Genomic DNA, 57,671 nt, shown 5'->3' with positions numbered 1-57,671 from the left:
TCGTGCCCATGTTCCACGTCAACGCATGGGGCATTCCTTACAGCGCGGCATTAACAGGGGCCAAGTTGGTGTTCCCTGGCGCAGGCATGGACGGCAAGTCGATTTATGAATTGATTGAAGGCGAGGGTGTGACCTTTGCTGCCGGTGTGCCCACCGTTTGGCAGATGTTGCTGACGCACATGAAGCCACAAGGCTTGCGTTTCTCTAAATTGAACCGCACCGTCATTGGCGGATCAGCTTGTCCGCCGGCCATGATCAACGCCTTCCGCGACGACTACAACGTGGACGTGTTGCATGCATGGGGCATGACCGAAATGAGCCCGTTGGGCACACTTTGCACCTTGAAAAACAAGCACCAAAGCCTGCCCAAAGACGAGCAAATGAAGATTTTGCTCAAGCAAGGCCGCGCCATTTACGGCGTTGACATGAAGATCATCGACGATGCCGGCAATGACCAGCCCCACGATGGCAAAGCCTATGGCGACTTGTTGGTGCGCGGCCCTTGGGTCGTTGCCAACTATTACAAAGGTGAGGGCGGCAGCCCCTTGGTGAAAGACGCCAATGGTTTGGAATGGTTCCCAACCGGCGACGTGGCCACCATCGACGCCGATGGCTTCATGCAAATCACCGACCGCAGCAAAGACGTCATCAAGTCGGGTGGCGAATGGATCAGCTCCATTGACATCGAAAACATCGCCGTGGCCCACCCCGCCGTGTTGATGGCTGCTTGCGTTGGTGTGAAGCATCCCAAGTGGGACGAGCGTCCGATCGTGGTGGTGGTCAAAAAGCCCGATGGGCAAGTCACACGCGAAGAACTGCTCGCGTTTTACGAGGGTAAAACCGCCAAATGGCAGATTCCCGATGACGTGGTGTTTGTCGACAGCATCCCAATTGGCGCAACCGGCAAGTTGCTCAAAACCAAACTGCGTGAGCAACTCAAAGACTACGTCTTGCCCACCCTCTAAAAAGACTGTTTTTAAGTCTCGCGCGGGATACGCCCTAGGGCAATCCCTTGCGAGTGCTGAAAACAAACCTTGTACGCTTTCACTCGCATCAAAACTTCTAAGGAGACAACCATGAAATTTGCACGTAACCTCATCGCCACCGCCGTCTTGGTGACCGCTGGCGTCTCAGCTTTTGCGCAAGCTGGTGAGACAGTCAAAATCGGCTGGATCGATCCACTCTCGGGCTTGATGGGGCCTGTTGGCTCCAACCAAATCAAGTCGTTCCAATTTTTCGCCGAAAAATTCAACGCCACCAACCCCGCCAAAGTCAAGTTTGAAATGGTGCCGTTCGACAACAAGCTCAGCCCCGCTGAAAGCTTGAACGCCCTCAAAGCTGCCATGGACCAAGGCGTGCGTTACATCGTGCAAGGTAACGGCTCTTCTGTCGCTGGCGCTTTGATCGAGGCGGTCAACAAACACAACGAACGCAACCCCGGCAAGGAAATCTTGTTCCTGAACTACGCGGCCGTTGATCCTGACTTCACCAACAGCAAGTGCAGCTACTGGCACTTCCGTTTCGATGCCGACACCTCCATGAAGATGGAAGCGTTGACCACGTTCATGGCTGACAAAAAGGACGTCAGCAAAGTCTATTTGCTCAACCAAAACTACTCGCACGGCCACCAAGTTGCCAAGTTCGCCAAAGAAAACTTGGCCCGCAAGCGCCCTGACGTTCAAATCGTGGGTGAAGACTTGCATCCTTTGGCCCAAGTGCGCGACTTCGCCCCTTACATCGCCAAGATCAAAGCGTCTGGTGCAGACACGGTGATCACGGGCAACTGGGGTTCAGACTTGGCCTTGTTGGTCAAAGCTGCGAACGAAGGCGGCTACAACGGCAAGTTCTACACCTACTACACCAGCGTGACGGGCACCCCCACAGCCTTGGGCAAAGGTGGCGAAGGCCGTGTGTTCCAGATCGGTTATGCACACTACAACATGGGTGGCCAAAACGACAAATGGGCGGCTGAATTCAACGCGAAGTTCAAAGACGATTTCTACACCAACGCTGTGGTGCACGTGTTCAACGCCTTGGGCCAGTCCATGGCCAAAGCCAAATCGACCGACCCTGTCAAAGTGGCTGCTGCGCTTGAAGGCTTGAAGTTCAACAGCTTCAACGGCGAAGTTGAAATGCGCAAAACCGACCACCAATTGCAGCAACCTCTGTACTTGGCTGTGTGGCAAAAGGCGGACAAAAAGTACCCCTACAGCCCAGAAAACACCGGCATGACCTTGGCGCCGGTGAAGACGTTTGAGTCGTATGTGGCCAGCACGCCAACCAGCTGCCAAATGAAGCGACCCGGCTAAGCGGTCATGGGTGACGGAGCGCCAAGTTCGCTTGGCACTCCGTCTTTTTAGGTTCAGTGAGAAACAGGTTCAACCATGGAGTTTTTCTTCATCTCCATGCTCAACGGCATGAGCTACGGCTTGCTGTTGTTCATGCTCAGCTCAGGCTTGACGCTGATTTTCAGCATGATGGGCGTGCTTAACTTTGCGCACGCCAGCTTTTACATGATTGGGGCCTACATTGGCTATACCCTCAACAGCGTTTTAGGCTTTTGGGTGGCATTGTTGGTGGCACCGATTTTGGTGGGCGCTTTAGGCGCGATGTTTGAGCGCTTGTGTTTGCGTCGCGTGCACAAATTTGGGCATGTGCCCGAGTTGCTGGTGACGTTTGGTTTGTCCTACATCGTTTTGGAAGTGGTTCAACTGCTGTGGGGCCGCACATCTGTGGACTTTGCGCCGCCGCCCTCCTTGCAAGGACCGGCGTTCACCTTGGTGCAGAACTCCTTGAATGGTCTGTCTTTGGTCTGGGGCGCAGCGGCACCCGAGCTCTGCAATGCGGCAGATGCTGCGGTACGCGTGGTGTGTTCGCCGTTTCCCGCCACACGCGGCTTCATGATGTTGGTCGCTTTGATGATGATGGTGGGCTTGTGGCTGCTGCTCAAACGCACCCGTGTTGGCTTGGTCATTCAAGCGGCTTTGACACATCCTGAAGCCGTCGAGGCTTTGGGCCACAACGTTCCGCGCGTCTTCATGATGGTGTTTGGTGTGGGCACCGGTTTGGCTGGCTTAGCGGGTGTGATTGGTGGCAGCACCTTTGTCACCGAGCCAGCTATGGCCGCTACTGTGGGTTCCGTCATTTTTGTGGTCGTTGTCGTGGGCGGCATGGGTTCTTTGGCCGGCGCGTTTTTGGCCTCGATTCTGATCGGCGTCGTGCAAACCTTTGCTGTGGCTTTTGACAGCTCCTTGGTGTCCATGATGCAAGGCTTTGGCTGGCAACTCAGCAGTGCCTTGCAAAACAACTCGGTCTTGAAGCTCACCCTGTCGCAGGTTGCGCCCATCTTGCCGTACTTATTTTTGGTGTTGATCTTGATCTTCCGACCCAAGGGTCTGTTGGGCACCCGGGAGACTTAAGCAATGGCCTTGACCAAAACCTATTACGAATTCAAACCTTACAACGTGGCCCGTTGGGTCATTTGGAGCTTGTTTGCCCTGCTGTTGGTGGTGTCACCTATGGTGTTCACCAGCAACTTGTCAGTCACCATGCTCACCCAAATGGGCATTGCCATGATTGCTTGCCTGTCCTACAACATGTTGTTGGGACAGGGCGGTATGTTGAGCTTTGGCCATGCGGTGTACACGGGCCTCGGTTCCTACATTGCCATGCATGCACTGAATGCGGCTAGCAATGGGGCTCTCAATATTCCTGTCACCTTGATTCCCTTGGTGGGTGGGGTAGGCGGCATGCTGTTTGCTGTTTTATTTGGCTACGTGACCACGCGCAAGTCCGGCACCACCTTCGCCATGATCACGATGGGCGTGGGCGAGTTGGTGTTTGCGATGTCGCTGATGTTTTCGGAATTCTTCGGCGGCGAAGCCGGTGTGTCGGGCAACCGTGTCATGGGTGAAGCCTTCATGGGCATCACTTACGGTCCGCCTGTGCAGGTGTATTACCTCACTGCCGCCTACACCTTGGTGTGTGTAGCTTTGATGTACGCCTTCACCCGCACCCCGCTGGGCCGGATTTTGAATGCTGTGCGCGACAACCCCGAGCGCGTTGAATTTATTGGCTACAACACACAGCATGTGCGTTACCTGTCGTTCATCATTGCGGGCTTTTTCGCGGGCATTGCGGGCGGCTTGGCCTCGGTCAACTTTGAGATCGTCACAGCCGAAGTGGTGGGCGCAGGGCGTTCAGGCGCTTATTTGTTGTTCACCTTCTTGGGTGGCGCCACCTTCTTCTTTGGCCCCCTCATCGGTGCGGTGTTGATGGTGCTGGCATTTGTGTTGCTGTCCGAGTTCACCAAAGCGTGGCTTCTGTATTTGGGCTTGGTGTTCTTGTTCATGGTGATGTTTGCCCCTGGCGGCATCGCCAGCTTGATCATGATGAACTTGCGTTTGGCTGCCTTTGGTCGCTTGCGGCAAATGTGGGTGGCTTATCTAGGCCTCGCCGTCACCGCATTGATGGCGCTGGCGGGGGCTGCAGCCATGATTGAAATGGTCTACCACCTGCAACTCAATGCGGCCCTTGGCCCTGAGTTGAAGTTTGCGGGTGTGCACCTGAACGCCGAATCGCTCAACAGCTGGTTTGGGTCGGCGTTTGTCATGCTCACCGGCTTGGGGCTGTTTGAGTTGGCCAGACGCCAATTTGTTCACGATTGGGATGAGACACAGGTGTTCATCGAAAAAGAAATCAAACGCCGGGAGGCCCTGTGATCGCGCTCGAACTCAAAGACGTACGCAAGAATTTCGGCAAGACCGAAATCATCCGAGGCGTTGATTTAGCGGTGCAATCCGGCGAGCGCGTGGGCATCATTGGCCCCAACGGCGCCGGTAAATCCACCTTGTTCAACCTCATCAGCGGCCGGCTTGAGCCCAGCAGCGGTGAGATTTGGTTGGGCGAGAACCGCATCGACCACAAAAAGCCATTTGAGATCAACCGTTTGGGCTTATCCCGCAGTTTTCAGATCACCAACATCTTTCCGAAGTTGAGTGTGTTTGAAAACTTGCGCTGCGCCGTTTTGTGGAAGTTGGGCTACAAGTACACCTTCTTCAAGTTTTTGGCCGATTTAGACGACGCCAACAACGCCGCTGAAAAGTTGATGGAAGAAATTCGCCTGGATAAAAAGCGTGACGTGTTGGCCATGAACCTGACTTACGCCGAACAACGCGCCTTAGAAATTGGCATCACCATCGCGGGCGGCGCGAATGTCATCTTGCTCGACGAGCCTACGGCGGGCATGAGCAAGAGCGAAACCAAGCGATTCATCCAACTCATCCGCCAAGTCACCGAAGGTAAAACCTTGCTGACCGTCGAGCACGACATGGGTGTGGTCTTCGGTTTGGCCGACAAGATTGCCGTGGTGGTGTACGGCGAAGTCATCGCCTTTGACACCCCCGAAGCTGTGCGCGCCAATGCCAAGGTGCAAGAAGCTTATTTGGGCTCGACCGTAGCTGACTCTCAAGCTCACGGCTGACCCATCAACACGACAGCGCGAGAAACACCGCATGCTTCACATTGAAAATCTTCACGCGTTTTACGGCAAAAGCCATGTCTTACATGGCGTGTCGTTCGACATCCAGCCCGGCGAAATTGTGTCGCTTTTGGGACGCAACGGTTCAGGCCGTTCCACCACCGCACGCAGCATCATGGGCTTGGTGGATTGCAAGGGCCAGATTGACTGGAAGGGCCAATCCATTCTCGACAAAAAGGCCTACCAAATCGCCCATTTAGGGCTGGGTTATGTGCCTGAAAGTCGCGACATTTTTCCGACCCTGACCGTGCACCAAAACTTGTTGCTGGGCCAAAAAGGCAAAGGCGAGGGCAGCCGTTGGTCCTTCGACGACATGTACGCCATGTTCCCGCGTTTGAAAGAGCGCGAACACACGGAAGCAGGCGTGATGTCAGGCGGCGAGCAGCAAATGCTCACGCTGTGCCGCACCCTCATGGGCGACCCCGACTTGATCATCATTGACGAACCCACCGAGGGCTTGGCGCCCAAGATTGTCGAGTTGGTCGGCCAGTATTTACAGACGCTCAAAGCACGCGGCATTTCGGTGTTGCTGATTGAGCAAAAACTCACCATTGCCATGGACATTTCTGACCGCGTGTTGGTCATGGGCCACGGCAGCATTGTGTTCACAGGCACACCCGCTGAACTGAAAGCAGACGCGTATACCCGACGTGAATGGCTTGAAGTTTGATCTAGAATAAAAATAGAACGACCGTTCTTTTTTCCTTCATTTGCTCCAACAAGGAACCCGCATGAGTGCAGACTACAAAGTTCACGGCGACGTGGCCGTGATTTCTCTCAACAACCCACCGGTCAACGGTTTGGGTTTGTCGACACGTCAAGCAATTGCTGACGGTGTGGCCAAGGCCTTGGCCGATGCCGCTGTCAAAGCCATTGTGGTGACCGGTGAGGGCAAGGCCTTCTCGGGCGGTGCAGACATTCGCGAATTTGGTTCGCCCAAAGCGATCCAAGAACCCAACTTGTTGAGCGTGATCTCGGTCATCGAAAACAGCACCAAGCCCGTCGTGGCTGCCATTCACTCGGTCGCCATGGGCGGCGGCTTGGAATTGGCCCTCGGTTGCCACTACCGCATTGCCGCACCCGGTGCCAGCATTGCGCTGCCTGAGGTGAAGATTGGTTTGATCCCCGGCGCGGGTGGCACACAACGCTTGCCACGCGTGTTGGGCGTCGAAGCTGCGCTGAACATAATCGTCAGCGGCGAAGCCATCATGAGCGAAATGCTCGCCATGTTGCCCGGCCAAAAGCTGTTCGACCAAATGGCCGCATCGCCCGCCTCATTGATGGACGAAGCTTTGGCGTTCGCCCGTTCGATGGCCGATGTGCGCCCCTTACCCCGCGTGCGTGACCTGCCTTGCAAGCACCCCCAAGGTGATGCTTACTTCCAGTTCACCCGCAACATGGTCAAAGGCATGGCCAAAAACTACCCCGCACCGCCCAAGTGCGTGGACGCCGTGCAAGCCGCCACCAAGAAGAAGTTCGACGATGGCATGGTTCTCGAACGCGAGATTTTCACCAACTTGATGTGGACACCCGAGTGCCGCGCTTTGCGTCACTTGTTCACCTCACAACGTGCAGCCGCTAAGATTCCAGACGTGCCCAGCGACACCCCCACACGCGACATCAAGCAAGTTGCCGTGATCGGTGCGGGCACCATGGGTGGCGGTATCACCATGAACTTCTTGAATGCAGGCATCCCCGTCAAGATGCTCGAAACCAAGCAGGAAGCCTTGGACCGCGGCATTGCCACGATCAAGAAAAACTACGAAGCGCAAGTTAAAAAGGGAAAGCTCAAAGAAGACAAATACGCACAGCGTATGGCTTTGCTGACCACCACCTTGAGCTACGACGACCTCAAAGACGCCGATTTGGTGATCGAGGCCGTGTTTGAAGAAATGGGCGTCAAAGAAACCGTGTTCAAGCAACTCGACGCGGTGATGAAGCCCGGTGCCATCTTGGCTTCCAACACCTCCACCTTGGACGTGAACCAAATCGCCAACTTCACCAAGCGTCCACAAGACGTGGTGGGTATGCACTTCTTCAGCCCAGCCAACGTGATGAAGCTGCTTGAAGTCGTGCGCGGCGCAGCAACCGCCAAAGACGTGCTGGCCACGGTCATGGCTGTGGCCAAGAAGATCAAGAAAACCGCCGTCGTGTCAGGCGTGTGCGACGGCTTCATCGGCAACCGCATGATTGAGCAATACGGCCGTCAAGGCGGCTTCTTGCTGGAAGAAGGCTGTACGCCCTCGCAAGTGGACAAAGCCATTGAGAAGTTTGGTTTTGCCATGGGCCCATTCCGCATGGGTGACTTGGCAGGCAACGACATTGGCTGGGCCATCCGCAAGCGCCGCTACCAAGAAAAGCCCAACATGAAGTACAGCAAAACCGCTGACTTGTTGTGCGAGATGGGCCGTTACGGTCAAAAAACGGGCGCAGGTTGGTACGACTACCAAGCTGGCAAACGTGATGCCATCCCCAACAAAGAGGTGGAGGCCATGATCGTCAAGCACCGCGCCGACATGGGCATCACCGCCCGCAAGATCAGCGACGAAGAAATCGTGCAACGTTTGGTGTTCTCGTTGGTCAACGAAGCCGCCCACATCTTGGAAGAAGGCATTGCCTCCAAGGCCAGCGACATCGACATGGTCTACATCACCGGCTACGGCTTCCCGATCTACCGCGGTGGCCCCATGCTGTACGCCGACCAAATCGGCCTGTTCAACGTGGTGCAAGCCATGAACCGCTTTGCCACCAACCCCCTCGATGACGCCGAGTTCTGGAAACCAGCCCCGTTGCTGGCCAAGCTCGCCGCCGAAGGCAAGACCTTCAACTGAAACCGAATTAAGGACTCCTCATGACCAACGCTGTCATCGTATCTACCGCCCGCACCCCGCTCGCCAAGAGCTGGAAAGGTGCCTTCAACATGACCCACGGCGCGACGCTGGGTGGCCATGCCGTGAAACACGCCATCGCACGCGCCGGCATCGACGCAGGTGAAGTCGAAGACGTCATCATGGGTTGTGCCAACCCCGAAGGCGCCACCGGCGCCAACATCGCACGTCAAATCGCGCTGATGGCCGATTGCCCTGTTTCTGTGTCGGGCGTGACCGTCAACCGCTTCTGTTCTTCTGGCCTGCAAACCATTGCACTGGCTTCGCAACGCATCATTGCGGGCGAAGGCGATATTTATGTGGCTGGCGGTGTGGAAAGCATTTCTTGCGTGCAGCAAGAGATGAACCAACACATGTTGGGCGACGTCAACTTGATGAAGAAAAAACCAGAAATCTACTGGAACATGTTGCAAACCGCTGAGCAAGTGGCCAAGCGTTACAACATCAGCCGCGACGTGATGGACGAGTACGGCGCAGGCAGCCAACAAAAAGCCTGTGCCGCACAAGCTGCGGGTTTGTTTGACGCAGAAATCGCCCCCATCACTGTCACAGCAGGCGTGATCGACAAAGTCATGGGCATGATGACCAAACAAGTCACCGTCAGCCGCGACGAAGGCACCCGCGAGGGCACCACCGTCGAAGCCATTCGCGGTTTGCGCTCGGCCATGCCTGGTGGCTTGGTCACCGCCGGTAACGCCAGCCAGTTCTCGGACGGCGCCGGTGCTTGCGTGGTGATGAGCGAAGAGTTGGCCAGCAAACGTGGCTTGCAACCTTTGGGCCGATTCCTCGGTTTCGCTGTTGCCGGTTGCGAGCCTGACGAAATGGGCATTGGCCCCGTCTACGCCGTGCCTAAAGCCTTGAAGCGTTTGGGCCTGACGGTCAACGACATCGACCTGTGGGAGTTGAACGAAGCCTTTGCCGTACAAGTGCTGTACTGCCGCGACAAGCTGGGCATTCCTGCTGAGCGTTTGAACGTCAACGGCGGCGCGATTGCCTTGGGTCACCCCTACGGCGTGAGCGGCCAGCGTTTGACAGGCCATGCCCTGATCGAAGGCAAACGCCGTGGCGCCAAGCGCGTGGCGGTGACCATGTGTATCGGTGGCGGCATGGGCGCTTGCGGCATTTTCGAAGTGCTGTGATGCAGTCTCGCGTTGATGCCTGATCAACGCGAAGGGCGGTTGGCTTTGAGCTGGCCGCCTTTTTTTATGTTCTAAATCTGGATGAGCGTTATGAGTTTGCGTCCCACCGTTGATTTTTTGCTGCACGACTGGCTGAGGGTTGAAAGCCTGCAGTCCCGTGAGCGTTTTGCCGACCACTCGCGTGAGACCTTTGATGCGGTGCTCGACACCTGCGAGCGCATCGCCCGCGAGAAGTACGCCCCGTTCAACCGATTGGTCGACACGCAAGAGCCGCACTTTGACGGCGAAAAAGTCACGCTGCCGCAAGCCACGCACGACGCCTACAAGGCCTATGCCGAATCGGGCATGCTCAGTGCCGCACAAGATTACGAGTTTGGGGGCATGCAATTGCCCTACACGGTGGAGGCTGCGGCCAATGCCTTTTTTGCCATGGCTTCGGTGAGCATTGGCTCGGGCATGCTGACCAGCGGCAACGCCAATTTGCTGATGGTGCACGGCACGGATTTGCAAAAGCAGGTGTTTGCTGCCAACGAGTTTTCAGGACGGTTCTCCGGCACCATGTGCCTGAGCGAGCCGCAAGCGGGCTCCTCGCTGAGCGACGTGACGACCCGCGCCACGCCCGATGGCGATGCGTTTGAGGTCGATCCGCTAGGTGCGCGTTACCGCCTCAAAGGCAACAAGATGTGGATCTCATCAGGCGAGCATGAACTCTCCGAGAACATCATCCACTTGGTGTTGGCCAAAATCCCAGATGTGAATGGCCAACTGGTGCCGGGCGTCAAGGGCATCTCGCTGTTCATCGTGCCCAAAAAGCTGGTGGGCACCGATGGGCAGCTCACCGGCGAACGCAACGACGTGGCGCTGGCTGGGCTGAACCACAAATGCGGTTGGCGCGGCACAACCAACACCTTGTTGAACTTTGGGGAGGGCAAGTACCCCGTGCGCGGAGAATCCGGCGAAGGCTTGGACGGCGCCGGTAGCGGTGCTGTGGGCTACCTCGTGGGCAAGCCCGGGGAAGGCCTTCGCTGCATGTTCCACATGATGAACGAAGCGCGCATCGGTGTGGGCATGGCCGCCACCATGCTGGGCATGGCCGGTTATTACGCCAGCCTCGACTATGCGAAAAACCGCCCACAAGGCCGACCCAGCGGGGCAGGGGGCAAGGACGCCAGCCGCCCTCAGGTGCGCATCATCGAACACGCCGACATCAAGCGCATGTTGTTGGCACAAAAAGCCTACAGCGAAGGCGCTTTGGCGCTGGCTTTGTACAGCGCCCGCTTGGTGGACGAACAACACACGGGCACCACAGAAGATGCCGATGTGGCGCGCTTGCTGCTTGAAGTACTCACGCCCATCGTCAAGAGCTTTCCCAGCGAGTGGTGTTTGGAGGCCAACAGCTTGGCCATCCAGATTCACGGGGGCTACGGCTACACCCGCGACTTCCCTGTGGAGCAGTATTGGCGCGACAACCGCTTGAACATGATCCATGAAGGTACCCACGGCATTCAGGCCATGGACCTACTGGGCCGCAAGGTGCTCATGGAAAACGGGCGTGGCCTGCACCTTTTAGGCGAACGCATGATGGCCACAGCCAGCAAAGCCGAAACGGACTGGGCGCCAGAAGCCGCGGCCTTGCGCGCTGCCCTCCAGCAAATTGGCCAAGCCACGCAGCAAGCCTGGGCTGGTGCCGAGCCCGCACAGGCACTGGCCAATGCGGTGCCTTATTTGCAGGCTTTTGGTCACACCGTCATTGCTTGGATTTGGCTCGACGTTGCTGCCAGTCTCGGGCAAGACGACACACCGGCAGCACAGGGTCGCCGCGCCGCTTGCCGCTACTTCTTCCGCTACGAACTGCCCAAGATTGGGGCTTGGCTCAACGTGGTCAGCAGCCGTGACCCGACTTGCGCTGATTTGCCTGAAGACGCTTTCTGAACCGCAAATAAGACAGCCTAAAACTAACAAAACGACAAGCAGCAAACCACCTCGCAGCCTGCCTACATGGCACTGGCCAAGCATTTGATGAAATAAAGGAAACGCCCATGGCACGCACCACACAACAACTTTTTGATCTGACCGGCCGAGTGGCTTTGGTCACCGGCGGCTCACGCGGCTTGGGCTTGCAAATGGCGCACGCGTTGGGCGAAGCTGGTGCCAAGATCATGCTCAGCTCGCGCAAGGCGGCTGACCTTCAAGAAGCCGCTGCAGAGCTCAAAGCCGCAGGCATTGACGCCCAATGGATCGCTGCCGATTGCGGCAAAGAAGAAGACATTCGCCGCCTCGCGGCAGAAACCATCGAACGCATGGGCCCGATTGACATTCTGATCAACAACGCTGGCGCTTCATGGGGCGCTCCTGCGGAAGACCACCCGGTCGAAGCTTGGGACAAGGTGATGAACCTGAATGTGCGCGGCTACTTCATCTTGTCGCAAGAAGTCGCCAAACTGTGCATGATCCCGCGTGGCAAAGGCCGCATCTTGAACGTGGCGTCCATTGCCGGTCTGGCAGGCAACCCCTCCGAGATGAAGACCATCGCTTACAACACCTCTAAAGGCGCGGTCGTCAACTTCACCCGCGCTTTGGCAGGCGAGTGGGGCGAGCACGGCATCACGGTCAATGCCATCTGCCCGGGCTTCTTCCCTAGCAAGATGACGTATGGGCTGCTCGAAAAAATGGGCGCTGATAAATTGGCCCAAGGCGCCCCACTGCGCCGTTTGGGCGATGACGAAGACCTCAAAGGCCTGGCCTTGTTGTTCGCGTCAGACGCTGGCAAACACATCACCGGTCAGTGGATGGCCGTCGACGGTGGTGTCAGCGCCATCGTGGGTGGTTGAGTTGCACGTGAGTCTGAACATGAGCATTCCTTTTGGTGCCAACATTCCGTTCGTTGACCACTTGGGCTTCTCGCTCGAGCGGTTCGACGGCGGCGAGTCAGAGCTGCATTTCGCACCACGTTCTGAACACATGAATTCCTTCGATGTCACGCACGGCGGTGCGGTCATGACCTTTTTGGACGTGATCATGGCCACCGCCGCACGCAGCGTGGACCCACAAATGGGCGTGGTCACCATCGAGATGAAAACCACGTTCATGCGACCCGCCAAAGTGCCAGCCGGTCAGGCGCTGGTGGGCAAAGGGCATTTGTTACACCGCACCCGCAGCATGGCCTTCACCGAAGGCCGCATTTACGACGCCCAAGGGCAGCTGTGCGCCACCGCCACAGGCACCTTCAAATACGTGACAAGGCGGGACACCCCAAGCCCCGCCACCGATTGAGCGTTCCCTTTTTTCCTTTTCAAAACCAACAACCGGAGATATTCAAATGCCAGAAAACCAACAAATCGTGCTCGACAACCGCCCCGCTTCGGAGGCAACCACCGACAACTTCAAGTTGCTGCACAACCAACCCCCTGCGTTGAAAGACAACCAAGTGCTGGTGCGCCACCACTACCTCAGTCTCGACCCCTACATGCGTGGTCGCATGAATGAGAGCAAGAGCTACGCTGTGCCCCAGCCCTTGGGCGAGGTCATGATCGGCGGCACCGTGGGCGAAGTGGTGGAGAGCCGCCATCCGAAATTCAACCCAGGCGACAAAGTCGTGGGCATGGGCGGTTGGCAGCTTTACAGCGTGGTGGACGGCAATGCGCCCGGCCTGCTGCGCCGCGTCGACACCACCCATGTGCCACTCAGCCATTACTTAGGCGCGGTCGGCATGCCCGGCGTGACCGCTTGGTACGGCTTAGTGAAAATCATCAACCCCAAAGCCGGTGATACCGTGACCGTCAGCGCGGCCAGTGGTGCAGTGGGCAGCGCTTACGGTGCCTTGGCCAAAGCACGCGGCTGCCGCGTGGTGGGTATTGCAGGCGGCAAAGACAAATGCGACTACGTGGTCAACGAACTCGGTTTTGACGCCTGCATCGACTACAAAGAACACAAAGACTACGTTTCGCTTTCGAAAGCCCTGCGCGAAGCTTGCCCCAATGGCATTGACGGCCACTTTGAAAACGTGGGCGGCATGGTGCTCGACGCGGTGATGTTGCGCACCAACGCCTTTGCCCGCATTGCGGTGTGCGGCATGATCGCGGGCTACGACGGCGCGCCCATTGGCATGACCAACCCTGCGTTGATTTTGGTCAACCGACTGCGCGTGGAAGGCTTCATCGTCAGCGAGCACATGGAAGTGTGGCCTGAGGCTTTGCACGAGTTGGGCACCTTGGTGGGCACCGGCAAGTTGCGCCCCCGTGAGTCAGTGGCCGAGGGTTTGGCTGCTGCGCCTGAAGCGTTTTTGGGCTTGCTCAAAGGCAAGAACTTCGGCAAGCAATTGGTCAAGCTGATCTAAGTTGACGGCCAAAGAGCGACCACATGTCTCAGATCATTCTTCACCATTACCCCCTGTCGCCGTTTGCTGAAAAAGTGCGGCTCATCTTGGGCTACAAACAACTCAGCTGGCAGAGCGTGCACATTCCGATGTACATGCCCAAACCCGACGTGGTGGCGCTTACCGGCGGCCATCGCCGCACGCCGTTCATGCAAATTGGTGCCGACATTTATTGCGACAGCAACTTGATTGCTGATGTGCTGGAGCAAATTCAGCCCACGCCCACGTTGTACCCAGAGGCCGTCAAAGGTGCTGCGCGCATCGTGGCGCAATGGGCGGACACCTTGGTGTTCCCTGTGGCCATGGCCTACAACTTTCAGCCTGCGGGCGCAGCCCATGTGCTGACAGGCTGGGCCCCTGAAGATGTGAAAGTGTTTGTGCAAGACCGCGCCGCCATGCGCGGTGGCGCCCCACGCATGCCGCCCGCTGACGCGCTTGGCATGTACAAAAGCTACCTGCGCCGTCTAGCCAACATGCTGGACCACCACCCGTTTTTGATGGGTGATGCGCCCTCGGTGGCCGACTTTTCGGCCTATCACCCCACTTGGTACACCTGGCGTCAAGTGCCCATGCTGGCCGACATCTTCAACGCCACACCCAATGTGCGCGAATGGTTGGCGCGCATGGAGAAGTTTGGCCACGGCACGCAAACCGATCTCACATCGACACAGGCGCTGCAAATCGCCCGTGAAAGTCAACCGCTCGATGTGTCTAAAGAGCCATTCATCGACCTGCATGGCATTCCTTTGGGTAGCCATGTGGTGATCACCGCTGAGGCTTTTGGTCTTGAGCCCACGGAGGGCGAGTTGGTCGCGGCCACCCGCACGCGCTACACCGTTCGCCGTACCGACGACCGTGCAGGCACGGTGCAGGTGCATTTCCCACGCAATGGCTTTATTTTGAAAAAGGCAGACTGATGATTTCAAACTTCAAAGGCAAAACCGCCGTGTTGACCGGCGCTGGCTCGGGCTTTGGCTTGGAGTGCGCACGCATTGGCGCCACGCTGGGCATGAACTTGGTGCTGGTCGATGTGCAAAAAGACGCACTCGACGCGGCTGAGGCCGAACTCAAAGCCACCGGCGTGCAAGTGCTGGCCCGCTTGGTCAACGTGGCCGATGCCGCGCAAATGCAAGCCTTGGCCAACGACGTGAAAGCCACCTTTGGTGCGCCCAACTTCGTGTTCAACAACGCGGGCGTGGGCGCTGGCGGTTTGATCTGGGAGAACACCCAAGCCGACTGGGACTGGGTGCTGGGCGTCAACGTCTGGGGTGTGGTGCACGGTGTGCGCTTGTTCACCCCCATGATGTTGGAGGCAGCAGCCAAAGACCCGAGTTTTGAGGGCCACATCGTCAATACCGCCAGCATGGCTGGTTTGCTCACGCCGCCCAACATGGGCATTTACAACGTTAGCAAACACGCCGTCGTGGCATTGACCGAAACGCTCTACCAAGACTTGAAGCTGGTGAACGACCAAATCAGTGCCAGCGTGTTGTGCCCTTACTTTGTGCCCACCGGCATCAGCCAAAGCCATCGCAACCGCCCAGCCGCTTTAGATGCCGAGCAACCGACCAAGAGTCAGTTGATTGGCCAAGCCATGAGCGACAAAGCGGTGAGCAGTGGCAAAGTGAGCGCTGCGGATGTGGCGCAACTGGTGTTTGACGCGATCGCGGCCGATCAGTTCTATATCTACAGCCATCCGCAGGCGCTGGGTAACGTGCAAAGCCGCATGGAAGCCATCGTTCAGCAGCACAACCCGCCAGACCCGTTCAAAGAGCGACCTGATTTGGGTGAGAAACTGAAAGCCAAGTTACGCGATTGAGTGTTACTTGGGGGTGGGCAGGCCTTGCACGTAGCGGGCCTGCGCTTCAGTGAAAGTGGCCTTCGAAGCAGTGGCGAACTTCGTGGCCCAGCACCACATGGTCGGGGTTGGGGCCTGTGACGATGGTGCATTCGTTGGTGCTGCGCGACCAGATCGAACAAGCCGCAACGGTCATGGCTGCATCGCGTTGGTAATCTTGCTGAACGCGCTGGCAGTAAGACTCGGCATCGTTTCTGAACTCCCAAGTGAGTTTGACCCGATTCATGATTCGCTTTTTTTCATCCAGCGGCTTGAATTTGGCATATTCGCTAGACGGGATTTGTGTGCATCCTGATAAAAACAACAATACGGCCAACACTGCTGCAAAGGCCTCGCGATTATTTGTTTTAAGCTTCATCAAGTACCTCTAAGTACTCAAATTTTAGAGATTGGATCGTTTCGTATTTTTAGGCGTAGATACATTTGCGGTATGGCAAACTTGCACGCTTTGCCAAGATAGAACTAGAAAACATGCAGAAAATCATGGCCCAGTTGGCCGCTGAAATCAAAATCCGCCCCGAGCAAGTCCGCGCTGCGGTTGAGTTGTTGGATGGCGGTGCCACCGTCCCGTTCATTGCGCGTTACCGCAAAGAAGTCACCGGTGGTTTGGACGACATTCAATTGCGCGAACTCGAAGCCCGCCTGAGCTACCTGCGCGAGCTGACCGACCGCCGCGCTGCGGTGATTAAAAGCATTCAAGAGCAGGGCAAGCTCACCCCCGAACTACTGGCCGCCCTCGAAGCAGCGCCCACCAAGCAAGAGCTTGAGGACATTTACTTGCCCTTCAAGCCCAAGCGCCGTACCAAGGGCATGATTGCCAAAGAGGCAGGCTTGGAGCCACTGGCCGACAAGCTGTTTGCCGACCCCACGCTCAACCCCAATGTGGAAGCAGAAGCTTTCTTGGTGCCCGCAGGCAAGATTGAAGGTGCCGACTTCACAACCGTGGCCGCGGTGCTTGACGGCGTGCGCGACTTGCTGAGCGAGCGCTGGGCCGAAGACGCTTTGTTGGTGCAAGGCTTGCGCGAATGGCTGTGGACCGAAGGTTTGTTCCGCAGCAAGCTCTCCACGGGCAAAGACGAAAACAACCCCGACGTGGCGAAGTTTCGTGACTACTTTGAGTACGACGAACCCATTGGCCGCGTGCCATCGCATCGCGCCTTGGCCGTGTTCCGTGGCCGTGCGCTGGAAATGCTCGACGCTAAATTGGTGCTGCCCGAGCCGGAGGCGAGTGTCAATGCCAAGCCGGAACCCGGCAAACCCAGCTTGGCGGAAGGCAAGATTGCTTTGCACCTTGGATGGAGCCATTCCAACAGAGCAGGGGACGACCTGATTCGCAAATGCGTGGCATGGACATGGCGTGTGAAGCTCAGCCTCTCCACCGAGCGCGACTTGTTCACGCGTCTGCGCGAAGAAGCTGAGAAGGTGGCCATCAAAGTGTTTGCCGACAACCTGCGCGACTTGCTGCTGGCAGCCCCCGCTGGCCCACGCGTGGTGATGGGTCTAGACCCAGGCATCCGCACTGGCGTGAAAGTGGCAGTGGTCGATGCCACGGGCAAGTTGGTGGAAACGTCCACCGTCTACCCACACGAGCCCCGTAAAGATTGGGACGGCTCGCTCTACACCTTGGCCAAGCTGGCCGAGAAACACGGCGTGAACCTGATTGCCATTGGCAACGGCACAGCCAGCCGCGAGACCGACAAACTGGCAGGCGAGCTGATCAAGCTCATGGCCAAACATGACGCGTCAAAGGTCATCGACAAAGTGGTGGTCAGCGAAGCCGGCGCGTCGGTGTACAGCGCCAGTGAATACGCCAGCAACGAAATGCCCGACGTAGACGTGAGCCTGCGCGGCGCAGCCAGCATTGCGCGCCGCTTGCAAGACCCCTTGGCTGAGTTGGTAAAGATCGACCCCAAATCCATCGGCGTGGGCCAGTACCAACACGATGTGAACCAAAGCGAACTCGCCCGCACACTGGAAGCCGTGGTGGAAGACTGCGTGAACAAAGTGGGTGTAGACCTGAATACCGCCAGCGTGCCGTTGCTCACCCGTGTGTCGGGCTTGAGCACCACCACCGCCAAAGCCGTGGTGCGTTGGCGCGAAGCCAATGGCGCGTTTGCCAACCGCCAGCAGTTGCTCAAGGTCACGGGCCTAGGTGCAAAAACGTTTGAGCAAAGCGCAGGCTTCTTGCGCATTCGCGATGGCGACAACCCACTGGATATGACCGCGGTTCACCCTGAAACCTACCCCGTGGTGGAGCGCATCATGGCGCAAACCGGCAAGCCCGTGGCTGAACTGATGGGCCGTGCAGACATGCTCAAAACCTTGAAGCCCGAGCTGTTTGCCAACGACACCGTGGGTGTGATCACCGTCAAAGACATCTTGAGCGAACTCGAAAAGCCAGGCCGCGACCCACGCCCCGACTTCAAAGTGGCAAAGCTGCAAGACGGCGTGGAAGACATCAAAGACCTGAAGGTCGACATGGTGCTGGAAGGCACGGTCAGCAACGTGGCCGCCTTTGGCGCGTTTGTCGATTTGGGTGTGCACCAAGACGGCTTGATTCACGTCAGCCAACTCAGCAACAAGTTCATCACCGACGCCCGCGAAGTGGTGAAGACCGGTGACATCATCAAGGTCAAAGTGCTGGAAGTGGACGTGGCCCGCAAACGCATCAGCTTGACCATGAAGTTGGACGCTGCGCCTGCGCGCAAGGATGGCCCACGCGATAACCGCTTTGAGCATGCAGGACGGGATAACCGCCAGCGGGGTGGCGGCAACTACAGCTCGGCGCCGGTGGCAGCGGGCTCGGTTATGGCGAGTGCGTTTGCTAAGTTGCAGGGTTTGAAGAAGTAAACAAAAGGCCCCGCGTTGAAAGCCCTCCACATCTACGCTGGCCCCAAAGCCCTGGCTCACATTGAAGCCAATGGCTTGAAGCCAGAACACATTGGCGTCATTCCCGCTGCAGCGGGAGGTCCCAAGGGTTTGATCCTCGGGCAACTGGACCGTTTTTTGTTTGGCGAGTGGTTGCCGCAAAGCACGCAGCCCATCGACCTCGTAGGCGCATCCATCGGTGCATGGCGCATGGCTACGGCGTGTTTGGATAACCCCGTCCAAGGCTTCGACCGCCTGTCGCACGACTACATCCACCAAGACTACAAAGTACCCGAAGGCCAAAAGCGTCCCAGCGCCAAGCAAATAAGCGACGAGTTTGGTAAAAGCTTGAACGCTTTTTATGGCGGGCGCATTGGCGAAGTGCTAAACAACCCGCGCTATCGCCTGCATGTGGTGACCTCGCGTGGCAAACATATCTTGAACCGCGAGCACCCGCTGCTGACGCCTTTGGGCTACGCCGGTGCGTATCTGTGCAATGCCGTGCAACGCAAAGCCATGGGTGCGTGGTTAGAGCGTGTGGTGTTTTCAAGCCGTGGCGAGCTGCCGTTTGATACGTCAGACTTTGCCACTCAACACATGGCGCTGAACGAGCGCAACTTCATGGCCGCGCTGCAAGCCAGCTGCTCCATCCCGTTTGTGCTGCAAGCCGTGCACGACATTCCCGATGCGCCCACGGGCGCGTATTGGGATGGCGGGATCACCGACTACCACCTGCACCTCAACTACAACGGCTTGGCCAAAAGCCCTCTGGTGCTTTACCCACACTTTCAAAAAGCGGTGGTACCCGGCTGGCTGGACAAAGCCCTGAAGTGGCGGCACAAGTCCACCCCGTTTTTAGACAACACCATCGTCTTGGCCCCCAACCCCGAGTGGGTCAAAACCTTGCCCAATGGCAAGCTGCCGGACCGGAGTGACTTTGTGACGTATGCCTCTGACTTTGAGGGGCGAGTGAAGGTTTGGAGCGATGCTGTCCATGCGAGTGAGCAGATGGCACAGGAATTTGCGGATTGGTCAGCCAAGCCAGACATGGCGGCAGTGCATAGGCTCTGAAGCGAAAGCGGCCCATGAACGAATCCATCGACTACCTGCACGAAGTCTTTGACGCATTCGGCCCCATCCGCGCCCGCCGGATGTTTGGCGGTTGGGGCATTTACCACGATGGCTTGATGTTTGGGCTCTACGCCGCAGGGCGTTTGTATCTGAAGACAGATTCACACAACGTGGCTCAGTTTGAAGCAGCGGGCTCTGAACCGTTTACCTATATGCAGCGCGGCAAGCCTGTGAAGCTGTCTTATTGGTCTGCGCCCGAAGTCATCCTGGATGAACGTGACCAAGCTCGACTTTGGGGGCGCAGCGCGTTTGAAGCCGCGTTGCGGTGCAAATCAACCAGATGAGCGCAAGACCTGCAAAAGCCTGCCGGTGTGTCTAAACGGGCATGGATAATTCGGGGATGTCTTCTACCGCGCCTTTCCTCACCGCCGCCCTCTATAAATTCGTCGCGCTGCCCGACTTCGTCGAAATGCAGGCCCCTTTGCAGGCTTTTTGCGAAGACAACGACGTCAAAGGCACGCTGCTTTTGGCACATGAGGGCATCAACGGCACCATTGCCGGGCCAGAGGCGGGCATTCGCGCTGTGCTGGCGTTTTTGCGTGCCGATCCACGCATGTCGAGCTTGCAGCACAAAGAGTCGTGGAGCCCCAAGCCGCCGTTCACCCGCATGAAGGTGCGGCTGAAAAAAGAGATCGTCACGCTGCGTGTGCCCGAGTTAGACCCCAACAAAACCGTGGGTCAGTACGTCAAACCCCAAGACTGGAACGCGCTGCTGGCCGACCCCGACGTGGTGGTGATCGACACCCGCAACGACTACGAAGTGGCGATTGGCACGTTCAAAGGCGCGATCAACCCAAATATCAAAACCTTTGTGCAATTGCCCGCTTGGCTGGACGCCCAAGAAAACCTGCAAGGTGAGGCTGCCAAAAAGACCAAAGTGGCCATGTTTTGCACCGGCGGCATTCGCTGCGAAAAGTCGACTGCGCTGATGAAAATGCGCGGGTTTGACGAGGTGTATCACCTCGAAGGCGGCATTCTCAAGTACCTGGAAGAAATCCCGCCGGAGGAAAGCACTTGGGAAGGCGACTGCTTCGTGTTCGACGAACGCGTAAGTGTCAGCCATGGTTTGGGTGTGGGCCACCATGAGCTATGTCGTTCATGCCGCTGGCCGCTCAGCGAGCAAGACAAGCTATCGCCGCATTACGTGCTGGGGGTGAGTTGCGAACACTGCCACGACCAACGCACGCCTGAGCAAAAGGCGCAGATGGCAGAGCGTCAACGCCAAGTAGAGTTGGCCGAGGCGCGAGGTGAGATTCATGTGGGTGCCAAGATGCCTGACCACAGCCACAGCCAAAGTCCCGCCCACGAAAAGAGCTAATAAGAGAAGAGGGCGGCCTTACATGGCCGCGTTCAGCATCTCGCGGTATTCCTGCTCCGTCGCCAAACGCGGGTTGGTTTTATGACAATGGTCGGCCATGGCGCCCGCGATGACTTTGTCAAAGCAATCGGGCGTGACGCCCATCTCGGCCAAACCTTTGGGCAAGTTCAAACGGGCGTTCATGGCGGTGATGGCTTGCGCCACGGCTTCGGCGGCTTGAGTGGCCGCAGCGGCTGTGGCCTCATTGCCACCGATAGCGCCCAAGCCCATCGCATAGGCCATGCGTTGCATGCGTCGATCACGTTGCACCGACTCCGCTGCCGCGTTAAAGCGAATCACCGCGGGCAAGAACATGGCGTTTAAGGTGCCGTGGTGCAAACGTGGGTTCACGCCGCCCAAGCTGTGGCTGAGCGAGTGCACGCAGCCCAAGCCTTTTTGAAATGCCATCGCGCCTTGCATGGACGCGCTCATCATGTTCAGACGTGCATCGCGGTCTTGGCCGTCGTTGGTGGCGCGTTCGATGTGCGCCCAGCCACGCGTGAGGCCGTCTAGCGCAATGCCGTCGGCAGGTGGGTTGAATGGGGCGGCCATGAAGGTTTCCATGCAGTGTGCGATGGCATCCATGCCGGTGGCCGCGGTCAGGGCAGGGGGCAGGCCGAGGGTGAGTTCGGGGTCGAGCAACGCAGCTTTGGGCACCAAGTGCCACGAGTGAAAACCCAGCTTGCGCCCATCGTCCACGATGACGATGGCACCGCGTGCCACCTCGCTGCCCGTGCCTGCCGTGGTGGGCACGGCAATCAAGGGCGACACGGCAGGTGTGATTTTGAGCGAGCCACCTTCGATGGTGGCGTAGGTTTTGAGGGGGCCTTCGTGCGTGGCGGCAATCGCCACGCCCTTGGCGCAGTCGATCGACGAGCCGCCGCCCACCGCGATCAAGCCGTCGCACTGGTTCGCGTGATACACCGCAACGGCCGCGCGCACCGCCGCTTCGGTCGGGTTGGACGGGGTTTGGTCAAACACGGCGACAGGCAAGCCGAGCAAAGCGTCTAGCGCTTTTTGCAAAATGCCCACGGCTTTGACGCCTTGGTCCGTTACGATGAGTGGACGTTTGATATTCGCTTTTTCGCATTCGGCACCTAAAGTGCTGAGCACGCCAAAGTCAATCTGGATGTTGGTGAGGTAAAGAATTTGAGCCATGGCACACTATAAAAGCCCCCTCACAAAAAGCAAATCTGTATGAGTCACCCACGTAACCCACAAATCCTGTTGACCCCCGCGATGCGCGATGTGCTGAACGCCATCGCCAAAGCCGGTCGTCCCCCCATCGCCATGCTCAGCGCCGCGCAAGCCAAGCAGGGTTACGCCTTAGGGGCAGGCGTGTTGGAGGTGAATGCCCACAAGATGGCGCGCGACGACACGCTTCAGATTCCGGTCCGCGATGGCGCTGTGTTGCGCGCCAAACTGTGGGCCGAGCACGCAGCACCGAACTTGCCCGTGCTGCTGTACTTTCATGGCGGCGGCTTTACCGTGGGTAGTCCCGAAACGCATGAGGCGCTGTGCAAGCACTTGGCGCATTTGGCGCAGTGCGCGGTGGTGTCGCTGGACTACCGACTCGCCCCCGAACACACGTTTCCCACCGCCCACAACGACGCGTTTGATGCCCTGCAATGGCTCGCGGCCAACGCCACGGGCTTGGGCCTGGACGTCACCCGCATGGCGATTGGCGGCGACAGCGCAGGTGGCACGTTAACCACCGCCACCGCGATTGCCGCACGCGATGCGGGCATTGCGCTGAAGCTGCAACTCATGTTCTACCCCGGCTGCTCGCCCGAGTACATGCCCTCGGCGCACACGTTTGAGAAGGGATTTTTGCTGGAGAAAGCTAGCATTGAGTACTTCTATAACCATTACGTCCCGAACTTGGCCGACCGCCACGACCCACGCTTTTCGCCCTTGCTGGCCGATGTTGCTGGCGTCGCGCCGGCTTGGTTGGGCTTGGCCGAATGCGACCCGCTGGTGGACGAAGGCGTGGCCTATGTCGACCACCTGCGGCTCTGCGGTGTGCCTGTTGATTTAGAGATTTACAAAGGCGTGGTGCACAGTTTCATCCAAATGGGGCGCGTCATTCCTGAAGCCTTGGTGGCGCATGCCGATGCGGCCCGCGCGTTGCGCCAAGCATTTGCCTAACCCTTCCAAATTTTTATAAACGGTCTTTAGAGCGCCAGAGTTAGCGCACCGTTAAAAGATTCTTTCAAAGAACCGTTTTACGCACCGCATGCTCCCACAGCGCCATTTGCTCAACAGCATAGTCGGGCAAGCGTTGCGGGGTAAAGCGTCGCTCCACGCGCCACTGCGCGCTCAACTCATCGGTACTGGCGTAAATGCCGGTCGACAAGCCCGCCAAATACGCCGCGCCCAAGGCCGTGGTTTCCACCACGTCAGGGCGCACCACATCAATGCCCAGCAAATCGGCCTGAAACTGCATGAGCAAGTCGTTCACGCACGCGCCGCCATCGACGCGCAGTTCTTTCACTTGAGCCACACCGGCTAACGCCAGATCTCGGCCCATGGCGTGCAGCAACGCTGCGCTTTGAAATGCAATGCTCTCTAGCGCTGCACGCGCAATGTGCGCCACCGTGCTGCCGCGTGTCAGGCCCGTGATGGTGCCGCGGGCGTCGGGTTTCCAATACGGCACGCCCAGGCCCGTGAAGGCGGGCACCACCATCACGCCACCCGAATCGGGCACGCTTTCGGCTAAGGCCTGCACTTCGCTGCTGTGTCGAATAGCGCCCAAGCCATCGCGCAGCCACTGCACCACCGCACCACCCACAAACACGCTGCCTTCCATGGCAAATTGCGGTTGCGCCGTGGCTTGTGCGGCACTGGTGGTGATCAAGCCGTTTTGCGAACGCATGGCCACATCGCCCGTGTGCATGAGCATGAAGCAGCCCGTGCCGTAGGTGTTTTTGACCATGCCCGCACTGAAACACGCTTGGCCAAACAAGGCACTTTGCTGATCGCCAGCAACGCCGCCCATCGGAATGGCGTGGCCCAACAGCTCAGGCCGCACTTGGCCAAACATCGAACTCGATGCCTGCACCTTGGGCATCATGCATTCAGGAATGCGCAATGCCGCCAGCAGCTCTGCGTCCCATTGGTTGGTGTGAATGTTGAAGAGCATGGTGCGCGAGGCATTGCTCACATCGGTTACGTGCACAGCGCCGCCACTGAGTTGCCACATCAGCCAACTGTCCACCGTGCCAAACAGCAGCTCACCGCGCTCGGCTTGGGCGCGGGCGTTGGGCACGTTGTCCAAGATCCATTGCAGTTTGGTGCCCGAAAAGTAGGCGTCGACCAGCAGCCCCGTTTTGGCTTGGATGGTGTCGGTCAAGCCTTGTTCACGCAAGGCCACGCAGGCCGGTTCGGCGCGCCGGTCTTGCCACACGATGGCGTTGTAAATGGGCTGACCGGTGGTTTTGTGCCACAACACACTGGTTTCGCGCTGGTTGGTGATGCCCAGTGCCGCCACCTCGCGCGCGCTGATACCGGCCTTGGCCAGTGCCTCTTGTGCCGTGGCGAGTTGGGTTTGCCAAATCTGCATGGGGTCGTGCTCGACCCAGCCCGGTTGGGGATAGATCTGCGTGATCTCTTGCTGCGCCATGGCCACGATTTGGCCTTGGGGCGTGAACACAATGCTGCGCGAGCTGGAGGTGCCTTGGTCGAGGGCGAGTATGTAGGTCATGGTGTGTTGTCAGCGTTCTGGGTCAGATCAAAAGCAGGGCAAACGAAGGATAAGGCAAGGGCAGATCATTGGGCGATGTGCAGCTGGACTTGCGCCTCAGCCAACAGGGCTGCAAAAGGGGCGGGCGGGGGCGCATCGGTGAACAAACGGTCGATTTGCGCGATGGTGCCCACCTCGACCATGGCCGGGCGGTTGAACTTGCTCTGGTCGGCGGCCAGCCACACCTCACGCGCATGCGTCAGGATGGTTTGTGACACCTTGACTTCGCGATAATCGTAATCACGCAGTGAGCCATCGGCTTCGATGCCGGAAATGCCAATCAAGGCAATGTCCACTTTGAACTGACGGATGAAGTCCACTGCCGCTTCGCCCACGATGCCTTGGTCACGCCCACGCACCACGCCGCCCACCACGATGACTTCGCTGTTGGGGTTGGCGCTCAAGATGCTGGCCACGTTCAAGTTGTTGGTGATCACGCGCAAGCCGCTGTGTCGCAAGAGCGCACGCGCAATGGCTTCGGTGGTGGTGCCGATGTTCAAGATCAACGAGCAATCGTTGGGCACGGCTGCCGCTACGCTGCGGGCAATGCGCGTTTTGGCATCGGAGTTGAGGTTGACGCGCTGCTGGTGGCCAATGTTTTCGGTGGTCGAGCTGGGCACCCGAACACCGCCGTGAAAGCGTGTCAATTGCCCAGTTTCGGCCATGCGCTGCACATCGCGACGCACCGTTTGCAAGGTGACTCCCAGCTTTTCAGCCAGTTGTTCCACCGTCACAGAGCCAAGCTCTTGCACAACTTTGAGCAAGGTAATTTGTCGTGGATTGGAATTCATAAGGCCCCATTTTCCATGCAGAAACGAAGATTGACGACTTTAAAACGAATTAAAACGAACATCCAAAGGGTAAATACCGAGAGTAAAAGAAAATACACGAACAATAATGAAGCCTATCAAAGCGATGAACGTCATCGACTACGAACTTAATAGGTAAAGGTGCTGCGATGCAGTTGTCTCTCGAAGCTGTCAGTAAAAAAGTCGGACCACAAACCTGGCTTTACGACATGAGCCTCGCTCCTCGCAGCGCCAACGTGACCGTGCTTCTGGGTGCCACGCAAGCCGGCAAAACAAGCCTCATGCGCATCATGGCGGGTTTGGATGTGCCCAGTTCTGGCCGCGTGCTGGTCGATGGTCAGGACGTGGTGGGCGTGCCCGTGCGAGAGCGCAACGTGGCCATGGTGTACCAGCAGTTCATCAACTACCCATCGATGAAAGTGCGCGACAACATTGGCTCGCCCATGAAGTTGCGCGGCGACAAAAACGTGGCCCAACGCGTACAAGCCTTGGCCGAAAAACTCCACATTGAGATGTTTTTGGACCGTTACCCCACCGAGCTGTCGGGCGGTCAACAGCAACGCGTGGCCTTGGCCCGTGCTTTGGCCAAAGGTGCGCCCTTGATGCTTCTGGACGAGCCCTTGGTCAACCTCGATTACAAGCTGCGCGAAGAGTTGCGCGAAGAACTGGGCGCTTTGTTTGCCAGCGGCGACTCCACCGTAATTTACGCCACCACCGAACCCGGCGAAGCGCTGCTCTTGGGCGGCTACACCGCCGTGATGGATGCGGGTGAACTGTTGCAATACGGCCCCACCGCCGAGGTGTTTCACTACCCCAAATCTTTGCGAGTGGCGCGCGCTTTCAGCGACCCACCCATGAATTTGATGGCCGCCACCCGCCAAGCCGCAGGCGCGCAGTTGGCCGACGGCAGCGTGCTCGCCCTGAACTTGCCAGCCACCGCGTCCACCGCTTTGACGGTGGGCATGCGTGCCAGTGCCGTGCGTGTGCACGGGCTGGACGGCGACATCGCCTTGGGTGGTCGTGTGGAGTTGGCCGAAATTTCGGGCTCAGACACCTTTGTGCATGTGGCCACCTCGGTGGGTAACGTGGTGGCACAGCTCACCGGCGTGCATTACTTTGATTTGGGCGCGCAGATTCAAGTGTTTGTGAATCCGGTGCATCTGTATGTGTTTGACGCGCAAGGGCTTTTGTTGCTTGCCCCCGTGCGTGCGGGAGGTCATTGACATGGCACGCATTGACCTCGATTTGGCTCACGCCTACAAAGCCAACCCGCAACAAGACAGCGACTACGCTTTGCTGCCCTTGAAAATGACCTTTGATGATGGCGGCGCCTATGCCTTGCTCGGTCCATCCGGTTGCGGCAAAACCACCATGCTCAACGTCATGTCGGGTTTGCTCACACCGTCCCAGGGTACCGTGTTGTTTGATGGCCGCGATGTGACGCAAGCCTCTCCACAGGCCCGCAACATTGCGCAAGTGTTTCAATTTCCTGTGATTTACGACACCATGACGGTGGCCGAAAACTTGGCGTTTCCGTTGCGCAATCGTCAATGGCCCCAAGACAAAATGGACCAACGCGTGGGCCAAATTGCCGAAATGCTGGAGATGAGTGGCCAGCTCAACCAACGCGCTGCCGGTTTGTCGGCCGATGCCAAGCAGAAGATCTCGCTCGGGCGCGGTTTGGTGCGGCCCGATGTGTCTGCGGTGCTGTTCGATGAGCCTCTTACCGTGATTGACCCTCATTTGAAATGGCAGCTGCGTCGCAAGCTCAAGCAAATTCACCACGAACTCAAGCTCACCCTGATTTACGTCACGCACGACCAAGTCGAAGCGCTGACCTTTGCTGATCAAGTCGTGGTGATGACCCGCGGTCGCGCCGTACAAGTGGGTTCACCCGCCGATTTGTTTGAACGCCCCAGTCACACCTTTGTCGGCAACTTCATTGGCTCACCGGGCATGAACTTCTTGAAGGCGAGTGTGGTGCCGGGCGGTTTGCATCTAGGCACGCAAATGTTGCCTGTGCCCGCCAATTTGACCTTGCCCTTGGGCGAGATCAAGCTGGGCATTCGCCCCGAATATGTGGCCTTGGTTGCTGCGCAAACACCAGGCGCCTTGCCCATGGTGGTGTCGCAAGTGCAAGACGTGGGCACGCATTTCATCGTCACAGCGCAGGTCGACGGACAGGTGGTTAAAGCACGTTTGGGCACCGATTCCGTGTCATTGACTGCGGGCGGCACCGTTTGGTTGCAGGTCTTGGGCGAACACACCTGCTTCTACAAAAATGAGGAGATCGTGGCATGAGTACGACCACCAAACCGGTCAACCAGAAAGCCTGGTTTTTGATCTTGCCCGTGTTGTTGTGCGTCGCGTTTTCGGCCATCTTGCCGTTGATGGTGGTGGTCAACTACTCGGTGCAAGACATCATCTCCACCGACCGCCGTGTGTTTGTGGGGACCGAATGGTTTGCCGCCATCATGCGCGACGAAGAGTTGCACGGCGCTTTGTTGCGCCAACTCATTTACTCGTTCTCCGTGCTGGCGGTCGAGCTGCCGCTGGGCATTTTGTTGGCCTTGTCCATGCCCGCCACGGGTTGGAAATCGTCGGCGGTGCTGGTCATCGTCTCGCTGTCCTTGCTGATTCCGTGGAACGTGGTGGGCACCATTTGGCAAATTTTTGGGCGCACAGACATTGGCTTGATGGGCGCGGCCTTGCAGGGCTTAGGACTGGCCTACAACTACACCGGCAATGCCACCCACGCATGGCTCACGGTGTTGTTGATGGATGTGTGGCACTGGACGCCTTTGGTTGCCTTGTTGGGCTACGCCGGTTTGCGCTCCATACCCGATGCGTATTACCAAGCCGCCAGCATTGACGGGGCCAGCAAGTTCGATGTGTTCCGTTTTGTGCAACTGCCCAAGATGCGCGGCGTGTTGGTGATTGCGGTTCTGTTGCGCTTCATGGACAGCTTCATGATTTACACCGAGCCTTTTGTGCTGACCGGCGGCGGCCCCGGCAACTCGACCACGTTCTTGTCGCAGTTCTTGACGCAAAAAGCCGTAGGGCAGTTTGACTTAGGGCCTGCTGCGGCGTTCTCGTTGATTTATTTCTTGATCATTTTGTTGTTCTGTTTTGTTTTGTACAACTGGATGCAGCAAGTCGGTACAGAGCCCAAGGAGGGCGGTCATGCCTAAGCAAAAGTTTCAAAAACGCACGATTTTTCTGTGCTTCTACCTTGTGTTTGCCTTGTTGCCCATTTATTGGATGGTCAACATGTCTTTCAAAACGAACAACGAAATCTTGGCGGTCTTCACCTTGTTCCCGGAGCATTTCACGTGGGCCAACTACGAAACCATCCTGACCGATCCAGCTTGGTACTCGGGCTACATCAATAGCCTCATTTATGTGGCGATGAACACCGTGATGTCGCTCACTGTCGCTTTGCCTGCTGCTTATGCATTTTCGCGCTACAGCTTTTTAGGCGACAAGCATGTGTTCTTTTGGCTGTTGACCAACCGGATGACGCCACCCGCCGTGTTTTTGCTGCCGTTCTTTCAGCTCTACAGCTCGGTCGGTTTGATGGACACGCACCTGGCCGTGGCGCTGGTGCATTTGCTGTTCAACGTGCCGCTGGCGGTGTGGATTTTGGAAGGCTTCATGAGCGGCATTCCCCGCGAGATCGACGAGACGGCCTACATCGACGGCTACTCGTTTCCTCGGTTTTTTGTGCAGATCTTTTTGCCTTTGATCAAAGCCGGTGTGGGCGTGGCGGCCTTCTTTTGCTTCATGTTCAGTTGGGTGGAGTTGCTCTTGGCCCGCACCTTGACCAGCGTGAATGCCAAACCCATTGCCGCCACCATGACGCGCACCGTCTCGGCCTCGGGCATGGATTGGGCCACGCTGGCCGCAGCGGGGGTGCTGACCATCGTGCCCGGCGCCATCGTGATTTGGTTTGTTCGTAACTACATCGCCAAAGGCTTTGCGATGGGGCGCGTATGACGCGGCCGCAAGAGGAGAACTGCAATGTTTGAATGGATGGCTTGGACCACCCCCGTGGCCGTATTTTTTGGCTGCATCGTGTTGATGATCGCGGGCATGACCGTGTGGGAAATCAAATCGCCCACGGTGATGCGCAAAGGTTTTTTACCCATGCCAACCACCCGCGGCGACCGCTTGTTCATCGGTTTGTTGTCGGCGGCTTATGTGAATTTAGCGTTCGTTGGCATCAGCGGCTGGCTAGGCCAAGCCTTGGGCTTAGACGGGGACCCGTCGATTTGGTTCAGCTTTGTGGCCTCGATGCTCGTTTTGCTTTGGGTCATGCGCAAGGGCTGACACACGTTTTCTAGAAAAGGGCGGCTTGTTTTCCCCTGGAGCCGGAAGTGCCTTTCACACAGGGGTATCAAAAATGAGGAGATACATATGAAGTTGCGTTACAGCGTCGTTGCAGTGGCCGTTGCCTGCTCACTCTCATCTCAAGGCTGGGCGGATGAAGCCGCGGCCAAGAAGTGGATTGACAGCGAGTTTCAGCCCTCGACTTTGAGTAAAACCCAGCAAGCCGCCGAGATGAAATGGTTCATCGATGCGGCCAAGAAACTTCAAGCCAAAGGCGTGAAGGAAATCTCGGTGGTCTCCGAAACCATCGCGACCCACGAGTACGAATCCAAAACCTTGGCCAAGGCCTTTGAAGAGATCACGGGCATCAAGGTCAAGCACGACTTGATCGGCGAGGGCGATGTGGTGGAGAAGCTGCAAACCTCCATGCAATCGGGCAAGTCAATTTACGACGGTTGGATCACCGACTCCGATTTGATCGGCACCCACTACCGCTACGGCAAAGTCATGAACTTGACCGACTACATGAGCGGCAATGGCAAAGAGTGGACCAACCCCGGCATCGACATCAAAGATTTCATCGGTACCAGCTTCACCACCGCCCCAGACGGCAAGCTGTACCAGTTGCCCGACCAGCAGTTTGCCAACTTGTATTGGTTCCGTGCCGACTTGTTTGCCAAGCCTGAATTGAAAGCCAAATTCAAAGCCAAGTACGGCTACGAGTTGGGCGTGCCACTCAACTGGAGCGCCTACGAAGACATCGCCGCGTTCTTCAGCAACGATGTGAAAAACATCGACGGCAAAGCGATTTACGGTCACATGGATTACGGCAAGAAAGACCCCTCGCTGGGTTGGCGTTTCACCGACGCGTGGTTGTCGATGGCGGGCTCTGCCGACATTGGTATTCCCAACGGCAAGCCCGTGGACGAGTGGGGCATTCGCGCTTCGGCCGACGGCTGTACACCTCAAGGCGCATCGGTCGCACGCGGTGGTGCCACCAACTCGCCCGCTGCCGTGTACGCCCTCACCAAGTACGTGGACTGGATGAAGCAATACGCGCCCAAGGAAGCCATTGGCATGACCTTCGGCGAAGCGGGTCCCGTGCCTGCGCAAGGTCAAATTGCGCAGCAAATCTTCTGGTACACCGCCTTCACGGCCGACATGATCAAACCCGGTTTGCCCGTGGTGAATGCCGACGGCACACCGAAGTGGCGCATGGCCCCAGGGCCCAACGGCCCGTACTGGAAGCAAGGCATGCAAAACGGCTACCAAGACGTGGGCTCGTGGACCTTCTTCAAAGGCCATGACGAAAGCAAAACCGCTGCCGCTTGGCTCTATGCCCAGTTCGTGACGGCCAAAACCACATCCTTGAAAAAGACCATCGTGGGCTTGACGCCGATTCGTGAATCCGACATTCAATCCAAAGCCATGACCGACATGGCGCCTAAGTTGGGTGGTTTGGTGGAGTTCTACCGCAGCCCCGCACGCGTGGCTTGGACGCCTACCGGCACCAACGTGCCTGACTACCCCAAGTTGGCTCAGCTGTGGTGGAAAAACGTGGCCGTGGCTGTGACGGGCGAGAAAACACCACAAGCCGCGATGGACAACTTGGCCAACGAAATGGACGACGTGATGGCACGTTTGGAGCGCTCAGGCATGGCCGTGTGCCCACCCAAGCTCAATGCCAAATCTGACCCTAGCAAGTGGCTCAGCGACAAGAACGCACCTTGGAAAAAATTGGCAAATGAAAAGCCAAAAGGCGAAACTATTGCGTACGACTCGTTGTTGAACGCTTGGAAGAACGGCAAGGTCCGTTAAGCCCCGTGGCCGTGTGAATGCACATTCACACGGCCTTGTTAACTCCCCCGATTGCAGACTTCTGGAGCGCTCGTTTTTATGCCGACTCACGCACAGCCGTTGCCGACGCGCCGCGAAGACCTCATTGCCCAGCTAGACCCCAATACCGTCTACGACTTGGCCATTGTTGGCGGTGGTGCTACGGGTTTAGGTCTGGCTTTAGACGCCGCCTCGCGCGGCTACAGCGTGGTGTTGGTGGAGTCGGATGACTTTGCCAAAGGAACTTCGTCGCGTTCGACCAAGTTGGTCCATGGCGGCGTGCGTTATTTGGCGCAAGGCAACATTGCCTTGGTGCGTGAAGCCCTGCACGAACGCAGCACCTTGTTGCACAACGCCCCCCACATTGCCCAACCCTTGCCTTTTGTGATGCCGTCTTATGCGTGGTGGGAAAAGCCTTTTTACGGACTAGGCTTGAAGATGTACGACGCCTTGGCCGGTAAATCTGGCTTGGGGTCTACCGAATTTTTGTCACGTCAAGAAACGGTGACGTGTTTGCCATCGGTGCAAGTTAAGGGCTTGCGCGGTGGCGTGAAATATTGGGATGGTCAATTCAACGACGCCAAATTGGCCGTGGCCTTGGCGCGCAGTGCCGCGCTGGAAGGCTCGTTGTTGATCAACTACATGCAGGCCTCGCGCCTGCGCTACACCAACGGCAAAATTTCTGGCCTGCATGGCGAAGACACGCTCACAGGCCAAACTCATGAGATTCAAGCGCACTGTGTGGTGAATGCCACGGGCGTGTGGGTGGACGCCTTGCGTGAACAAGACGGCAACACAGAAGCGATGGTGGCGCCCAGCCAAGGCGTGCACATCGTGGTGGACAAAAAGTTTTTGCCCGGCAACGCGGGCTTGATGATTCCTAAAACCGCCGATGGCCGCGTGCTGTTTGCCGTACCCTGGCTGGGCAAAGTAATTTTGGGCACCACCGACACACCGCGTGACGATTTGGCCAAAGAGCCTTTGGCCTTTGAAGAAGAAATTGACTTCATCTTGAGCGAGTCAGCCCGTTACCTGAAGCACGCGCCGCAACGCAGCGATGTGAAAAGCATTTGGGTGGGTTTGCGCCCGCTGGTCAAACCGCCGCAAAACGAGGGCGACAACACCAAAGCGCTGAGTCGTGAACACACGGTCTTGGTCAGCCGCTCAGGCTTGGTTACGGTCACCGGTGGCAAATGGACCACCTACCGCGCCATGGCCGAAGATGTGATGCAGAAGTGTTTCGAGAGTGCGTTGATAACGCCACGCCATGACACCATGACCGAACACCTGCCACTTGTTGGCGCTGACGTCACCGCAACTTTGTCGATTTGCGAGCCCGAAGGACCCCATTCTTACGGCAGCGAGGAGGAAATACTCAGCCGTCTTGCGGGCGCACAAAATTGGCTCACGCCTAGTTTGAGCGAAGCCATGGTGCGATTTGCGGCACGGTATGAATACGCGCTGCGCGTGGAAGATGTGCTGGCGCGTCGCTCGCGTCTGTTGTTCTTAGACGCCAAACTCGCCGCCCAAATCGCGCCTGCCGTGGCTGATATCTTGCAGTCTGAAACCGGCATGGACCCCGATGTTCAAGGCTTTTTGAAACTGGCGAAGCAATACACCTTGGCTTAAAACTGACTGTGGAGTCGTCTGGTAAATTGCGCCCATGCCACCGAAACCCACAGCCACCCCCACTGAGAAAACCCAAGTGACCCGCCAAGACTTTCGACTGTTCCACCGCCTGCGCGTGCGTTGGGCCGAAGTGGACATGCAAAAAATTGTGTTCAACGGCCATTACTTGATGTACTTCGACACGGCCATGGCCGACTATTGGCGCGCTTTGGCATTGCCGTATGAACAAACCATGCACGCCTTGGGCGGCGATTTGTACGTCAAAAAGGCCAGCGTCGAGTACCACGCCTCCGCGCGTTACGACGACCAGCTCGATGTGGGGCTGAAATGCCAACGCATTGGTAACTCGTCCATCCAATTTGTGGGCGCTATTTTTTGTGGCGATCAGTTGCTCATCACAGGGGAGTTGATCTACGTTTACGCCAACCCCGCGACGCAAACTTCGCTGCCAGTGCCACCCAGTTTGCGCGACATCTTTTTGGGCTTTGAGGCCGGCGAACCTGTCACGCAATGCCAAGTCGGCGACTGGCAAGCGCTGCAACCCAACGCGAGTGCGGTACGCACCGAGGTGTTTGTGCAAGAGCAGGGCATAGCCGCGCAAGACGAATGGGACGAAGCCGATGCCACCGCTGTGCATGCGGTGGTGTGCAATGGTTACGGCGTACCTTTGGGCACAGCGCGCCTACTGCAGCCCGAACCTGGCGTGGCGCAAATTGGGCGCATGGCCGTCACACGGTTGATGCGAGGGTCAGGCTTGGGCCAACAACTGATGCAAGCGCTGGTGCAACAAGCCCGCGCCCGTGGCGACCGTGAAATACGCCTACACGCCCAACGCAGTGCGCAAGGGTTTTATGCGCGCCAAGGATTTGTTAGCCATGGCGAACCGTTCGATGAAGTGGGCATTGCGCACATTGAAATGCGCATGGGGCTGACCTGAGTCGTCAAATATCGTCCCGCAGCGCATAGGGCAGCGGCAGCAATTGCAAAACGGCACCGTCACTGGCCGCTAAATGCAAGCTGCTGTTTTCAGTGGCTGACAGCTGAAGCTCTGCAATTGCCACGCAAACTGCGCCATCTTGCGCGGCTTGCCCAATCAGGCCGCAAGGCTGGGCGGCGTCCAAACTTGAAAACACCTCTTGGCCCGCCGCCATCGGCACCGTGCTTTGCACGATGAAGGCGCGGCGCTTCAAGGTGCCTCGGAACTGGCTGCGCGCCACGATTTCTTGGCCGGGGTAGCAGCCTTTTTTGAAGTTCACGCCGTCCACTGATTCGTAGTTGAGCATTTGCGGCACAAACGCTTCGAACGTGGCTTGCTCGACCCACGCAATACCGCTCATGACTTCACCGACTTGCCACGCATCAGCGCTGAGTGCTGATCCAGCAGGGGCTGCAGTGTCCTTGGGTGCAAGCCACAAAGCGCGTGATTGCCCAAAAGCGGGGTAGAGGGTCAATACATCCGCAAGTCCCACAGCGTGGCGTTGCCATGGGGCGACGTCAAGCAACCCAGCAGAAGCCGAACCACTTAGGGATTGGGTTACTGCGTCCCCTGCCAAACCGAGCAGCTGAAATTCATCGGTGGCATCGTTCAATGTCGCTTTGGCGCGCATCACAAACATGGACAAGCGCTTGATGGTCTGGGCGATCAAGTCGCGACGGCAGATCAAGAACACCTCTTCAGGGCTGCGCTTGTAAACCACAAAGCTGGCTTGCATACGACCCTTGGCGTTGCAAAAGGCGGCCAAGCGGCATTCGCCTTCTTTCATCAACAACACGTCGTTGGTGAGTTGGTTGTGTAAAAAGTTGGCAGCATCGGCGCCAAAGGCGCGAACGATGCCAAGGTGTGGCACAGGGGCGATGCCTTGCAAAACAAGCTGTGAATTTTCTGAAATCATGGGCGCATTATCCCGACTCAATGCCTCAGATGTCATAAGGAAATTGCGATGTTTCACTTTTCACAATAAACTTCAAACATCGATGGGGAGTAGCTCAATCGTTACGTGTTCAGATTTTGGCGTTTGCCGCACGTATCGATCAACCAGTCGTCATTACGAAGTCTAGGCTTCCGGCGGGTTGGGCACATAACTGATTAAATACAAGCAAAGCAAGACCTTCGATCTTTGGCTCTTCACCATGAAGAGCTTTGATCGATTTTTTTTAAGGTTTTGCTATGGACTTGTTTACAGCGCCATGGTGGTGGGCTTTGCTCGCCATCATTTTGATCGACTTGGTATTAGCGGGCGACAACGCCATTGTGATTGCGCTAGCCGCAAGAAAACTCCCGCCTCCATTACAGAAAAAAGCCATCATTTGGGGCACCGTCGGGGCGATTGTGATTCGCTCTTTGATGACGTTTGCCGTGGTTTGGCTTTTAAAAATACCAGGCTTGATGCTCTTAGGCGGGCTAGGCTTGATTTGGATTGCCTACAAACTCATTGCCGAAGATCAAGATGAACATCACGAGGATGTGGGGGCGATGACATTTTGGGGTGCCATGAAAACCATTGTCGTTGCGGATGCGCTGATGGGGGTTGACAACGTTTTGGGCGTGGCTGGCGCTTCAAATGGCTCTTTTGAATTAGTGGCCATTGGCCTGATGGTCAGTATTCCGATTGTCGTTTTTGGAAGTCAGGTCGTGCTGAAGATGGTGGAGCGCTGGCCATTGATCATTCCGATGGGAGGGGCCGTTTTGGCATTTACCGCTGCACAAATGGTCGTCAAGGAAAGCTTAATTCTTGATTTCTTTGAAGACAACGCATGGAACCATGATCTCTTTTATTGGTCTGTACATATTGTCTTTGTGAGCACCATCGTCGGGCTGAGTTGGGCGAATACAAAGCGCCACAGCAAAACTGACACACCCTCAAGACTTGAAACAATTTAACCACTTGCATTTTTTAGGAGATCGACATGGAAACTTTTGTGATTTTTGCCAACGATAAAGCGCATGCCATGAACCAAGTCTTGCCTTTGCTGGAGGATGCGAGCTCAGCGAATTGGGTGCTGGTCGGCTGCCCACCCCGCCTCACAAGGCACGCCAGCAAATGGTTAAACCAAAAGGCATTGAAAAAATTCAATGCTGAATGGACAGACTCTAATTTGAGTGAGGTCGTAGAAGTTATCAAACAGCGTGGAGAGTCGGTGGTGACACGAGTTGCTCAATACTCACTGCTCCAAATGACGAAAGCTCTCAAATCCGAGTTTGGCCAAGTTCGCATCATTGATGCACGACTGAAGCATCCTATGCAAAGTTTGAATGCATTGACAGAAAAACAAACACCAGAAGCCGGCAGCTGGGTGCTGCCTGTCGGTGCTCTTGCCCTTGGGGCGGCGGTGAGTCTTGCTGTAGATTGAGCTTGACGTGAGCATCGCTCGATATAATTTTCGGGCGATCCCACAACACATGGGGTGCACCAAACGAAAGAAATTAGGTTGTGCTCAAACGTTTTTTGTGGACTGTGGTCTTTTCTGTCGCAGCCTGTATTTCTTTGACGTCTTACTGGGTCATGAGACCCATGCCCTTGGTCAGTAGGACCATTGATCTGTCGATCGAGCCGCAAACCTCTGTGCGCGGCATTGCCCAAGCCGTGGTTGATGCCGGTGCGGAGGTTTCCCCCGATTTGTTGTACGCCCTATTTCGCCTCAGCGGAAAGTCGCGCAAGCTGCGTGCGGGCAGTTATGAACTGAGTCAAGGAAACACGCCGCTTGATGTGCTGCGCAAACTCAGCCGTGGTGAAGAAAGCCTCAAAGCCGTGACGCTGATTGACGGCTGGACTTTTCGCCAATTTCGTGCCGCTTTGGCCAAATCTGAGGGGCTCAAGCACGATGCCAAAGACCTGAGCGATGATGAGCTCATGGCCAAGTTGGGCATGCAAGGCATCGCTCCCGAAGGTCGTTTCTTTCCTGACACCTACACCTACGGCAAAGGCACATCTGAATTACATGTGATGGAACGCGCCGCCAAGGGCATGACCAAGAAACTGGCAGCCGCTTGGGGTCAACGCCAACCCGAGATTCAAATCAAGACCATTGATGAAGCACTGATTCTGGCCAGCATCATCGAAAAAGAAACGGGCCGCGAAAGCGACCGCACCACAATCAGCCGGGTTTTTCACAACCGTTTGGCCATCGACATGCCGCTGCAGACCGACCCCACCGTGATTTATGGCTTGGGCGAGTCGTTCGACGGCAACCTGCGCCGTGTCGACTTGCGCACCGACCACCCATGGAACACCTACACCCGCAAAGGCCTGCCCATCACGCCCATCGCCATGCCGGGTCGCAACGCCTTGCTGGCCGCCGTGCAGCCCGCAGCCAGCAAAGCGCTTTACTTTGTGGCCCGGGGCGACGGCACGAGTGAGTTTAGCGTGACGCTGGACGCGCACAACACCGCGGTCAATCGCTACCAACGCCGCGCATCAGCCGCACCAGCCGCACCCGCTGCATCTGGACAGTGATGCTTCGCAGGCAAAATAGCTGGCTATGACACATACAGGCCTGTTCATCAGTTTCGAAGGCATCGACGGTGCGGGTAAATCCACCCACATCGACGGTTTGGCTGCGGCATTCAAGGCCCAAGGTCGGCACGTCACGCTCACGCGCGAGCCGGGCGGTACACCGCTGGCCGAGAAGTTACGTGCGTTGGTGCTGCACGACGCGATGGACCCGCTGTGCGAAGCGCTATTAATCTTTGCCGCCCGACGCGACCACTTGCAAAACGTGATCGAACCCGCTTTGGCGCGCGGCGATGTGGTGCTGTGCGACCGCTTCACCGACGCCACCTTTGCCTACCAAGGCAGTGGCCGTGGTTTTGATGGAGCGGTGTTGCACCAACTCGAATCGTGGGTGCAAGCCCTTCCAGAAGGAACCCAGAGCACTTCTGCCACCGGCTTGCGCCAACCCGACGTGACCGTGTGGTTTGAGCTAGACCCTGCCATTGCTGCTGAGCGTTTGGCAGGGGTCCGGGTGCCGGATCGCTTTGAATCACAGCCCGTGGCGTTCTTCCAAAAAGTCTCCGACGGTTACGCCCAACGCTCCGTGGCCGATCCGCTGCGCTTTGTGCGCCTCAACGCGGCACAAACGCGCGATGCCGTTTGGCAGCAATTGGTGCAGCATTTTGTGCAACGCGGTTGGTTGCCAGCATGAGCGACGCATCTTCCGCCGTGCGTCCCGCGTTGAGCCCGTGGCTGCAAGGTCAACTCACCACCTTGTTAGCACGGCGCGGCCATGCGTGGTTGTTGCAAGGGCCCTCTGGCTTGGGCCAATACACCTTGGGGCTAGAGCTGGCCCGCGCCTGGCTGTGCGAACAGCCCACACCGCAAGGCGCGTGTTACCAATGCCGCAGCTGCCACAGCGTGGACGTGCGTACCCATGCCGATTTGTGCACCTTGATGCCTGAAACCTTGGCGTTGGCGCTGAACTGGCCGCTGGACGAAAAAACGCAAAAAGACCTCGACGACAAAAAGCGCAAACCCAGCAAAGAAATCCGTGTTGAAGGTGCCCGCCAAATGGTCACCTTCACGCAGCAAACCCGCTCGGGCGGTGCCACCAAAGTGGTGTTTGTCTACCCCGCCGAGCGTATGAACCACGTCACGGCCAACACCATTTTGAAAACATTGGAAGAGCCGCCCGGCGAAACCCGCTTTGTGTTGGCCAGCGAAGCCTCGCACCAGTTGCTGCCCACCATTCGCAGCCGCTGCCAAACCCACACCATGGTGTGGCCCAGCGAAGCCGAGTCGATGGCTTGGCTGCAAGAGCAGGGCGTGCCCAACGCCGATGCTGCCGTTTTGCTGCGCGCCGCAGGCGGTCGACCTGAAGACGCGCTTGATTTGGCCAACAACGGTTTGAAAGCAACGCATTGGGCCTCTTTGCCCAAAGCCGTGTTGCGTGGGGATGTGAGCGCGGTTTCTGACGCCACGCCCTCACAGGCCATTGCCATGCTGCAAAAGCTGTGTCACGACCTGTTGGCCGTGCGCACCGGCGCTGAACCGCGTTTTTTCATGGCTGCCGATTTACCCGCTGCGGGCACGGTGTCGTCCCTCACGCAATGGTCCAAAGACTTGATGCAAGGTGCACGCACCTCCGAGCACCCATACAACCCGGGCTTGATGTTTGAAGTTTTGGTGGCTAGGGCACAAACCGCTTTGCGCGCCAAAGACTGAATCACAAAGCCAACCCACTGAGCAGCTCATCCACAACGCTCATTCCATTCATTCGCGATCACCACGCCTATCTGCCCAAAACCCATGTTCACCGACTCACACTGCCACCTCAACTTTCCTGAGCTGGCTGAAAACATCCACACCATTCGTGACGACATGGCCAAGGCGCAAGTCACACGCGCTTTGGTGATCAGCACCACGCTGGAGCGGTTTCCTGAAGTCCACGGTCTGGCCACTCAGTTTGACAACTTCTGGGCCACCGTGGGTGTGCACCCTGACAACGAAGGCGTGCAAGAACCCACGCTAGACGACTTGCTGACTCGCGCCAAACTGCCACGCGTGGTGGGCATTGGCGAAACGGGCTTGGATTACTTCCGTTTGGGCGAGCGCACGGTGGCCGAGATGGAGTGGCAGCGCAACCGCTTTCGCGTCCACATTCAAGCCGCGCAGCAAACCCAACTGCCTTTGGTCATCCACACGCGCAGCTCGTCGGCTGACACATTGGCCATTTTGAAAGAGCAGGGCGAAGATGGCTCAACGGGCAGTGCAGGGGGCGTCTTTCACTGCTTCACAGAAACAGCCGAGGTGGCTCGCGCAGGCTTAGACCTCGGGCTGTACATCTCTTTTTCAGGCATCTTGACCTTCAAAAATGCCCAAGATTTGCGTGACGTGGCCAGCTTTGTGCCGATGGACCGCATCTTGATTGAGACCGACAGCCCCTACTTGGCACCCATGCCGCACCGTGGTAAAACCAACAATCCATCCTATGTACCGTTTGTGGCCAAGCAGATAGCTGCCATTAAAGGATTACCTGTTGACGCTGTAGCTGAGGCAACGAGTCGCAATTTTGACCAGTTATTCAAGGCTGTTTTGAAATGAAGTCATACTTTAAATTTCTTCTCTATCTATATGTTTTCATTGGATTTTCATTTACCAATGCAGGCTCATACGATGACTTTTTCAAAGCCATCCATTTTGACCAAGTACAAGAGGTGCAGAATTTACTCAAGCGCGGTATTGATCCTAATTCACCCAATGAAAAGGGGGTACCAGCACTGATCGTCGCCTTGCAATCTGGCGCTTTTAAAACCGCCGTGCTCTTGGCCCAAGAACCCCAAACCCGTGTGGAAGTGAGCAACCCCAGCAACGAGTCGGCTTTGATGATGGCCGCCATCAACAACCAAATTGAAGTTGCAACGGTGCTGATGGAACGCGGTGCTGAAGTGAACCGTAAAGGATGGACGGCCCTTCATTACGCAGCAACTCGTGGCCACATTGCCATGATTCGTTTGCTGCTCGAAAACAGCGCCTACATTGATGCCGAGTCCCCCAATGGTACTACGCCGCTGATGATGGCGGCTTTTTACGCACAACCCCTGGCGGTGAAACTCTTGCTGGAAGAAGGGGCCGACCCTACGCTGCGCAACCAGTCCAAAGCCACCGCGCTAGACATGGCGTTGGCCAATGATAGAAAGCAAAGCGCGTTCTACTTGAGAGCATTTACCGAAGCTTGGGAGATCAGGGAATCGGGAGAGTGATGGGGTTCGTGGTGGGTCGTAATTACCGACCATCAGTTTCTGAATGTCCTTAAAGATAAATTCTTTTCAATTAATTTAACTATACATAATATACATCGTATCAAATAAAATCAAGACAAACGCTAGCTTTCTTAAAGTTCAGGTTTGTTCAAAAAATACTCTTATGGAGCCAAAGTTAAGGTGTGCGCGGTAGCTTTGGGAGTTAAACGCAAATCACGGGTTTGACCACGCGCCCAAGCGTCTTTCATGTCACGGTAGTTCGTGCTCCAGACCAAACCACTTTGACCCGTTTGGTAGATAAACTGCGACTGCTCCAAATCCGACAAGTCATACACCCCACGCATGGACGCCGCGTGGCGGTTGGCAAAGGGCATGTATTTTTCGCCGGGCCAGTACTGTCCCACATTGACGGTGAACGGGTCACCATCGGACGGCACACTCACATTGAATACGTCGCGCAAATAAGGCACTTGGCCAAAGGGCCGATGTGTGCTCAACGCCACATGCTCACGACCCCAACGCCAATCCGCGGGCGTGTTGCCTTGCAAAACGGCGATCCGGTCTAAGGCTCGGTCTAGTGCGGCGGTAGATTGTTCTGCGCAACTTTTCGGAGCGCACCAAGGGCTGTTTGGCTGACGCATCACGTTTTCAAGAAATACCCTGAAATTGCGTTTGCCGTATTGGGCTTTGAAGGTGTCAGCGCCCAACTTGGGCTCTATCAAGCCGCGCGTGAGTTCATCGGCCCAGACCGAGACCAGCAAAGGCGCAGGCAAATCAGCGCTCATGCGACCATCGAAACCATCCAGGGTCTTGCGCGCTTGCGCGGCCAAAGGGTGTTGTGATGGTGTGGCTTTCAGCACAGGCAGCAAAGTGAGGGTCGACAAAGACACGTCGTCTTTTTGAAGCCCTTGCATGTCGGCGAAACTGTGGCGAGGCTTGGCGCTCAAGACCTGCTCAATGCGGTCGTACCGGTGAGGGGCGGTCCAGTCTTGCCCTAAAAAGTGGGCATAGCCCGGCGCTGTGATGCGCTGGTTGGCCGTGGCCACCCAGCCTTTTTTGCCGTCATCTTGCGGCATTTCGGCATAGGGAATCCAGCCTGACCAGTCATAACGCGCATCCCACCCGGGTGCGGGTGCGACGCCACGCAAGTCGTTGTCTGCGCGACGCAGTGGCACGCGCCCTGCCGCTTTGAAGGCGATGCGCCCTTCTCTGTCGGCCATCACGATGTTTTGCGTCGGCGAATGGTTGTCGGCAAAAGCCGCGATGAGTTCAGGTACGTTTTTAGCCTTGGGCACCTTGAAACCACTTGCTAAGGTGCGGTTGTCGGCGTCCAATGCGGTCCAGCGCAAAGCCAGTACAAAGCGGGACAAGTCCATCACCTCGCCATGCGAGGCTTGGGCATCGCTGATCACGGGGCCATGCCGCGTGCTGCGCACCACCTGCGTCACGCTGGGTTGACCCTTGACAGCGATGGTTTCTTGCCGCGTCTCAAATGCTTGCCAGCCTGTGGGCGTTTTGTAACGGTTCGGGTCTGCGGGGTCGATTTGCTCCAAATACAAATCTTGCACATCGGGGCCGGTGTTGGTGAAGCCCCAAGCCACGTGTTCGTTGCGGCCCAACACCACAAACGGCAGGCCGGGCAAACTCGCACCGATCACGTTTAGATCGGGCGCTTGCAAATGGGCGTAATACCAAATGGCGGGCGCACTCAAAGCCAAATGCGGGTCGTTGGCCAGCAGCGGCTTGCCCGAGGTGGTGTGCGAGCCAGCCACCACCCAGTTGTTGCTGCCCCGTCCTTCGTTAAACCCAGGCTCGCCCACCACGGGCAACGACAGCGAGGTTTTCAAGCCCCCTGCTGGCTTGTAAACGCCCAAGTTGCGGTAGAGCTGGGCCAAGTCAACGGCAGTGGCCGGTTTTTCGCCGGGGTATGGTGGATAAAGTTGCCACAGTTGTTCGGTGCTCAAGGTGCGTGCAGCGGTCAGGCGGGCAAACTCGTTGCCCCAATTGCCACCCAAATCAAGCGCCATCACCAAGGACCAAGCCACGCTGTCGATGGGCTGCCAAGGCTTGCCCGAGGTGCCACCGGGTTTGGTGCGCAGCAACGCGAACTCAGGCGGCAAGCCTTGTGGCCGGTTGGCATGAAAGCTGTTGATGCCGTCGCTGTAGGCTTGCAACTGCTCGCGCACCTCCGCTGGCAAGTTGTCGTATTGACGTTGCGCCGCTTGCATGAGCCCCAAGGTGCGAATGAGTTTGTCGGTGGGCAGCGTGACTTCGCCCAAAATTTCAGACAACTCGCCGTGCATCAAACGGCGGTTGAACTCCAGTTGCCAGCTGCGATCTTGGGCATGTACAAAGCCCAAGGCAAACGCGGCATCACGGCTCGATTGGGCTTGGATGTGCACGACATCGTCGCTGTCGCGGTTGATCTGCACGCTTTGGCTCAGACCTGCGACCTTCAACGCACCATCCACCATGGGCAAGGTGTGAAACACCCACACCCCAAATCCAGCCCCCAAAGCCAGCAGCGCTAGCAAAAGGAATTTGGCAATTCGTTTCAACCAGCGCGTCATAGGAGGCTTTCTTTTTAAGGCGTGGCGGGCTTGAATTGGAGCGCTTTGAACTCCAAAAACTCTTCAAACCCGAACTTACCATTTTCGCGGCCGTTGCCCGATTGTTTGTAGCCGCCAAACGGCGCGTTGCTGTTGAAAGGTGCGCCGTTGATGTCCACCTGACCGGTGCGAATGCGGCGTGCGACGGCCACCGCGTGGGATTCGTCGTTGCTCCACACGCCGCCTCCCAAACCGTAGATGGTGTCGTTGGCAATGCGAATGGCTTCAGCCTCGTCGGCGTAAGTGATGATGACCAACACGGGGCCGAAGATTTCTTCTTTGGCCAAGGTGTCGGTGGCTTTCACACGCAGAATGGTCGGTTGCACAAAGTAGCCTTTGTCGAATGCTGGTTTCTGTGGGCCACCGGCCACCACTTCGGCGCCCTCTTGAATGCCTTGTTCAATGAAGCCGATCACGCGGTCGCGCTGGGCAGCGCTGACCAAAGGACCTAAGCGGGTGCTCTCGTCCAAACTGGGGCCCAGCGTGAGTTTGGCAATCGCGGTTTGTGCGATCTTTTTGGCTTCTTCGTAACGCGACTCAGGCACCAACATGCGGGTGTGCGCCGAGCAGGTTTGACCGCTGTTCAACATGCAGGCCGAGATGCTGCCTCTGATGGCGGCTTCCAAATCGGCGTCGGGCAAGATCAGGCTGGCCGACTTGCCACCCAACTCCAGCGCCACACGTTTGATGCTTTGTGAGGCCAACTCGCCCACACGTTTGCCCGCGCGGGTGGAGCCGGTGAAGCTGACCATATCGACTTCAGGATGGCTGGCCAACACCTCGCCCACTTCGGGGCCTGTGCCGTTGACCAAGTTAAACACGCCGGCAGGCAAGCCCGCTGCGTGGATGATTTCGGTCAAGATCATGGCGTTGATGGGCGCGATTTCGCTGGGCTTTAACACCACGGTGCAACCGGCGGCCAAGGCAGGCGCCACTTTCAACGTGATTTGATTCAGCGGGAAATTCCAAGGCGTGATGCAACCCACCACGCCAATGGGCTCGCGCACCACCAGCGAGTTGCCCACTTTCTCTTCCCACACAAACCGACGTGCCACTTTGGCCGCATTGCCCCAGTTGAACACGGGACCGCCCACTTGAATCATCTTGGCGAGCTTGATGGGCATGCCCACTTCGCGGGCAATGGCGGTGCCCATGTCATCGGTGCGGTCCTTGAGGCCTTGCACGATTTTGTCGATGTACGCGCAACGGGTTTCAACCGGCAATTGCGACCAGCTGTCAAACGCGGCACTCGCCGCCAACACCGCTTGCTCGGCCTCAGCGCGGGTGCCTTGAGGTACCGTCGCAAACACTTCTTCGGTGGTGGAGTCATGCACTTCAAAGGTTTTACCCGATTGCGCTTTGACCCATTGGCCGTTGATGTAGTGGTCGGTGTAGTGCGTCATGTCAGTGCCTGTTGTTTGCAAAAGTTGCAATATAGTACATTTTTATCGACCGACCGGTCGGTGAATTCCCTGTATTAAAGTGCACTTTATCGGTGGCAACTGGGGATATTCAAGAATGCTGATAATCCATACCCATGGAACACAGCCAAACGCCCTCGCCTCCATCCTCGCATCAAGACGCCCTTCACACAGCGGCTTTGGGGGCATCAAACCCCGTCAAGCTGACAGTTCGCCGATTAGGGGTTGACTTGTCCCAAGGCTTCAGCCGGCACTGGAATGGTGGCGATGCATTTTTGACCGCCTATTGCAATGCCCTGTCGATGAGCTTTCCAACGGGCGAGCAGTTTTTTGTTGACGCCGTGAAGGCAGGCCTCAAAGCCCTGCCCGACACGCCCGCCAACGCCGCGTTGCGTGAAACTGCCAAGGGTTTCATTGGGCAAGAGGCCACCCACCGCCATCTGCACGCGCTGTACAACGCACATCTCCTCAAACAAGGTTTTCAAAACGCATGGGAGCTCCGCGCGGCCAAGCGCATTGCCAAAGCACACCAAGATTTTTTCAGCAAAAGCGACAAGCCTTACCTGCACATGTTGGCCGTGACGGCTGCGTTTGAACACTACACCGCTATTTTTGGCGACCTGAGCCTGGAAGACTTGGATGGCCCGGGTGACATGTTTGCGCACGCCGAAGAACCTCTTAAAACCCTGTGGCGCTGGCACGCCGCCGAAGAGTCTGAACACAAAACCGTGGCCTTTGACTTGTATCAGAGCTTAGGCGGCAACCACACTTGGCGTTTGCGTTGGTTCACCTACGTGTCGATTCAATTCACCCTCGACATCATTCGCCAGACGATCAACAACCTGTGGCATGACAAAACTTTGCACAAGCCATCCACATGGTGGTCTGCCCTTAAATTCACCGTCGGCCCACACGGTCTGGTGTGGCGGGTGGCCAAGCCCTTGTTGGCTTACCGCCGCAAAGATTTTCATCCCAACGACGTGGGCTCAGCCACGGCTGCCGCCACTTGGCTAAGCGGTCATGCCGACCGCTGGACGCCGGTCGGTGCGTCTGCCAGCTTAGCGAAAGCCCCTGCCCAAACTTAAAGGTGGGGGCTGGTGGCGCGTCACGCGGTCAGTGATCGCCGTGCGCCCACAGCAGCAAGGCGTCGCGATCTTCCACCACCAAGCTCACTTTTTGGCCCACAGGCAAGCACAGTTTGGTCGCCACATGACCAAACGGTAAATCGGTCAACACGGGCACTTTGAGTTGGCTGCGCAAGTTGTCGACCACGGTTTGCAGCTTGAAGCCTTTGTCGTGCGGCGTGAGTTTGAAACTGGTGAATTGCCCCAGCACCACTGCCTTTTGTTTTGCCAAGACACCCGCGTGCAACAGTTGCGTCAGCATGCGCTCAATGCGGTACGGGTGCTCGCCCACATCTTCCAAGAACAACACACCACCTTGGATGTTGGGGAAATAAGGTGTGCCGAGCAACGACACCAGCACCGCCAAGTTGCCGCCCCATAACACCGCGTCTTGTGCCCACACGCCGGCGCGACGATGAGCTACAGCCTCGGCACAACGTGTTGAAAAGTGCCAACCTGCGCCCTCGCCCTGCCCGCTCACCATGTCGTCAAAACAGGCTTCCATGATGTCGTCGGGTTGCTCCGCGCCAAAGTCTTCGCCCAACGCGGGGCCCGCCCATGACACGGCACCCGTTTGGGCCAGCAAGGCATTTTGAAACGCGGTGAAGTCACTCAAGCCCACAAACTGCGTGCCTTTGGCGATGGCTTTGGCCACTGTTTTGTATTTGATCTGCGGCAAGATGCGCGTCAGGCCGTAGCCACCGCGCGAGATCAAGGCCACATCAGCGCCGCTGGCTGCAGCGCGGTGGATGGAAGCCAAGCGGGTGGCGTCGTCGCCAGCAAAGCGGGTGAAGCTGCTGAGCGCGTCCGCGTCTAACTCAACCTCGTGCCCGAGTGTTTTGAGGCGTGCCACGCCGCGTTTGAAAGCTGCTTTGTCGCGCACTGCGCCGCTGGGGGAATAAATGTAGATATGAGCCATGCCTGAATTGTCGTGGCAATTCAGGCGCCGGTTGAACGATGTGGCGTGAACGGTGGCGTAACCAACAAGGCGCTTAAGGCGCGGGGGCCGGCACGGTGTCCGGTGTCGGGGTAAGGTGCTTCGCGCAGCGCGGCCGTCAAGGCACTGCGGGCGTTGAGCCACTGCAAGTGCAAAGGCTCGCGTTGGTGAGTTGTCCAAAGAGCCTGAGCAGCATGAACCAATGGGGCCATACTGTGTGGTGCATACAAAGCCACTGGTGCGGGTTGCAGTTGCGCAAAAAATTCGACCAGCACTTGGGCATGCCAAGCCAAGCTGTGCGCCTTGTCTTTTTTCGGTTTGTCCGAAGCCCCGAAGCCAGGCAAATCCAGGGCGATGGCGGGGCGTGGACCGGCCAGCTCTGCCATATAGGCGGCGCTCCAAGTATCGGGGCCATGCAAATAGACCTCGGGCGCAGCTTCGCTTCCGAGGCTAAACGACGTTTCAGACAGGGCATTAAAAGATGCTGTGCTCGCTGACTTTAGGTTGTCAAACCAGTGCAAGCGCAAACCCTGCAAAGCAGGCAAATCGGTCGTGAAACACGACAGGTCAGTGGGCAAATCCAAGCCTTGCCAAGCGCTGTCGGGGGTGCGCAAAGCGTCATCGCGCAGCGGGGTTTTATGCAGCTGGTTGTGCAACTGTTTCTGCAGGCGTCGATCTTCAAAGAAATGCTGCAACTGTTGCGCACATTCAGCGGCCAGCACCCCACCCGAGACTTCGGTTTGATGGTTCAGCTGTGGGTAGCCAAAGACATTCAGCACCGAACCCGCCGCGCCTGTTTTGGGCTCGTGTGCGCCAAACACCACCCGCTTGAAGCGGGCATGCAGGGCCGCTCCGCTACACATGGCGCAGGGCTCTAGGGTTACATATAGGGTGCAATCGTCGAGTCGGTAATTGCCCAGTGCTTGAGCGGCGGCGCGTATGGCATTGACCTCGGCATGCGCGGTGGGGTCGGTGTCACCCAATGGCGCGTTATGCGCAGACGCCACCACCTGCCCTGCCCGCACCACCATGGCCCCAACGGGTACTTCACCCGCCAGCGCAGCAACTTGCGCCTGCGCCAATGCGAGCCGCATAAACATACGGTCGTCGTCAGGCGATATCGCGTTGCTCATGAACCCTCGAAGGGCTTAATGGCGGCCGGCGATTCCGCCTGTTCAGGCACCATGCCAAGCGTGACCATCCAAGCAGCCAAGGCGCGCTCATTGTCGTTGCCGGCTTTGTAAATGGCGTGCATGGCCGCATGCGATTCGGGCCGGTGTTGGTTGAGTTTGAGCTTGCATTGCAAGTCAGTGATACGCAGCTCAAAGGCCACGATGCCGTTCAGCATTTTTTGTTGGTAGTCGGTTTCTAACCCACGCCATTGCGCTGCATAGGCAGGCTCATGGTCACCAATGAGAGACTTGAGCAACTTGTCTTTGGATGGCGGTTCGTCGATGAACACAACGTCAGCCCGGGCGTGGACAGCCAGGTAGCTCCAAGTGGGCACACGCACCAAATCTGGGTACACCTTGGGCGACATGTACGCCTGTGGCCCCATGAAAGTAACCAAGGCACGGGGGCGCGCTTGCAAAAACCGCCAATGTGGGTTGGCTTTGGCGCAGTGTCCGAGCAAAACGAGCGGCTCATCGGCCTGTGCCAAGTGCAGGGGCAAGTGCGTGACAAAAGGAAAGCCCTCGTCATCGACACTGATCAGGCTGGCAAGAGGATGGCCACGCATGACATGCAACGCATGGGCTTTGTCTTTGGGATTGAACTGTGGCGGCAAGTACATGCAAAAGCCCTCAGTGAAATAGGGTGGTGCGCCAGCCGTGTGAGGCCACCACCTTCAAGCAAAAACGCTCAGAAGCGGCGTTTGACTGCTGGGCCTGGGCCCTTGCCTTCGATGTGACGGAAGGTCACACGGGCTTTGTTCATGTCGTAGGGAGACAGTTCGACCGTCACTTTGTCACCTTCGATGATGCGGATGCGGTGCAGGCGCATTTTGCCGGCGGTGTATGCGATCAGTGAGTGACCGTTTTCTAAGGTGACGCGGTAGCGAGAGTCGGGCAAGACCTCGTGTACGACACCCTTCATTTCGATCATTTCTTCTTTTGCCATGTACTCAGTGTTCTCTAATTTAAAAATCTAGCCCAAAACGGGCGATCACAAACAGCCTCACATTGTAGGGGGTTCGAGGTTCAAACCTCATGCGACCCATAAAATGCCAAAGAGTTAACGAAAACGGGCGAATTATGAAATCAGTGATGGGTGTTGTACTGGCTGCAACGGCGCTTTTTGTCAACGCCTCCGACGATAAAACGAGCGCGACACGGCACCTCGCCAAACCCACGCTGAGCGTTCAAGTGGTCCGACCCACACAGCGCCTGATCAATCAGCAAGTTTCGGCCAATGGCGCTGTCGCAGCTTGGCAAGAAGCGAGCATTGGTGCCGAAGTCAATGGCTTGCAGATCACAGAAGTACGTGTCAATGTCGGTGACCATGTCAAGCGAGGAGACGTGCTAGCGGTCTTGCAATCCGACACCCTGCGTGCTGAGTTGGCGCAAGCGGAAGGCAGCTTGGCCGAAACGACAGCCAGCGCCTTAGAAACCCGTGCGCAGGCCGACCGTGCGAAATCGTTGCAACAACAGGGTTTTATCAGCCCTGCTCAGCTGAGCCAAACACTGGCAGCAGATGCCGTGGCTCAAGCGCGGGTGCAATCCGCACGCGCTGCAGTTCAATTGCAGACCGTGCGCTTGGCCCAAACCCAAGTCAAGTCCCCCGATGCCGGCGTTATTTCCACCCGACAAGCGACCGTGGGTAGCGTGGTGAATGCGGGTACCGAGTTGTTTCGCCTCATCCGCCAAGGCCGCCTTGAATGGCGGGCTGAAGTGACTTCGGCTGACATTGGCCGCATCCAGGTTGGTGCGCCGGTGCAGATCACGGCTGCGAGCGGCCAAATCTTGCAAGGCAAAGTGCGGATGGTCGCGCCCTCGGTGGATGCGCAAACACGCAACGCCTTGGTTTATGTGGACCTACCCGCCCAGACCGGCTCAGCTAAAGCGGGGATGTATGCCAAAGGCGACATCCTCCTTGGCAACAGTCAGGCCATGACAGTGCCCCAGACTGCCGTGGTCCTGAGAGACGGGTTCAGTTACGTCTACACCCTCGGCGCTGATGACAAAGTGACCCAAGTCAAAGTACAAACTGGTCGCTTGAACGGTGACAGCGTGGAAGTTTTGTATGGCCTTCAGGCTAACGCTCAGGTTGTGGCCAGCGGCGGTGCCTTTTTGAACAACGGCGACACCGTGCGTGTGGTCGATGCCCCGGCGCCTGCCACCAAGCCAACGCCTTCGGCCAAATAACTAAGGGACGCCATGTTCAACGTGTCCTCTTGGTCGATCCGCAACCCGATTCCAGCGGTCATGCTGTTTGTCCTGCTGTCGGTGGCGGGCTTCATTGCGTTTGGCGCGATGAAAGTGCAAAACTTTCCGGACCTTGACCTGCCCACCATCACGGTGACCGCCAGCTTGCCAGGCGCCGCGCCCTCGCAACTCGAAACCGATGTAGCCCGCAAGCTCGAGAACGCCCTCGCCCCGCTGCAAGGGCTGAAGCACATCACCACCAAGGTGCAAGACGGCGTGGTGTCGATCACTGCCGAATTCCGCATGGAAAAGCCGGTGCAAGAAGCGGTGGACGACGTGCGCTCGGCCATTCAGGGTGTGCGAGCCGATTTGCCCGGCGACCTGCGCGACCCCATCGTGAAAAAAATCAATTTGGCCGGCACGCCCGTGCTGGCTTACACCGTGCGCTCGACCCGCATGGACGATGAAGCCCTGTCGTGGCTGGTCGACAACGACATCACCCGCAAGCTCTTGTCGCTGCGCGGCGTGGGCGCGGTCAACCGCGTGGGTGGCGTCACGCGTGAGGTGCGCATTGCCCTGGACGTGAACCGCCTGCAATCGCTGGGCATCACCGCCGCAGAAGTCTCGCGTCAGCTCAAGCAAGTACAGCAAGAAGGCTCGGGCGGGCGTATGGACCTCGGCACCGGCGAACAACCTGTGCGCACCTTGGCCACCGTCAAGACGGCCAAGGAAGTTGGGCAGATCGAATTGGCCACATCGCGAGGTGGTCGAATTCGCCTAGACCAAGTGGCCACTGTGAGCGACACACTGGCCGACGTCCGTTCCGCAGCAGCACTGGACGGCAAACCTGTGGTCGGCTTTGAAGTGGTGCGCAGCAAGGGCGAAAGCGAAGTGGCCGTGGGCCGCCTGGTGCGCCAGGCGCTGGCCGATTTCCGCATCCAAAACCCCGACATCGAGATCACCGAAGCCTTTGACTTTGTGACCCCTGTCGAAGAGGAATACACCGGGTCACTCCACCTGCTGTACGAAGGCGCGATTTTGGCGGTGCTGGTGGTGTGGCTGTTTTTGCGCGATTGGCGGGCCACCTTTGTGACGGCCGTCGCGCTGCCGCTGTCGGTCATTCCGGCCTTCATCGGCATGGCTTACTTGGGCTTTTCCATCAACGTGGTCACCTTGTTGGCCCTTTCGCTGGTGATCGGCATTTTGGTGGACGACGCCATTGTTGAAGTAGAAAACATCGTGCGCCACTTGCGCATGGGCAAGACGCCTTACCAAGCGGCCATGGAGGAGGCTGACGAGATCGGTTTGGCGGTCATCGCCACCACCTTCACCCTCATCGCGGTGTTTTTACCCACCGCTTTCATGTCGGGCATTCCCGGTAAGTTCTTCAAGCAGTTTGGCTGGACCGCCTCGTTGGCAGTGTTTGCCTCGCTGGTTGTCGCGCGGGTACTCACGCCCATGATGGCGGCTTACCTTCTCAAACCCATTGTCGGCGCTGAACATGAACCCAAATGGTTAACCCGCTACGTGGTCTGGGTGGCCTGGTGCATGAAGCACCGTGTGGTCACCATGGGTCTAGCCACACTGTTTTTCATCGGCTCCATCATGCTGGTGCCGCTCTTGCCGCAGGGCTTCATTCCACCTGATGACAACTCGCAAACCCAGGTCTATGTGGAGCTACCACCTGGCTCAACTTTGGCCCAAACACAAGCCAGCGCTGAACAAGCACGTACGCTGCTGACCCAAGTGGCCGATGTCAAAAGCATCTACACCACCATCGGCGGCGGCAGTGCCGGCTCCGACCCATTTGCCGGAGGCGGCGCGGCCGAAGTGCGCAAGGCCACGCTCACCATCCAACTCAGCGAACGCGGGACGCGCCCACGCAAGCAAGTCATCGAAAGCCAAATCCGCACTGCGCTGCAACAACTGCCCGGCGTTCGCACCAAAGTCGGCTTAGGCGGATCGGGTGAAAAATACGTCCTCGTGTTGACCGGTGAAGACCCTCAAGCACTGCAAACCAGCGCCATGGCGGTCGAGCGCGACCTACGCACCATCGACGGCTTGGGCTCAATTGCGTCCACCGCCAGCCTGGTGCGCCCCGAAATCGCGGTACGCCCCGATTTTGCCAAAGCCGCCGATTTAGGCGTGACCAGCGCGGCCATCAGCGACACCCTGCGCGTGGCCACCTTGGGTGATTACGACGCTGCCCTGCCCAAGCTCAACCTGTCGCAGCGACAAGTGCCCATCGTCGTCAAGCTGGATGACGCTGCCCGCAAAGACCTAGGCGTCCTCGAGCGCCTCAACGTACCTGGCAGCCGCGGCCCCGTCATGCTGGGCCAAGTGGCCACCATCGAAGTCGCCAGCGGCCCAGCTGTGATCGATCGCTACGACCGCCAACGCAACGTAAATTTTGAAATCGAGCTGTCAGGCATGGCCTTGGGCGATGTGACGCAAGCGGTGCAAAAACTGCCCGCTCTGCAAAGCTTGCCGCCGGGGGTGAAGGTGGTGGAGATCGGTGATGCTGAAGTTATGGGCGAGCTGTTTGCCAGCTTTGGCCTGGCCATGATGATTGGCGTGCTCTGCATTTACATCGTGCTGGTGCTGCTGTTCAAAGGCTTCTTGCACCCGGTGACGATTTTGGCGGCGCTGCCGCTGTCGCTGGGCGGCGCGTTTGTCGGTTTGTTACTGGCGCAAAAGAGTTTTTCCATGCCCTCGCTCATCGGCTTGATCATGCTCATGGGCATCGCCACCAAAAATTCGATCTTGCTGGTGGAGTACGCCATCGAAGCGCGGCGCGGTAAGCTGGCAGAAGGTAATCACCCTGCCGTACCCGGAATGAACCGCTGGGATGCATTGATAGACGCTTGTCACAAACGTGCCCGTCCGATCGTGATGACGACCATCGCCATGGGTGCTGGCATGCTGCCGATTGCCTTGGGTCTGGGCAGCGCCGATACCAGCTTTCGCTCGCCCATGGCGATTGCGGTGATTGGCGGACTCATCACCAGCACCGTGCTAAGTTTGCTGGTGATCCCCGTGGTGTTTACCTATTTGGATGATGTGGGGCTTTGGGTGGGGCGCCTATATGCACGCTGGCAAAAACGCTAAAGCCTCACGAGGTCACTCGGTTCATTCTTTAAGGTTAAAAATACGTACAGCATTGGTGTAGGCCACTTTTTTCATCAATTCGGGCGGCAGATAGGGAAGTAAGTTTTTCCGTATCTCTTGCACCATATCGCTGTAGGCGTAAAACCATCCGCAACAGGCATCTGTACCGATCATGATCTGATCTGGGTAAGTTTCAATCAGGTTTTTCCAAGCAGGGCGCAACCCATTGCTGTCAAAAGCTCGGGCAGGTCGATTGATTTTCAATATATTATTATGAACAGCCCCGGTGGCTGACATTTCACAAACGATATTTTTACGCTGTTGAAATAAGTTAGCAAGATCACTTGGCTGTGCCAGTGGCAAACAGTGAGACAACACAGTGATTGACTTGGGGTAATCTGCCGATAGCTTCAAAATATCTGCGGTGAACTGCTCATCTTGCTGGGCATGTATTTGTATAAATCCCTCGTTGTTATTCGCAATGGCGTACATCCTGCGTATCGCCGGATTGTCAGCACGGATTTGCCGCCTTATATTTTGAGGACCGCTTGAGTGGTTGTCAGTGTGAAGTTCACCAAAACCTTTGATGGTTCCGTTCGCAAACATTTCCTCTGCATTTTTGTACAAACGTTTGTAAGACCAATTGTCTTCGTCTGTCAGGGCCGATGCACCACGACTGAAGAAAACTTCCATAAACTCAATTTGACCCACTGCAGGGATGTATCGTTCTTTCAATGCATCTGCAACATCCGATCTGTAGTCACCCACAGCACCGCCCCACCTGACATTATTTTTGTCCATCTGCTCCAAAATTGCAGCACTGGACGGTCCCCCGCGCGAATAAGTGTGCATGTGAACATCTGCAATTGGAATAGTTTTTGCCATATCCAATGACTCTGCACTAGGCTGAGCACTCACATTTAAACTGCATAAGAAAAGTGGCAAAGAAAGCAGCCAAAAACGAATACTTTTCATAAAATATACTTTCTTATAAAGTTGTTAACATTTTCGAGCGCTGATGATTAATTTCTTTGCCACTTTGAAAATAAATCACCCACTTGATCCAAATAGCTTTCGCGAAAGCTTGTCACCACCAGGATTCTCTCCTTTTCAGCATCCACTGCAACACGTTGACCGCCATAACCCAGCCACCAGTAAGAAGTCCGTGGCCCGCTTGTATTGATCCAAGTTTGGTAGCCATAAGCCCGATGTGCGCGCCCCACACTGCCGTAGTTAGCAATAAGGGGGCTAGTCGCTTCATTCATGAAATTTTGCTGGCAAATCGTGCCAGACTTCTTCAGCTTGATGGTGTACATCGCCAGCCGTGCCCAATCCCGACTTACCGCACTAAAGCCTGCTTGTGCGATGGCCTTGTTGTCTTTATCTAACAACCAAAATCCAGCGCTTTCGGCGCCAATTTTGCTCCAAAAATGTTGTTCAAATTGTTGGATAAAACCACCATTTTTATCGATGATATTGGACAGTGCCAGCGTATCTGTGCCCGCGTATCGAAACTCTTTACCGCTGGCAATATCCCTCTCTTTCACCTTTTGTAAATACTCGACCCCTGACAAGCTCTGAGAGCGCTGCATTTGCCAGCCATCACAATCTATACCTTCTTTGCAGTTGTCTTTTCTTATTAGATGGTCTCCTGATGAAATTGCTTTTCGCACACCGGAGCTCATCATGAGTAAATTGCGCACAGTCGCCTCTCCATAAACTGTGCCTTTCAAATCGTCACTATAAATATCAGCGCGCTGATCATAATCAATCATTAGGTTTTCACAGTTTGCCAACCCCATTGTGTAAGCCGTCAGGCTCTTGCTCATTGACCAAGAAAAATTAGGGCGGTCTTCTTTTGCTGGGGCGTTGTAGGCTTCAAAAATGATTTCCCCCCGATCGACCAAAACTATACTCAGCAAGGGATTGTTATTGGCAATAATATGAGCCTGTCGAACGATGTCAACCTCTCCACCTTGTGGTTCACGCTTTCTCAATATCAAAGGTGAAATGCTTGGTGAAATACGGTAATTTTTAAACTCAGTTGCCATATCTCCTGCAGCTCGACGCGGTGTCACCTCAGTAGGCTGAGCATTTGCGTTAACACAAAGTAGTAAAAATACGAAAGCAATAGGCGTCAGTAATTTCTTAATAAAGCTCTGAAAAGTGCCAATAAAAGATAACATTAAATTCCTTTTTTCGCGGCATAGCCCCTTTCATAAGGGGCAGCATCATTTCAAAGATTTATAGTTTTACAAGTTTAGGCTCTTTGGCTCAACGTGATCAATTCCAATACAGCTTGAGCAAATACTTCCGGCACTTCTTGCGGCACATTGTGGCCGGCGCCTGCCACAATACGGTGGTCACGAGGCCCCGTAAAGTAAAGAGCCTGCGTTGCAGCAGGGAGCGCAGGGTTCACACCATCATCCGCACCATCGAAGGTGATGCTTGGCACCCGAATAACAGGCTGAGCTGCCAAGCGCTGTTCGATTTCTGCAAAAGCGGGGTCACCAGCCACCAAACCGTAGCGGTGCCGATAGGAGTGAATCACCACATCCACAAAGTCGGGGTTGTCAAACGAAGGCGCTGTGCGTGCAAATTGGTCCGCAGTAAACGCCCAGGTTGGAGACCATTGTTGCCACAACAACTGCGTCAGCGCGTTCCGGTTCATTTCTAAACCTGAGCGACCACGCTCATTGTGAAAATAATATTGGTACCACAGCAAATGCTCGCGCTCTGGCGCTGCGGGTTCCAAGGCGCGAGCAATGTTCTGGATGTTGTAGCTGTTGCACGACACCAAGCCTTGGCAACGCTCAGGCCACAAAGCCGCCACCACACAAGCGGCGCGACCGCCCCAGTCATAGCCTGCTAAAACCGCTTTTTGAATCTGCAAAGCATCCATCAAAGCCAACAAATCGGCACCCAATGCGGCTTGCTCGCCAGAACGCAGGGTGCTGGCATCTTTGAAGCGCGTCGAACCAAATCCGCGCAAATAAGGCACGATCACTCGGCAGCCTGCTTGAACCAGTAAAGGCGTGACATCGACATAGGCCTGAATGTCATAAGGAAAGCCGTGCAGCAGAAACACAACAGGGCCATCCGCTGGGCCTAGATCTGCATAACCGACGTTCAGAACGCCGGCGTCAATTTGATGTGTGGCTTGCAATTTCGGTCATTCCCACTCAATAGTTACTCGCTTGGGAATCCCTGTGTTTATGCGCCCTACAGAGCGCCGAATGTCATTGTGTAACTTTTGCGAAACAATAACTCAGTCTTTAGGTGATTATCGTAGCACGATAGAACCATATGAATCATGGACTTACTGAGACTTGGTTACACGCTGTGAAAGCATGAATCACTCAATTAGGTGGAACTTTGTACGTAGTGAGCACGTTTTTGGAAATCAAATCAGCGATTAATTTATTCGTGAACTGAATAGACCCATCACGTAAAAGCATGTTTACGAAGTAAAACGATGAGCTTAAGAGGCTCAACTCAATATCTTCAAAGCCTAACTTAGCATCTTTTAAGTCAGCCTCATAAAGACTAGGGTCAGCCAAGTACTTGCCAATCAGTTCATATGCTTCAGATAGTGGGTTTCCCATTGAATCACCATGATGAGTAACTTTTAGAGTTGAAAGTGATGCCAACCTTGAGCCAACTATGTAGTGGTGATGTGGCTTTATTTCTGTTTGTTTGTAATCTAGAGTGATGTTATTACTCTCTAAGTTATCAACACAAGAAACCATCAAGTTATCAAGCAAAGAAACATTGTTAAAGACACTAAGAGGGTGTCCCGAATTTTGTGTAAACGGAGCGAGTGTTAATTCGTCGGCATCCTTCCCTCAAACTGGATCGTAAATCGGTTCAGCACGGGCTTCCAGTTTTGCACCGGCATCGTCCACTTCTTGGCG

Annotated in this window: 52 protein-coding genes (1 of these 52 running past the window's edge); 37 read left to right on the top strand and 15 right to left on the bottom strand. The window is 56.7% G+C overall.

Translation table 11 applies throughout. The features are described 5' to 3' along the window. From B9Z42_RS09390 to B9Z42_RS09325, 14 genes are all read left to right on the top strand, one after another. Positions 1-965, top strand: the 3' portion of a protein-coding gene (locus tag B9Z42_RS09390) for a 3-(methylthio)propionyl-CoA ligase (protein WP_100133121.1). Its footprint begins 679 nt before the window's first position; 965 of the gene's 1,644 nt are visible here — the last part of the coding sequence; its start codon lies off the left edge, out of view; its stop codon occupies positions 963-965. Between the two features lie 111 nt (positions 966-1,076). Then, positions 1,077-2,309, top strand: a complete 1,233-nt coding sequence (locus tag B9Z42_RS09385; protein ID WP_100133120.1) for a branched-chain amino acid ABC transporter substrate-binding protein — start codon at positions 1,077-1,079, stop codon at positions 2,307-2,309. 75 nt (positions 2,310-2,384) lie between these two features. Further along, the gene (locus B9Z42_RS09380) at positions 2,385-3,419 is read left to right on the top strand and encodes a branched-chain amino acid ABC transporter permease (RefSeq protein ID WP_100133119.1); all 1,035 of its coding nucleotides are present in this window, start codon (positions 2,385-2,387) and stop codon (positions 3,417-3,419) included. A gap of 3 nt (positions 3,420-3,422) precedes the next feature. Next, entirely contained in the window at positions 3,423-4,721 is a 1,299-nt protein-coding gene (locus tag B9Z42_RS09375; protein WP_100133118.1) for a branched-chain amino acid ABC transporter permease, read from the top strand. Then, positions 4,718-5,482, top strand: a complete 765-nt coding sequence (locus tag B9Z42_RS09370) for an ABC transporter ATP-binding protein (RefSeq protein ID WP_100133117.1) — start codon at positions 4,718-4,720, stop codon at positions 5,480-5,482. The genes B9Z42_RS09375 and B9Z42_RS09370 overlap by 4 nt, the downstream gene beginning before the upstream one ends. 31 nt (positions 5,483-5,513) lie before the next feature. Then, on the top strand, positions 5,514-6,209 hold the full coding sequence (locus tag B9Z42_RS09365) for an ABC transporter ATP-binding protein (protein ID WP_100133116.1): 696 nt from the start codon (positions 5,514-5,516) through the stop codon (positions 6,207-6,209). Positions 6,210-6,270: 61 nt separating this feature from the next. Beyond that, positions 6,271-8,370, top strand: coding sequence for a 3-hydroxyacyl-CoA dehydrogenase NAD-binding domain-containing protein (locus B9Z42_RS09360; RefSeq protein ID WP_100133115.1), 2,100 nt, complete (start codon positions 6,271-6,273; stop codon positions 8,368-8,370). 20 nt (positions 8,371-8,390) lie between these two features. Then, a complete protein-coding gene (locus B9Z42_RS09355; protein ID WP_100133114.1) occupies positions 8,391-9,566 on the top strand; it encodes an acetyl-CoA C-acyltransferase in 1,176 nt (391 codons plus the stop codon). A 90-nt stretch (positions 9,567-9,656) separates the two neighbouring features. Next, the gene (locus tag B9Z42_RS09350; protein ID WP_100133113.1) at positions 9,657-11,498 is read left to right on the top strand and encodes an acyl-CoA dehydrogenase; all 1,842 of its coding nucleotides are present in this window, start codon (positions 9,657-9,659) and stop codon (positions 11,496-11,498) included. A 107-nt stretch (positions 11,499-11,605) separates the two neighbouring features. Next, the gene (locus B9Z42_RS09345) at positions 11,606-12,397 is read left to right on the top strand and encodes an SDR family oxidoreductase (protein WP_100133112.1); all 792 of its coding nucleotides are present in this window, start codon (positions 11,606-11,608) and stop codon (positions 12,395-12,397) included. 19 nt (positions 12,398-12,416) lie between these two features. Continuing rightward, positions 12,417-12,839: a PaaI family thioesterase gene (locus tag B9Z42_RS09340; RefSeq protein ID WP_100133282.1), complete on the top strand. Its 423-nt coding sequence runs from the start codon at positions 12,417-12,419 to the stop codon at positions 12,837-12,839. Between the two features lie 46 nt (positions 12,840-12,885). Beyond that, positions 12,886-13,902, top strand: a complete 1,017-nt coding sequence (locus tag B9Z42_RS09335; protein WP_100133111.1) for an NADP-dependent oxidoreductase — start codon at positions 12,886-12,888, stop codon at positions 13,900-13,902. 23 nt (positions 13,903-13,925) lie between these two features. Further along, the gene (locus tag B9Z42_RS09330; protein WP_100133110.1) at positions 13,926-14,858 is read left to right on the top strand and encodes a glutathione S-transferase family protein; all 933 of its coding nucleotides are present in this window, start codon (positions 13,926-13,928) and stop codon (positions 14,856-14,858) included. Next, positions 14,858-15,760, top strand: coding sequence for an SDR family oxidoreductase (locus tag B9Z42_RS09325; RefSeq protein ID WP_100133109.1), 903 nt, complete (start codon positions 14,858-14,860; stop codon positions 15,758-15,760). Before B9Z42_RS09330 ends, B9Z42_RS09325 begins: the two co-directional genes overlap by 1 nt. Before the next feature lie 46 nt (positions 15,761-15,806). On the opposite strand, the gene B9Z42_RS16440 is transcribed toward B9Z42_RS09325, so the two are convergent. After that, complete coding sequence (locus tag B9Z42_RS16440) at positions 15,807-16,025, bottom strand: hypothetical protein (RefSeq protein WP_143474067.1); 219 nt, start codon at positions 16,023-16,025, stop codon at positions 15,807-15,809. Between the two features lie 245 nt (positions 16,026-16,270). On the opposite strand from B9Z42_RS16440, the gene B9Z42_RS09315 reads away from it, so the two are divergent. Genes B9Z42_RS09315 through B9Z42_RS09300 form a run of 4 tightly spaced genes read left to right on the top strand, consistent with a single transcriptional unit; the run spans position 16,271 to position 21,116 of the window. Beyond that, positions 16,271-18,649, top strand: a complete 2,379-nt coding sequence (locus tag B9Z42_RS09315) for a Tex family protein (protein ID WP_100133281.1) — start codon at positions 16,271-16,273, stop codon at positions 18,647-18,649. Positions 18,650-18,664: 15 nt separating this feature from the next. After that, on the top strand, positions 18,665-19,738 hold the full coding sequence (locus B9Z42_RS09310; protein ID WP_100133107.1) for a phospholipase: 1,074 nt from the start codon (positions 18,665-18,667) through the stop codon (positions 19,736-19,738). 14 nt (positions 19,739-19,752) lie between these two features. Continuing rightward, positions 19,753-20,082: a TfoX/Sxy family protein gene (locus B9Z42_RS09305; RefSeq protein ID WP_100133106.1), complete on the top strand. Its 330-nt coding sequence runs from the start codon at positions 19,753-19,755 to the stop codon at positions 20,080-20,082. A gap of 56 nt (positions 20,083-20,138) precedes the next feature. After that, positions 20,139-21,116, top strand: coding sequence for a rhodanese-related sulfurtransferase (locus B9Z42_RS09300; protein ID WP_100133105.1), 978 nt, complete (start codon positions 20,139-20,141; stop codon positions 21,114-21,116). 18 nt (positions 21,117-21,134) lie between these two features. Here the strand turns inward: B9Z42_RS09300 and B9Z42_RS09295 are convergent, their stop codons facing one another. Continuing rightward, positions 21,135-22,313 (bottom strand): iron-containing alcohol dehydrogenase, encoded by a 1,179-nt coding sequence (locus B9Z42_RS09295; protein WP_100133104.1) that lies wholly within the window; start codon positions 22,311-22,313, stop codon positions 21,135-21,137. 39 nt (positions 22,314-22,352) lie between these two features. On the opposite strand from B9Z42_RS09295, the gene B9Z42_RS09290 reads away from it, so the two are divergent. Next, on the top strand, positions 22,353-23,303 hold the full coding sequence (locus B9Z42_RS09290) for an alpha/beta hydrolase (RefSeq protein WP_100133103.1): 951 nt from the start codon (positions 22,353-22,355) through the stop codon (positions 23,301-23,303). Positions 23,304-23,367: 64 nt separating this feature from the next. Here B9Z42_RS09290 and glpK read toward each other — a convergent pair whose 3' ends face one another. Continuing rightward, positions 23,368-24,858 (bottom strand): glycerol kinase GlpK, encoded by a 1,491-nt coding sequence (gene glpK / locus B9Z42_RS09285; protein WP_100133102.1) that lies wholly within the window; start codon positions 24,856-24,858, stop codon positions 23,368-23,370. Positions 24,859-24,923: 65 nt separating this feature from the next. Continuing rightward, entirely contained in the window at positions 24,924-25,688 is a 765-nt protein-coding gene (locus B9Z42_RS09280; protein WP_100133101.1) for a DeoR/GlpR family DNA-binding transcription regulator, read from the bottom strand. Between the two features lie 167 nt (positions 25,689-25,855). Between B9Z42_RS09280 and B9Z42_RS09275 the strand changes: the two genes are divergently transcribed. The 8 genes from B9Z42_RS09275 (at position 25,856) to B9Z42_RS09240 (ending at position 34,437) form a co-directional block, all read left to right on the top strand. Further along, on the top strand, positions 25,856-26,929 hold the full coding sequence (locus B9Z42_RS09275) for an ABC transporter ATP-binding protein (protein ID WP_100133100.1): 1,074 nt from the start codon (positions 25,856-25,858) through the stop codon (positions 26,927-26,929). A 1-nt stretch (position 26,930) separates the two neighbouring features. Then, positions 26,931-28,007 (top strand): ABC transporter ATP-binding protein, encoded by a 1,077-nt coding sequence (locus B9Z42_RS09270; protein WP_100133099.1) that lies wholly within the window; start codon positions 26,931-26,933, stop codon positions 28,005-28,007. Next, positions 28,004-28,897: a carbohydrate ABC transporter permease gene (locus tag B9Z42_RS09265; protein WP_100133098.1), complete on the top strand. Its 894-nt coding sequence runs from the start codon at positions 28,004-28,006 to the stop codon at positions 28,895-28,897. Before B9Z42_RS09270 ends, B9Z42_RS09265 begins: the two co-directional genes overlap by 4 nt. Further along, positions 28,890-29,702 carry a carbohydrate ABC transporter permease gene (locus tag B9Z42_RS09260; protein ID WP_100133097.1) on the top strand — a complete coding sequence of 271 codons (813 nt, stop codon included), beginning with the start codon at positions 28,890-28,892 and terminating at the stop codon, positions 29,700-29,702. The genes B9Z42_RS09265 and B9Z42_RS09260 overlap by 8 nt, the downstream gene beginning before the upstream one ends. A 24-nt stretch (positions 29,703-29,726) precedes the next feature. After that, entirely contained in the window at positions 29,727-30,035 is a 309-nt protein-coding gene (locus B9Z42_RS09255; protein WP_100133096.1) for a DUF2160 domain-containing protein, read from the top strand. Between the two features lie 87 nt (positions 30,036-30,122). Continuing rightward, entirely contained in the window at positions 30,123-31,853 is a 1,731-nt protein-coding gene (locus tag B9Z42_RS09250) for an ABC transporter substrate-binding protein (protein ID WP_100133095.1), read from the top strand. 78 nt (positions 31,854-31,931) lie between these two features. Continuing rightward, complete coding sequence (locus B9Z42_RS09245) at positions 31,932-33,500, top strand: glycerol-3-phosphate dehydrogenase/oxidase (protein ID WP_100133094.1); 1,569 nt, start codon at positions 31,932-31,934, stop codon at positions 33,498-33,500. 34 nt (positions 33,501-33,534) lie between these two features. Continuing rightward, the gene (locus tag B9Z42_RS09240) at positions 33,535-34,437 is read left to right on the top strand and encodes a YbgC/FadM family acyl-CoA thioesterase (protein ID WP_233203587.1); all 903 of its coding nucleotides are present in this window, start codon (positions 33,535-33,537) and stop codon (positions 34,435-34,437) included. 4 nt (positions 34,438-34,441) lie between these two features. Here B9Z42_RS09240 and B9Z42_RS09235 read toward each other — a convergent pair whose 3' ends face one another. Further along, positions 34,442-35,392: a folate-binding protein YgfZ gene (locus tag B9Z42_RS09235; protein WP_100133093.1), complete on the bottom strand. Its 951-nt coding sequence runs from the start codon at positions 35,390-35,392 to the stop codon at positions 34,442-34,444. Positions 35,393-35,667: 275 nt separating this feature from the next. On the opposite strand from B9Z42_RS09235, the gene B9Z42_RS09230 reads away from it, so the two are divergent. The 7 genes from B9Z42_RS09230 (at position 35,668) to B9Z42_RS09200 (ending at position 41,196) form a co-directional block, all read left to right on the top strand. After that, positions 35,668-36,381 (top strand): TerC family protein, encoded by a 714-nt coding sequence (locus tag B9Z42_RS09230; RefSeq protein WP_100133092.1) that lies wholly within the window; start codon positions 35,668-35,670, stop codon positions 36,379-36,381. A 26-nt stretch (positions 36,382-36,407) separates the two neighbouring features. Continuing rightward, positions 36,408-36,851, top strand: a complete 444-nt coding sequence (locus tag B9Z42_RS09225; protein WP_100133091.1) for a hypothetical protein — start codon at positions 36,408-36,410, stop codon at positions 36,849-36,851. Between the two features lie 80 nt (positions 36,852-36,931). Next, positions 36,932-37,954 carry an endolytic transglycosylase MltG gene (mltG, locus tag B9Z42_RS09220; RefSeq protein WP_100133090.1) on the top strand — a complete coding sequence of 341 codons (1,023 nt, stop codon included), beginning with the start codon at positions 36,932-36,934 and terminating at the stop codon, positions 37,952-37,954. Positions 37,955-37,979: 25 nt separating this feature from the next. Further along, positions 37,980-38,642 (top strand): dTMP kinase, encoded by a 663-nt coding sequence (gene tmk / locus B9Z42_RS09215; protein ID WP_100133089.1) that lies wholly within the window; start codon positions 37,980-37,982, stop codon positions 38,640-38,642. Continuing rightward, on the top strand, positions 38,639-39,658 hold the full coding sequence (locus tag B9Z42_RS09210; protein ID WP_100133088.1) for a DNA polymerase III subunit delta': 1,020 nt from the start codon (positions 38,639-38,641) through the stop codon (positions 39,656-39,658). The genes tmk and B9Z42_RS09210 overlap by 4 nt, the downstream gene beginning before the upstream one ends. A gap of 84 nt (positions 39,659-39,742) precedes the next feature. Beyond that, positions 39,743-40,537, top strand: a complete 795-nt coding sequence (locus B9Z42_RS09205) for a TatD family hydrolase (protein WP_100133087.1) — start codon at positions 39,743-39,745, stop codon at positions 40,535-40,537. After that, positions 40,534-41,196 carry an ankyrin repeat domain-containing protein gene (locus B9Z42_RS09200; protein ID WP_100133086.1) on the top strand — a complete coding sequence of 221 codons (663 nt, stop codon included), beginning with the start codon at positions 40,534-40,536 and terminating at the stop codon, positions 41,194-41,196. Before B9Z42_RS09205 ends, B9Z42_RS09200 begins: the two co-directional genes overlap by 4 nt. A gap of 161 nt (positions 41,197-41,357) precedes the next feature. Here the strand turns inward: B9Z42_RS09200 and B9Z42_RS09195 are convergent, their stop codons facing one another. Next, positions 41,358-43,766 (bottom strand): penicillin acylase family protein, encoded by a 2,409-nt coding sequence (locus B9Z42_RS09195; RefSeq protein ID WP_100133085.1) that lies wholly within the window; start codon positions 43,764-43,766, stop codon positions 41,358-41,360. Between the two features lie 14 nt (positions 43,767-43,780). Continuing rightward, positions 43,781-45,208, bottom strand: a complete 1,428-nt coding sequence (locus tag B9Z42_RS09190) for an aldehyde dehydrogenase family protein (RefSeq protein WP_100133084.1) — start codon at positions 45,206-45,208, stop codon at positions 43,781-43,783. 134 nt (positions 45,209-45,342) lie between these two features. On the opposite strand from B9Z42_RS09190, the gene B9Z42_RS09185 reads away from it, so the two are divergent. Beyond that, positions 45,343-46,311 (top strand): metal-dependent hydrolase, encoded by a 969-nt coding sequence (locus B9Z42_RS09185; protein ID WP_100133083.1) that lies wholly within the window; start codon positions 45,343-45,345, stop codon positions 46,309-46,311. Positions 46,312-46,339: 28 nt separating this feature from the next. On the opposite strand, the gene B9Z42_RS09180 is transcribed toward B9Z42_RS09185, so the two are convergent. From B9Z42_RS09180 to infA, 4 genes are all read right to left on the bottom strand, one after another. Beyond that, positions 46,340-47,269 (bottom strand): LD-carboxypeptidase, encoded by a 930-nt coding sequence (locus B9Z42_RS09180; protein WP_100133082.1) that lies wholly within the window; start codon positions 47,267-47,269, stop codon positions 46,340-46,342. Positions 47,270-47,289: 20 nt separating this feature from the next. Beyond that, positions 47,290-48,420 carry a tRNA adenosine(34) deaminase TadA gene (tadA, locus tag B9Z42_RS09175; RefSeq protein ID WP_233203585.1) on the bottom strand — a complete coding sequence of 377 codons (1,131 nt, stop codon included), beginning with the start codon at positions 48,418-48,420 and terminating at the stop codon, positions 47,290-47,292. Beyond that, positions 48,417-49,079, bottom strand: a complete 663-nt coding sequence (locus tag B9Z42_RS09170) for an FMN-binding negative transcriptional regulator (protein ID WP_100133081.1) — start codon at positions 49,077-49,079, stop codon at positions 48,417-48,419. The genes tadA and B9Z42_RS09170 overlap by 4 nt, the downstream gene beginning before the upstream one ends. A 68-nt stretch (positions 49,080-49,147) precedes the next feature. Then, positions 49,148-49,405 (bottom strand): translation initiation factor IF-1, encoded by a 258-nt coding sequence (gene infA, locus B9Z42_RS09165; RefSeq protein ID WP_100133080.1) that lies wholly within the window; start codon positions 49,403-49,405, stop codon positions 49,148-49,150. 134 nt (positions 49,406-49,539) lie between these two features. On the opposite strand from infA, the gene B9Z42_RS09160 reads away from it, so the two are divergent. Both B9Z42_RS09160 and B9Z42_RS09155 read left to right on the top strand, forming a co-directional pair. After that, positions 49,540-50,649 carry an efflux RND transporter periplasmic adaptor subunit gene (locus B9Z42_RS09160; RefSeq protein WP_199172015.1) on the top strand — a complete coding sequence of 370 codons (1,110 nt, stop codon included), beginning with the start codon at positions 49,540-49,542 and terminating at the stop codon, positions 50,647-50,649. A 12-nt stretch (positions 50,650-50,661) separates the two neighbouring features. Continuing rightward, positions 50,662-53,757: an efflux RND transporter permease subunit gene (locus tag B9Z42_RS09155; protein ID WP_100133079.1), complete on the top strand. Its 3,096-nt coding sequence runs from the start codon at positions 50,662-50,664 to the stop codon at positions 53,755-53,757. Between the two features lie 21 nt (positions 53,758-53,778). On the opposite strand, the gene B9Z42_RS09150 is transcribed toward B9Z42_RS09155, so the two are convergent. The 4 genes from B9Z42_RS09150 to B9Z42_RS16125 all read right to left on the bottom strand — a co-directional run bounded on the left by B9Z42_RS09150 (position 53,779) and on the right by B9Z42_RS16125 (position 57,521). Next, positions 53,779-54,732, bottom strand: coding sequence for an amidohydrolase family protein (locus tag B9Z42_RS09150; RefSeq protein WP_100133078.1), 954 nt, complete (start codon positions 54,730-54,732; stop codon positions 53,779-53,781). 47 nt (positions 54,733-54,779) lie between these two features. After that, the gene (locus B9Z42_RS09145; RefSeq protein ID WP_100133077.1) at positions 54,780-55,943 is read right to left on the bottom strand and encodes a serine hydrolase; all 1,164 of its coding nucleotides are present in this window, start codon (positions 55,941-55,943) and stop codon (positions 54,780-54,782) included. A gap of 74 nt (positions 55,944-56,017) precedes the next feature. Next, positions 56,018-56,923, bottom strand: a complete 906-nt coding sequence (locus tag B9Z42_RS09140) for an alpha/beta fold hydrolase (protein WP_100133076.1) — start codon at positions 56,921-56,923, stop codon at positions 56,018-56,020. Between the two features lie 193 nt (positions 56,924-57,116). Further along, the gene (locus tag B9Z42_RS16125) at positions 57,117-57,521 is read right to left on the bottom strand and encodes a hypothetical protein (protein WP_143474066.1); all 405 of its coding nucleotides are present in this window, start codon (positions 57,519-57,521) and stop codon (positions 57,117-57,119) included. Positions 57,522-57,671: the final 150 nt, after the last annotated feature.

Source organism: Limnohabitans sp. B9-3, assembly GCF_002778325.1.
GTDB lineage: Bacteria > Pseudomonadota > Gammaproteobacteria > Burkholderiales > Burkholderiaceae_C > Limnohabitans > Limnohabitans kasalickyi.
The sequence above is the reverse complement of the archived record's forward strand: the minus strand, read 5'-3'. Positions and strand labels throughout refer to the sequence as shown.

Coding starts and splice junctions, on each gene's coding strand:
- infA (WP_100133080.1), bottom strand. CDS start 49,405: ATGGCAAAAGAAGAAATGATCGAAATGAAGGGTGTCGTACACGAGGTC.
- B9Z42_RS09375 (WP_100133118.1), top strand. CDS start 3,423: ATGGCCTTGACCAAAACCTATTACGAATTCAAACCTTACAACGTGGCC.
- B9Z42_RS09230 (WP_100133092.1), top strand. CDS start 35,668: ATGGACTTGTTTACAGCGCCATGGTGGTGGGCTTTGCTCGCCATCATT.
- B9Z42_RS09190 (WP_100133084.1), bottom strand. CDS start 45,208: ATGACGCACTACACCGACCACTACATCAACGGCCAATGGGTCAAAGCG.
- B9Z42_RS09195 (WP_100133085.1), bottom strand. CDS start 43,766: ATGACGCGCTGGTTGAAACGAATTGCCAAATTCCTTTTGCTAGCGCTG.
- B9Z42_RS09255 (WP_100133096.1), top strand. CDS start 29,727: ATGTTTGAATGGATGGCTTGGACCACCCCCGTGGCCGTATTTTTTGGC.
- B9Z42_RS09160 (WP_199172015.1), top strand. CDS start 49,540: ATGAAATCAGTGATGGGTGTTGTACTGGCTGCAACGGCGCTTTTTGTC.
- B9Z42_RS09345 (WP_100133112.1), top strand. CDS start 11,606: ATGGCACGCACCACACAACAACTTTTTGATCTGACCGGCCGAGTGGCT.
- tmk (WP_100133089.1), top strand. CDS start 37,980: ATGACACATACAGGCCTGTTCATCAGTTTCGAAGGCATCGACGGTGCG.
- B9Z42_RS09170 (WP_100133081.1), bottom strand. CDS start 49,079: ATGTACTTGCCGCCACAGTTCAATCCCAAAGACAAAGCCCATGCGTTG.
- B9Z42_RS09225 (WP_100133091.1), top strand. CDS start 36,408: ATGGAAACTTTTGTGATTTTTGCCAACGATAAAGCGCATGCCATGAAC.
- B9Z42_RS09270 (WP_100133099.1), top strand. CDS start 26,931: ATGGCACGCATTGACCTCGATTTGGCTCACGCCTACAAAGCCAACCCG.
- B9Z42_RS09335 (WP_100133111.1), top strand. CDS start 12,886: ATGCCAGAAAACCAACAAATCGTGCTCGACAACCGCCCCGCTTCGGAG.
- B9Z42_RS09325 (WP_100133109.1), top strand. CDS start 14,858: ATGATTTCAAACTTCAAAGGCAAAACCGCCGTGTTGACCGGCGCTGGC.
- B9Z42_RS09235 (WP_100133093.1), bottom strand. CDS start 35,392: ATGATTTCAGAAAATTCACAGCTTGTTTTGCAAGGCATCGCCCCTGTG.
- tadA (WP_233203585.1), bottom strand. CDS start 48,420: ATGAGCAACGCGATATCGCCTGACGACGACCGTATGTTTATGCGGCTC.
- B9Z42_RS09275 (WP_100133100.1), top strand. CDS start 25,856: ATGCAGTTGTCTCTCGAAGCTGTCAGTAAAAAAGTCGGACCACAAACC.
- B9Z42_RS09340 (WP_100133282.1), top strand. CDS start 12,417: ATGAGCATTCCTTTTGGTGCCAACATTCCGTTCGTTGACCACTTGGGC.
- B9Z42_RS09385 (WP_100133120.1), top strand. CDS start 1,077: ATGAAATTTGCACGTAACCTCATCGCCACCGCCGTCTTGGTGACCGCT.
- B9Z42_RS09205 (WP_100133087.1), top strand. CDS start 39,743: ATGTTCACCGACTCACACTGCCACCTCAACTTTCCTGAGCTGGCTGAA.
- B9Z42_RS09350 (WP_100133113.1), top strand. CDS start 9,657: ATGAGTTTGCGTCCCACCGTTGATTTTTTGCTGCACGACTGGCTGAGG.
- B9Z42_RS09365 (WP_100133116.1), top strand. CDS start 5,514: ATGCTTCACATTGAAAATCTTCACGCGTTTTACGGCAAAAGCCATGTC.
- B9Z42_RS09300 (WP_100133105.1), top strand. CDS start 20,139: ATGTCTTCTACCGCGCCTTTCCTCACCGCCGCCCTCTATAAATTCGTC.
- B9Z42_RS09145 (WP_100133077.1), bottom strand. CDS start 55,943: ATGTTATCTTTTATTGGCACTTTTCAGAGCTTTATTAAGAAATTACTG.
- B9Z42_RS09210 (WP_100133088.1), top strand. CDS start 38,639: ATGAGCGACGCATCTTCCGCCGTGCGTCCCGCGTTGAGCCCGTGGCTG.
- B9Z42_RS09265 (WP_100133098.1), top strand. CDS start 28,004: ATGAGTACGACCACCAAACCGGTCAACCAGAAAGCCTGGTTTTTGATC.
- B9Z42_RS09240 (WP_233203587.1), top strand. CDS start 33,535: ATGCCACCGAAACCCACAGCCACCCCCACTGAGAAAACCCAAGTGACC.
- B9Z42_RS09315 (WP_100133281.1), top strand. CDS start 16,271: ATGCAGAAAATCATGGCCCAGTTGGCCGCTGAAATCAAAATCCGCCCC.
- B9Z42_RS09185 (WP_100133083.1), top strand. CDS start 45,343: ATGGAACACAGCCAAACGCCCTCGCCTCCATCCTCGCATCAAGACGCC.
- B9Z42_RS09330 (WP_100133110.1), top strand. CDS start 13,926: ATGTCTCAGATCATTCTTCACCATTACCCCCTGTCGCCGTTTGCTGAA.
- B9Z42_RS09245 (WP_100133094.1), top strand. CDS start 31,932: ATGCCGACTCACGCACAGCCGTTGCCGACGCGCCGCGAAGACCTCATT.
- B9Z42_RS09150 (WP_100133078.1), bottom strand. CDS start 54,732: ATGAAAAGTATTCGTTTTTGGCTGCTTTCTTTGCCACTTTTCTTATGC.
- B9Z42_RS09250 (WP_100133095.1), top strand. CDS start 30,123: ATGAAGTTGCGTTACAGCGTCGTTGCAGTGGCCGTTGCCTGCTCACTC.
- B9Z42_RS09260 (WP_100133097.1), top strand. CDS start 28,890: ATGCCTAAGCAAAAGTTTCAAAAACGCACGATTTTTCTGTGCTTCTAC.
- B9Z42_RS09290 (WP_100133103.1), top strand. CDS start 22,353: ATGAGTCACCCACGTAACCCACAAATCCTGTTGACCCCCGCGATGCGC.
- B9Z42_RS09280 (WP_100133101.1), bottom strand. CDS start 25,688: ATGAATTCCAATCCACGACAAATTACCTTGCTCAAAGTTGTGCAAGAG.
- B9Z42_RS09155 (WP_100133079.1), top strand. CDS start 50,662: ATGTTCAACGTGTCCTCTTGGTCGATCCGCAACCCGATTCCAGCGGTC.
- glpK (WP_100133102.1), bottom strand. CDS start 24,858: ATGACCTACATACTCGCCCTCGACCAAGGCACCTCCAGCTCGCGCAGC.
- B9Z42_RS09380 (WP_100133119.1), top strand. CDS start 2,385: ATGGAGTTTTTCTTCATCTCCATGCTCAACGGCATGAGCTACGGCTTG.
- B9Z42_RS09355 (WP_100133114.1), top strand. CDS start 8,391: ATGACCAACGCTGTCATCGTATCTACCGCCCGCACCCCGCTCGCCAAG.
- B9Z42_RS09180 (WP_100133082.1), bottom strand. CDS start 47,269: ATGGCTCATATCTACATTTATTCCCCCAGCGGCGCAGTGCGCGACAAA.
- B9Z42_RS09305 (WP_100133106.1), top strand. CDS start 19,753: ATGAACGAATCCATCGACTACCTGCACGAAGTCTTTGACGCATTCGGC.
- B9Z42_RS09360 (WP_100133115.1), top strand. CDS start 6,271: ATGAGTGCAGACTACAAAGTTCACGGCGACGTGGCCGTGATTTCTCTC.
- B9Z42_RS09200 (WP_100133086.1), top strand. CDS start 40,534: ATGAAGTCATACTTTAAATTTCTTCTCTATCTATATGTTTTCATTGGA.
- B9Z42_RS09295 (WP_100133104.1), bottom strand. CDS start 22,313: ATGGCTCAAATTCTTTACCTCACCAACATCCAGATTGACTTTGGCGTG.
- B9Z42_RS16440 (WP_143474067.1), bottom strand. CDS start 16,025: ATGAATCGGGTCAAACTCACTTGGGAGTTCAGAAACGATGCCGAGTCT.